At 62.3% G+C, this 57,671-nt stretch carries 44 protein-coding genes (2 of these 44 only partly in view); 15 read left to right on the top strand and 29 right to left on the bottom strand.

Annotation, left to right across the window (positions count from 1 at the left end):
• Both fmt and B0919_RS13355 read left to right on the top strand, forming a co-directional pair.
• Positions 1 to 707, top strand: partial view of a methionyl-tRNA formyltransferase gene (gene fmt, locus B0919_RS13360; RefSeq protein ID WP_078012791.1) — the 3' portion only. The gene continues 259 nt to the left of window position 1, outside the view; 707 of the gene's 966 nt are visible here — the last part of the coding sequence; the start codon falls outside the window, past its left edge; its stop codon occupies positions 705 to 707.
• A 71-nt stretch (positions 708 to 778) separates the two neighbouring features.
• Entirely contained in the window at positions 779 to 1,264 is a 486-nt protein-coding gene (locus B0919_RS13355; protein ID WP_078012762.1) for a dihydrofolate reductase, read from the top strand.
• A gap of 79 nt (positions 1,265 to 1,343) precedes the next feature.
• On the opposite strand, the gene B0919_RS13350 is transcribed toward B0919_RS13355, so the two are convergent.
• The gene (locus B0919_RS13350) at positions 1,344 to 6,548 is read right to left on the bottom strand and encodes a C25 family cysteine peptidase (protein WP_078012761.1); all 5,205 of its coding nucleotides are present in this window, start codon (positions 6,546 to 6,548) and stop codon (positions 1,344 to 1,346) included.
• Positions 6,549 to 6,599: 51 nt separating this feature from the next.
• The gene (locus tag B0919_RS13345) at positions 6,600 to 7,712 is read right to left on the bottom strand and encodes a PorV/PorQ family protein (RefSeq protein WP_078012760.1); all 1,113 of its coding nucleotides are present in this window, start codon (positions 7,710 to 7,712) and stop codon (positions 6,600 to 6,602) included.
• Positions 7,713 to 8,087: 375 nt separating this feature from the next.
• Between B0919_RS13345 and B0919_RS13340 the strand changes: the two genes are divergently transcribed.
• A complete protein-coding gene (locus B0919_RS13340) occupies positions 8,088 to 8,483 on the top strand; it encodes a PadR family transcriptional regulator (RefSeq protein WP_078012759.1) in 396 nt (131 codons plus the stop codon).
• A gap of 24 nt (positions 8,484 to 8,507) precedes the next feature.
• Entirely contained in the window at positions 8,508 to 11,159 is a 2,652-nt protein-coding gene (locus B0919_RS13335) for a PspC domain-containing protein (protein WP_078012758.1), read from the top strand.
• Between the two features lie 315 nt (positions 11,160 to 11,474).
• On the opposite strand, the gene B0919_RS13330 is transcribed toward B0919_RS13335, so the two are convergent.
• From B0919_RS13330 to mce, 3 genes are all read right to left on the bottom strand, one after another.
• Complete coding sequence (locus B0919_RS13330; RefSeq protein WP_078012757.1) at positions 11,475 to 12,911, bottom strand: CCA tRNA nucleotidyltransferase; 1,437 nt, start codon at positions 12,909 to 12,911, stop codon at positions 11,475 to 11,477.
• A 237-nt stretch (positions 12,912 to 13,148) separates the two neighbouring features.
• On the bottom strand, positions 13,149 to 13,730 hold the full coding sequence (locus B0919_RS13325; protein ID WP_078012756.1) for an L-threonylcarbamoyladenylate synthase: 582 nt from the start codon (positions 13,728 to 13,730) through the stop codon (positions 13,149 to 13,151).
• A gap of 3 nt (positions 13,731 to 13,733) precedes the next feature.
• On the bottom strand, positions 13,734 to 14,141 hold the full coding sequence (gene mce / locus B0919_RS13320) for a methylmalonyl-CoA epimerase (protein ID WP_078012755.1): 408 nt from the start codon (positions 14,139 to 14,141) through the stop codon (positions 13,734 to 13,736).
• Between the two features lie 193 nt (positions 14,142 to 14,334).
• Between mce and B0919_RS13315 the strand changes: the two genes are divergently transcribed.
• From B0919_RS13315 to B0919_RS25270, 5 genes are all read left to right on the top strand, one after another.
• Entirely contained in the window at positions 14,335 to 15,549 is a 1,215-nt protein-coding gene (locus tag B0919_RS13315; RefSeq protein ID WP_078012754.1) for an IscS subfamily cysteine desulfurase, read from the top strand.
• Between the two features lie 108 nt (positions 15,550 to 15,657).
• Positions 15,658 to 16,074 (top strand): Fe-S cluster assembly scaffold IscU, encoded by a 417-nt coding sequence (gene iscU / locus B0919_RS13310; RefSeq protein WP_078012753.1) that lies wholly within the window; start codon positions 15,658 to 15,660, stop codon positions 16,072 to 16,074.
• Positions 16,075 to 16,165: 91 nt separating this feature from the next.
• Positions 16,166 to 16,573, top strand: a complete 408-nt coding sequence (locus B0919_RS13305; protein ID WP_078012752.1) for a hypothetical protein — start codon at positions 16,166 to 16,168, stop codon at positions 16,571 to 16,573.
• A 73-nt stretch (positions 16,574 to 16,646) separates the two neighbouring features.
• Entirely contained in the window at positions 16,647 to 16,973 is a 327-nt protein-coding gene (locus B0919_RS13300) for a HesB/IscA family protein (RefSeq protein ID WP_078012751.1), read from the top strand.
• A gap of 154 nt (positions 16,974 to 17,127) precedes the next feature.
• The gene (locus B0919_RS25270) at positions 17,128 to 17,757 is read left to right on the top strand and encodes a hypothetical protein (protein WP_078012750.1); all 630 of its coding nucleotides are present in this window, start codon (positions 17,128 to 17,130) and stop codon (positions 17,755 to 17,757) included.
• A 101-nt stretch (positions 17,758 to 17,858) separates the two neighbouring features.
• Here B0919_RS25270 and B0919_RS25265 read toward each other — a convergent pair whose 3' ends face one another.
• The 13 genes from B0919_RS25265 to B0919_RS13230 all read right to left on the bottom strand — a co-directional run bounded on the left by B0919_RS25265 (position 17,859) and on the right by B0919_RS13230 (position 39,220).
• Positions 17,859 to 18,404: a T9SS type A sorting domain-containing protein gene (locus tag B0919_RS25265; protein WP_176133037.1), complete on the bottom strand. Its 546-nt coding sequence runs from the start codon at positions 18,402 to 18,404 to the stop codon at positions 17,859 to 17,861.
• A gap of 833 nt (positions 18,405 to 19,237) precedes the next feature.
• Positions 19,238 to 23,275, bottom strand: coding sequence for a choice-of-anchor D domain-containing protein (locus B0919_RS13285; protein ID WP_176133036.1), 4,038 nt, complete (start codon positions 23,273 to 23,275; stop codon positions 19,238 to 19,240).
• Between the two features lie 854 nt (positions 23,276 to 24,129).
• Positions 24,130 to 27,843, bottom strand: a complete 3,714-nt coding sequence (locus B0919_RS13280; RefSeq protein ID WP_139362104.1) for a beta strand repeat-containing protein — start codon at positions 27,841 to 27,843, stop codon at positions 24,130 to 24,132.
• Between the two features lie 176 nt (positions 27,844 to 28,019).
• On the bottom strand, positions 28,020 to 30,791 hold the full coding sequence (locus B0919_RS13275) for a T9SS type A sorting domain-containing protein (protein ID WP_176133035.1): 2,772 nt from the start codon (positions 30,789 to 30,791) through the stop codon (positions 28,020 to 28,022).
• A gap of 605 nt (positions 30,792 to 31,396) precedes the next feature.
• Positions 31,397 to 32,902 carry a carboxypeptidase regulatory-like domain-containing protein gene (locus tag B0919_RS13270; protein WP_078012745.1) on the bottom strand — a complete coding sequence of 502 codons (1,506 nt, stop codon included), beginning with the start codon at positions 32,900 to 32,902 and terminating at the stop codon, positions 31,397 to 31,399.
• 83 nt (positions 32,903 to 32,985) lie between these two features.
• Complete coding sequence (gene csgH, locus B0919_RS13265; protein WP_078012744.1) at positions 32,986 to 33,345, bottom strand: curli-like amyloid fiber formation chaperone CsgH; 360 nt, start codon at positions 33,343 to 33,345, stop codon at positions 32,986 to 32,988.
• A 90-nt stretch (positions 33,346 to 33,435) separates the two neighbouring features.
• Positions 33,436 to 34,014, bottom strand: coding sequence for a hypothetical protein (locus tag B0919_RS13260; protein WP_078012743.1), 579 nt, complete (start codon positions 34,012 to 34,014; stop codon positions 33,436 to 33,438).
• A gap of 72 nt (positions 34,015 to 34,086) precedes the next feature.
• On the bottom strand, positions 34,087 to 34,953 hold the full coding sequence (locus B0919_RS13255; protein WP_078012742.1) for a hypothetical protein: 867 nt from the start codon (positions 34,951 to 34,953) through the stop codon (positions 34,087 to 34,089).
• Between the two features lie 211 nt (positions 34,954 to 35,164).
• Positions 35,165 to 36,604, bottom strand: a complete 1,440-nt coding sequence (locus B0919_RS13250; RefSeq protein WP_078012741.1) for a CsgG/HfaB family protein — start codon at positions 36,602 to 36,604, stop codon at positions 35,165 to 35,167.
• Positions 36,605 to 36,648: 44 nt separating this feature from the next.
• Positions 36,649 to 37,074 (bottom strand): curli production assembly/transport component CsgF, encoded by a 426-nt coding sequence (locus tag B0919_RS13245; RefSeq protein WP_078012740.1) that lies wholly within the window; start codon positions 37,072 to 37,074, stop codon positions 36,649 to 36,651.
• 46 nt (positions 37,075 to 37,120) lie between these two features.
• The gene (locus B0919_RS13240) at positions 37,121 to 37,678 is read right to left on the bottom strand and encodes a CsgE family curli-type amyloid fiber assembly protein (protein ID WP_176133034.1); all 558 of its coding nucleotides are present in this window, start codon (positions 37,676 to 37,678) and stop codon (positions 37,121 to 37,123) included.
• 374 nt (positions 37,679 to 38,052) lie between these two features.
• Positions 38,053 to 38,901: a glutamate racemase gene (gene murI, locus B0919_RS13235; protein ID WP_078012738.1), complete on the bottom strand. Its 849-nt coding sequence runs from the start codon at positions 38,899 to 38,901 to the stop codon at positions 38,053 to 38,055.
• A gap of 16 nt (positions 38,902 to 38,917) precedes the next feature.
• On the bottom strand, positions 38,918 to 39,220 hold the full coding sequence (locus B0919_RS13230; RefSeq protein WP_078012737.1) for a hypothetical protein: 303 nt from the start codon (positions 39,218 to 39,220) through the stop codon (positions 38,918 to 38,920).
• A 199-nt stretch (positions 39,221 to 39,419) separates the two neighbouring features.
• On the opposite strand from B0919_RS13230, the gene B0919_RS13225 reads away from it, so the two are divergent.
• On the top strand, positions 39,420 to 39,659 hold the full coding sequence (locus B0919_RS13225; protein WP_078012736.1) for a hypothetical protein: 240 nt from the start codon (positions 39,420 to 39,422) through the stop codon (positions 39,657 to 39,659).
• A gap of 49 nt (positions 39,660 to 39,708) precedes the next feature.
• Positions 39,709 to 41,604 carry an ABC-F family ATP-binding cassette domain-containing protein gene (locus B0919_RS13220; protein WP_078012735.1) on the top strand — a complete coding sequence of 632 codons (1,896 nt, stop codon included), beginning with the start codon at positions 39,709 to 39,711 and terminating at the stop codon, positions 41,602 to 41,604.
• Here B0919_RS13220 and B0919_RS13215 read toward each other — a convergent pair.
• Positions 41,561 to 42,418 carry a hypothetical protein gene (locus B0919_RS13215; RefSeq protein ID WP_078012734.1) on the bottom strand — a complete coding sequence of 286 codons (858 nt, stop codon included), beginning with the start codon at positions 42,416 to 42,418 and terminating at the stop codon, positions 41,561 to 41,563. The two genes, B0919_RS13220 and B0919_RS13215, sit on opposite strands and share 44 nt — an antisense overlap.
• Before the next feature lie 239 nt (positions 42,419 to 42,657).
• Between B0919_RS13215 and B0919_RS13210 the strand changes: the two genes are divergently transcribed.
• On the top strand, positions 42,658 to 43,182 hold the full coding sequence (locus B0919_RS13210; RefSeq protein ID WP_078012733.1) for a DUF2911 domain-containing protein: 525 nt from the start codon (positions 42,658 to 42,660) through the stop codon (positions 43,180 to 43,182).
• 79 nt (positions 43,183 to 43,261) lie between these two features.
• Here B0919_RS13210 and B0919_RS13205 read toward each other — a convergent pair whose 3' ends face one another.
• From B0919_RS13205 to B0919_RS13195, 3 genes are all read right to left on the bottom strand, one after another.
• Complete coding sequence (locus B0919_RS13205) at positions 43,262 to 44,095, bottom strand: hypothetical protein (RefSeq protein WP_078012732.1); 834 nt, start codon at positions 44,093 to 44,095, stop codon at positions 43,262 to 43,264.
• Between the two features lie 130 nt (positions 44,096 to 44,225).
• A complete protein-coding gene (locus tag B0919_RS13200; RefSeq protein ID WP_078012731.1) occupies positions 44,226 to 44,570 on the bottom strand; it encodes a DUF952 domain-containing protein in 345 nt (114 codons plus the stop codon).
• A gap of 100 nt (positions 44,571 to 44,670) precedes the next feature.
• A complete protein-coding gene (locus B0919_RS13195; protein ID WP_078012730.1) occupies positions 44,671 to 45,048 on the bottom strand; it encodes a hypothetical protein in 378 nt (125 codons plus the stop codon).
• A gap of 162 nt (positions 45,049 to 45,210) precedes the next feature.
• Between B0919_RS13195 and hppD the strand changes: the two genes are divergently transcribed.
• Positions 45,211 to 46,344: a 4-hydroxyphenylpyruvate dioxygenase gene (gene hppD, locus B0919_RS13190; protein ID WP_078012729.1), complete on the top strand. Its 1,134-nt coding sequence runs from the start codon at positions 45,211 to 45,213 to the stop codon at positions 46,342 to 46,344.
• Positions 46,345 to 46,513: 169 nt separating this feature from the next.
• Here the strand turns inward: hppD and B0919_RS13185 are convergent, their stop codons facing one another.
• On the bottom strand, positions 46,514 to 48,217 hold the full coding sequence (locus B0919_RS13185) for a Hint domain-containing protein (RefSeq protein ID WP_078012728.1): 1,704 nt from the start codon (positions 48,215 to 48,217) through the stop codon (positions 46,514 to 46,516).
• 213 nt (positions 48,218 to 48,430) lie between these two features.
• On the opposite strand from B0919_RS13185, the gene B0919_RS13180 reads away from it, so the two are divergent.
• Both B0919_RS13180 and B0919_RS13175 read left to right on the top strand, forming a co-directional pair.
• Entirely contained in the window at positions 48,431 to 50,182 is a 1,752-nt protein-coding gene (locus tag B0919_RS13180; protein ID WP_078012727.1) for a phospho-sugar mutase, read from the top strand.
• 232 nt (positions 50,183 to 50,414) lie between these two features.
• On the top strand, positions 50,415 to 50,912 hold the full coding sequence (locus tag B0919_RS13175) for a hypothetical protein (protein ID WP_078012726.1): 498 nt from the start codon (positions 50,415 to 50,417) through the stop codon (positions 50,910 to 50,912).
• Between the two features lie 2 nt (positions 50,913 to 50,914).
• Here the strand turns inward: B0919_RS13175 and B0919_RS13170 are convergent, their stop codons facing one another.
• From B0919_RS13170 to B0919_RS13145, 6 genes are all read right to left on the bottom strand, one after another.
• Positions 50,915 to 53,020, bottom strand: coding sequence for a hypothetical protein (locus B0919_RS13170; protein ID WP_139362102.1), 2,106 nt, complete (start codon positions 53,018 to 53,020; stop codon positions 50,915 to 50,917).
• A gap of 302 nt (positions 53,021 to 53,322) precedes the next feature.
• Positions 53,323 to 55,014 (bottom strand): ABC1 kinase family protein, encoded by a 1,692-nt coding sequence (locus tag B0919_RS13165; RefSeq protein WP_078012724.1) that lies wholly within the window; start codon positions 55,012 to 55,014, stop codon positions 53,323 to 53,325.
• A gap of 42 nt (positions 55,015 to 55,056) precedes the next feature.
• Positions 55,057 to 55,365 carry a hypothetical protein gene (locus tag B0919_RS13160; RefSeq protein ID WP_139362101.1) on the bottom strand — a complete coding sequence of 103 codons (309 nt, stop codon included), beginning with the start codon at positions 55,363 to 55,365 and terminating at the stop codon, positions 55,057 to 55,059.
• A 102-nt stretch (positions 55,366 to 55,467) separates the two neighbouring features.
• Positions 55,468 to 55,950: a phasin family protein gene (locus B0919_RS13155; RefSeq protein WP_078012722.1), complete on the bottom strand. Its 483-nt coding sequence runs from the start codon at positions 55,948 to 55,950 to the stop codon at positions 55,468 to 55,470.
• Positions 55,951 to 56,126: 176 nt separating this feature from the next.
• A complete protein-coding gene (locus tag B0919_RS13150; protein ID WP_078012721.1) occupies positions 56,127 to 57,116 on the bottom strand; it encodes an alpha/beta hydrolase in 990 nt (329 codons plus the stop codon).
• 347 nt (positions 57,117 to 57,463) lie between these two features.
• Positions 57,464 to 57,671, bottom strand: the final stretch of a protein-coding gene (locus tag B0919_RS13145; protein WP_254846572.1) for a hypothetical protein. 944 nt of this gene lie beyond the right edge of the window; only the last 208 of its 1,152 coding nucleotides appear in the window; the start codon falls outside the window, past its right edge; it ends in the stop codon at positions 57,464 to 57,466.

The raw sequence follows: 57,671 nt of genomic DNA, 5'->3' as shown, positions 1-57,671 counted from the left end.
ATTTGCAGGTGATTGTGGCGTTTCGCATGCTTCCGGAAGCCGTGTGGAGCATGCCGCGCCTGGGCTCCATCAACATCCACGCCTCGCTGCTGCCGCAGTACCGGGGGGCGGCGCCTATCAACTGGGCCATCATCCACGGCGAGACGGTGACGGGCGTGACGTCCTTTTTCCTGCAGCACGAAATCGACACCGGCAACCTGATTTTCCAGGACGAAGTGAGCATCGAGCCCGCGGACGACTTCGGCGCGGTGTACGAAAAGCTTAAGCACGCCGGCGCCGCCCTGGCCCTGCGCACGGTGCAGGCCATTGCCACCGGCACGGCGCCCAGCATTCCGCAACCCGACCGCGGCGACCTGCGCCCCGCGCATAAGCTGCAGAAGGAAACCGGCCGAATCGATTTTCAGCAGTCCGCCACGGCGCTAGTCAACCTCATCCGCGGTCTTTCGCCCTGGCCCACGGCCTTTACCCATCTGCCCGACGGGCGCGGCCTGAAAGTGTTTCGGGCGCAAGCCCAGCCCGGCACCGCTGCTACCGAGGCCGCAGTAGGCCAGTGGCTCACCGACGGCCGCAGCTACCTGCGTGTGCAAACCGCCGACGGCCAGCTGGATTTACTCGATATCCAGCTCGAAGGCAAAAAGCGCATGCCCGTAGCCGACTTCTTGCGCGGCTTCAATGCAGAGCTGCTAAGCCCGAAGAACGAGCAATAAGGGACAGGCCGTTCGAACGGCCCAAACTTGGCTCTTCGTCTATTCCCTACGCCTCATTCTTGACTGATCATATGATTGCTCTCGTAGTAGCCCGCGCCGATAACGGCGTCATCGGCCGCGACAACCAGCTCCCGTGGCACTTGCCCGCCGACTTGCGCCACTTCAAGCAGCTGACCACCGGCCATCCCGTGGTGATGGGCCGCCGCACTTACGAAAGCATCGGCCGGCCCCTGCCAAACCGCCGCAACATCGTAGTGACGCGTCAGCAGGAATGGCAGGCCGAAGGGGTAGAAACCGCACATTCCGTGCTCGGCGCGCTGGAGCTGGCCCGCCAAACCGACGAGGATGTATTCGTCATCGGTGGCGCCGAAATCTACCGCGAGGCGCTGCCCGCGGCCGACACGGTGTTCCTGACCGAAGTGCATCACGCCCCCGACGGCGACACTGCCCTGCCCGAATTTACGGCCTCCGTGTGGCGCGAAGAAAGCCGCGAGCGGCACGAACCTGACGACAGGCACGCTTACGCGTTCAGCTTCGTGACGCTGCGCCGCCGCTAGGTAGCGACGGATTATTTCCTAATACCAAAAAGGGCCACCCCGCACGGGGTAGCCCTTTTTTGATAGGATCAGGTAAGCCCTAGCGCAGCAGTACCAATTTGCCCCAGCCCTTCTTGAAGGCTTGGTCGGCAGCGGTGCGGCGGTGCTTGTACTCGCTTTCCGGGTCGTCGAGCACCACGCGGTAGAGGTAGGTGCCGTTGGCCAGCTGGTCGCCGTACTGATCGGTACCGTCCCAGGCGTAGTCGGTTATGTTGTTGCCTACGCGCACGTTGCCCAGCTCAGCCTGCATGATTTCTTTCACCACCTTCCCCGATAGGGTCAGGATCTGAATTTTCATGTTGCGCGGCGGCGAGGCGCCGGTAAGCGTGAATACGAAGCGGGCCTTGCTGGTCACCGGGTTCGGGTACGGGAAGACGTTGGTGATGCTGGCCTGATTGATTACCTCGAACGTCACGGCAAAGCGCTGCGCCGCTACCGGGTTGTCGGCCATGTCCTTGGCCTGAGCTTCGAGCTTGTATACCCCGTCAGGCAAGGTGCCCGGCGTGTAGTACACGCGGAAGCGGCCTGCCACCGTATCGCTCACGAAGCGAATCAGCGACTGGTTCGTCATGTCGATCTGCTGCGCCACCGCCGAGCCGGGGCGCGTCAGGTACACCTGCACCCGCGTCGGGTCCTTGATGGGCCGGCGTTTGTCTTCGTACTTCACGTCCACCAGGATTTCCGGGCTGGCCGACACGATGTCGCCGTTCAGGATGTGCTGCCCGTCGAAGGCCACGTCGAGCACTGGTGGCACGGTCACGCTGGGAGCCGTAAAGCTCAGGTTCAGGGTGTTGTTGTAGGTAATCAACTCGGGCAGCTGCCGCGAGTTGGCGTCGACGCGCACGGTTACGTCGCCGGAGTAGCGGCGCACATCTACGCGGGCGAAGTTGAAGAAGGCCGTGGAGTCGGCCCCGGGCAGACGAGCCGCACTCGAGCGAACCGAGAACGTGTCGCGCACGCCGCCGTTGCGGTTTTCACTCACGGTAATCAGCGCGCGGGTGCGGCCGGTGAAGTCGTTGCTCGATACGTTTTCGAAGTACACCGGGATGTTCAGGTAGCCCGCGCTGGCCGCAGCCGCGCTCAGAGTAGCTGAGGAATACGCTCCGGCCGGAATGCTGGGGTGGTCGCGCCGCACCACGCCTTCCGGCATCCCGCGGTAGGTAATCAGCCACTGCTTCAGCTGCGGCGGCGTGCGGTTGGTGGTGTCGCGCAGCTCGGCTTCGAGCTGCAGGTACGGGTACTGCTGGGCGCTGATGCCGCTGAGCGAGAAGTTGCGGCTGGTCACGTTGGCATTCAGCACCGTGCGGGTGTTGCTCTGGTCGTAGCCCACCAGGCGCAGCGTGTAGCTGTCGGTGGCTTCGGGCAGCTTCACGGTGTGGTAGAGCGTCTGCCACTGCAGGGCTGGGCCCACGCGCGTGCTTACCACGGTGCCAGCCCCCTCGCGGGTGCGCACGGCGCCGTTGAGCGAAACCACCTGCTGGCTGCGCGGGGTGGCGCTGCCGGGGTCGAAGGTGGCTTCCTGCCGGTCGTTGGGGAAGCCCTTGTGCAGCAGCATCACCAGCGGGTCGCCATCCTGGGCCGAGTTGATGAGCTGGGAGCCAAGGTTGGCCAGCTCCTGCTTCACCTGTGGGTTCAGCGTGCTGAAGTTCACGCGGTTCATCGACACCAGTGCGACGTACGCCCCGGCGGGAATGTTGCGCAGCAAGGCCAGCAGCTGGGCCTGCCGCTGCGGCGTGTTCACGTCGTCCAGCGTCGAGGCCGTGGTACGGCCGTCGCCGCTGGCGAAGTGGAAGTAGGTAGTGGAGCCGACTTCGCCGCACAGCTGGTAAGGCCCGCCCGGCAGGTTGTTGTACTGGCGCAGCGTGCGCCCGTCGAACACGGCCGCCATGATGTTGGGCTGGTACACCACCGGGCTGTTGTCGATGCCGCAGTTGTTGACGCGCACGGAGTTGCCGTCGGGTCGGATGCCGTAGGAAAACTGGAACGTCGCCGCGGAGCCGTCGCCGCCCCCGGCGGTTTGCAATTCAACCCTGCGGGTGCGCTCGGCAAAATCCCAGCGGCCCGAGGGCACTGCCTGCACCAGATTCCGCTTGTCGTTGGCGGCCATCTGCCCGTAGTGGCTTTGTGACCACCCGCCCGGGCTGTTGCTGATCAGGCGGAACGAGCTGGTCGTCCAGGTCTGATCCAGCCCGGTGCTGGCGGCGAAGCGCACGCGCCAGTAGTACACCACCGAGTCGCGGCCAGCGGCCGGGGCCGGCAGGCCGGGGCGCCATTCCACCACATCCAGCGCCTGCACCGTAGTGCGCCGCAGCGGGCTGCTGAAGGTCGGAATGGTATCCAACTCCAGCTCGTAAGCCACGGGCTGGCTCTGCACCAGATTGCTCTGGGCTACCAGGCGCACGTTGGTTTTGCCCACGATGGCAAATTCCGTCGGATTCAGGATGGTTACCCCACCGTTCAGGAAGTTGAAGTCCGTAGTGCCAGTATTGTTGCCCTCGTTCAGCTCGTCGATGACGTTGGGGTCGTCTAGCTTCACGGTGAAGACGTTCCGCCCGAATACGTTCACGCCGTTCGGGTTGGTCAGCGTCAGCGTGACGGTGGTATCTCGGCGGAAGAACGGGATGGTAAAGGGCTGCGTCGTGGCCGGGTTCGAGCCGATCTGGCGCGCCACCGTTATCTGCAGCGGCGTGCGAATCACCTTGCCTGGGTTGCTGATCTGCAGGCGCAGGCCAAAAGTGGGCGAGTTAGCCAGTACCGGCCCGCTGCCCAGCGACACCACGCTCACACTGGTGGTACCAGCCGTAAACTGGTAGTCCGGCTTTGCGGGCGCGTACAACGTCAGTGCCGGGTCGCCCTGCCAGATGGTGTTCATGATCGTGGACAGGAAGAACCGGTAGGCATACGTAGCACTCGGCGACGGCAGCAAGGGCATCATCCGGCGGTTTACCTCCGCTTGGACGGCTGCCACGGGCTTGCCGTACCACTGCGGGTCACTAAATAGCGCCTCGTACAATCGTTGGCCTTGCAGGGAGTCGTCGTTATCGAGCGTGAAGTCGGAGTTGGACAGGAAACCTACCGAGCCTTTGTTGGCTACCAGCGTCCAGTCTTCCCCAATGGACGACTCCGAGGTAAAGGCGTTGCCGGCGGCACAGCCCAGGGCCACCCACACTGGATACTTGCCACGGTTGGCGTAGCCGTTGCTGGGGTCCAAAATGTTGGTCGGCATCAGGTTCAGGTACTGCGGCGAGGCGTGGCCGAAGTAAGTGATGAGCGAGAGGCCGCGGTTGACCTGCGGGGCAATATTGATAACCACAGGGTTGCCGCCGGTCGTCGTGTTGTAGATGTTCTCGACATTGGCCCCAAAGAACGGACCTTCGGCTACCTTCTGGAAGTTGCGCAGATAGCTCTGAAACAGCGCAAACTCACCCGGCTCCTGCCCGCCAGCTAAGTGCAGGATGTTTTTAGCCCAGGGCTTGATGCCCGGCGTTTCGTGCTCCTGCAGCTTGCTGAGGTAGTCCACCACCTGTTGCGGCGTGCGGGCAGCAATGCGGCCGGTCGGGATGCGCGGCACGAAATCGTCGCGCTGCCAGTCGGCGGTGAAGAAGAGGTCGGAGGCACCGCGGGTGCTGGCGGGCACCAGATCCGGCGGCAGGGTCGCGCGCTGGGCCGCGTTGGATTGTCGGTAGAAACCGCCGGACGTACCCTCGGTGATGAGCACCCCGCGCCCGAGCAGCAGCAGGTACCGGTCGGTGCGCGGGGCCGTGAGCATGTAGTTAACGAAGTGCTTCACGGCCAGCGGCGACCGTTCGCCGTAGTGAAACTGGTCGTAGAGCAGGTCCGAGGTTACCACCAGGGTATCGTGGCGGCCACCGGCGGTGCTGGCGCGGTAGTTGGCGTAGGCCCGCACGGGGTTGGCCACGCTGCCGACCGGCTGCATCAGGGCCTTGCTGCTCACGATGAGGAAGGCCGACTGCGCCGGGGTAAGCACGCGGAAAGTGGTGCGCTGCGCCGGGGCCGGCTGCAGCGTCTGAGCGCCATCGGCCAGCAGCAGGCGGCGGGTACGGCCCGCGGCCGAGGGAAAGGCGTAGCCGCGGCGGCCGTTGTTCAGGGCCAGCCCCTGCACGCGTTGCACGTTGGTGGGGTCCGTCACGTCGTAGCCCAGCAGGGTAGCCGGCGCGTTGTTCAGCTCGTAGTAGGCGGGCGTCGCCAGCGTCGAGTCGTTCAGGAATGCAAACGAGGTGCGCGTGCCGCCCAGCCACTGCGGCAGCTGGGGGGCACGCACGCGGATGTAGCCCACGCTGAACCGGTCGCGGGGGTTGGCCGCGGCGTTATCGACGGCAAAGGTCACTTTAACGACGCCATTGTTGCCGATATCCGAGCGCTGCAGCGGAAAGACAAAGCGGTTCGTGGTGTAATTGGCGTAGCGCGCCGTGCCCACCAATCGGCTGGTGGTGCTGCCGTCGGGCGTCACGCTGATGTTGGTCACGTGATTGGCCGCGTACTCGCCCACCAGCCGCACTTCCAGCTGCGGCGTAGCGCCCACAGCGGTTATCCAGTCCACGCCGTCCACCGAAAAGGTGGCTTGTTCGTTGGGGTCCGGTTGGCTGAAGTTGCGGCGGCCGATAAAGCCCGACAGAAATCCTTCGCCCGTATCGGCCCACGGCACATTCGTCAGAATGCCGTCGTGGTTCTGCCCGTACATGTAGTCGTAGATGAACACGTTGCCGAATCCGACTACGTTCCCCGCCTCGTTGATCCAGTTGGGATGCGCAGTAGCGGCGCTGGTAGCCGGCTCGGCCATGTCGCGGCCGTTGGCCGTGGCCGACCACGTCAGGAAGTACGCGGCCGTGTCGGTGAAGAGGCTGTAGAGCTGGTGCGGCTGGTCGCCCGGCGCCTTGTACATGTCGCGGTCGAGCTTGCCGTCGTTGCGCTGCCCGTAAAACTCCACGTAGGTTGTGGCGTCCAGCTGCGCGCGGTTGCCGCCGATGTAGCGGGCCACCTGCTGGCCCCGGCGCCACAGTTGCAGACGCTGCGGGCTCACGCCGGTGATGCCGGCGCGCGTGAGGTAGTTGTAGTCGAGGCGGTAGATACCGTCCTGCGTGACTTTGATTTTGTAGTAGGTCTGCGAGGGCACAATCCACTCGTTGCCGTAGGGCCCCGATTGTGCCTGTGCGGCCACCTGGACCAGCACCAGCCACAGCACCCAACTCCACCGGCTCAGCACGCGGGTGTATTTATTACTCATAGAAATTGATTTTCGTCTTGTACGCACTGCAGCAGCTCGGCAGGCAGCGGTTTATTTGAAACCGTAGCCCAGCGACACCATCACCGAGTTGGCCTGCGAGCTTTGGCCGGCTATTTTCTCGATGGCGAGGCGCGAAAGAGCCACATCCAGGCGCAGGCCGCTCAGGGCCAGGCCCACGCCCAGCGTCGGCTGCACCGACCATTGCTCCTTCAGGCTGACGCTGCTTACATACTTCTGCACGTTGGTGGCCCCGCCGCGCAGAAACACCAGGTTGCGGTAGCCCAGCTCCAGACCGGCGTGCGGGGCAATGCTCACCAGGTCCGAAGACACGAGCGTATTGCGCTTGCCATCGGTGGTCATTTCCAAGTCTACGGCCGCTACCAAGGACAGGTCCTTGGGCAACGTAAACTGTCGGCTGACGCCCAGTACAAAGCGGGGCAGAGCAATTTCGGTGCTGTTCTTGGGCACGCCCGCGAGCGAATCCATGGAAGCCGTGAACTTCTCCGGGTGCATCGACCACACGTTGTACGTGGTGGTGATGTCGCGCGCCATCAGGCCGAAGCGCCAGCTGCCGCGGGTGTACTGCGCCCCGGCATCCACGCCAAAGCCCCAGGCGTTGCCGAAGCTGCCGTAGTTGCGGTAGATGATTTTGGCGTTGGCCCCGACCTGCAGCCCTTCTACCGATTCCAGCTTGCGCGCGTACGAGAGCAGCATACCGTAGTCGGCCACCGAGAAGTACGTCACCCGGTCGTAGAGCACCTGGTTGTACTGGTTGATCAGCGACTGGGTGTTGGGAATATCGTCGACGCCGACGCGGATGATGGTTGCGCCGATGGCGCTGCGCTCATCCAGCGGCATGGAGAAAGCCGCGTAGTCGTTTTTCACCACGCCCGAAAACAGCTCGGAGTGCATCAGCACGGCGTCGTACTTGGTTTTCTGGCCTACCAGCCCGGCCGGGTTCCAGTAGCCGGCAGTGGCGTCCTGGGCCAGGCTCACCTGCGTGCTGCCCATGGCCTGGGCGCGTCCGCCTACCCCGATGTTGAGGAATTCGTTGGTGTACTTCGGCGTCTTGTCTTTCTTGACGGCCTGGGCCTGCGCTGCGCCGGTGCTAACCAGCGAAACAGCCGATAAGACGATGATACTGCGGCGGAAGAAGTGTGGCATAGAGTAATGCGTAAAAGCCGGGCATGGGGTAAGCGGCTTCCCAACGCAAGTTACTTATTAATAGTGCGAGCCGCAGTGTAAAAACGTCCGGTGGCCTTGGCACCCTTTCGCGCTCAGACTAGCTCGGTTGCCCTATTCCACTAAAAAGTTTCGCTACGATGGTTATCCGTACCTAACCGTATGAATTTTCCAGATTCCATCAAATAGAAAGTATCAAGCGCAATAAACTATAATCCAATAGTTTACACACTAAGCAGCCCAACTACTTACCGGTGAACATCGCACAACCAAAATTATTTTAGCCTAGTACCTTGCGTTACAAAGTACCTGCCTTTATATTTGTACCATTCTTCACCGACTACCGCCCGCAAGCCTATGAAAGTCGAAAACACCCAAGTGCAGATGCGAAAGGGCATCCTCGAATTCTGCATTCTGGAAATCATTGCGCGGGGCGAGGTGTATGCCTCCGACATGCTGGAGGAGCTAACCCAAGCCCGCATGATCGTGGTGGAGGGGACTCTGTATCCCCTGCTCACCCGCCTCAAGAACGCCGGCCTGCTCGACTATACCTGGAAGGAGTCGAGCAGCGGCCCGCCCCGCAAGTACTACACCCTCACGCCGGTGGGGCAGGACTTCCTGCACGAACTGCGCCTGACCTGGGAGGAAATCGAAGATTCCATCCAGATTATCCGCACCAAACCCAATGGCGCCGCGCCCAGCCCCCTTGGCGGCCTCGTCCCGCCCACTCCCCTGCCGGACGCGATTATCTAACCACCGCTTAGTTGCAGCACTGCGATGAAAAAGAATATCAGCATCAATCTGCAGGGTCTTATCTTCCACATTGAGGAAGATGGCTACGAAGTACTCCAGCGCTACCTGCAGGACGTCAAGGCGCACTTCAGTACCTTCCGCGGACACGAGGAAATCGTGGCCGACATCGAAGGCCGTATCGCCGAAATCTTCGCTGCCCGGACTTCCACCACCAAGCAGGTCATCACCTTCGAGGACGTGGAAGCCATGATGGCCAAGATGGGCCGCGTGCAGGACTTCCAGAACGACGGGGCCCTCGACGAGGACGAGGAAGAGGTACTCGTGGCCGGCACGGCGGCTTCCGGCGGCATCGGCGCGCCCGACGGCCCCTTCGGCCCGGCCGGCGCGTTCGGCAAGAAAGGCCCGTTCGGCCCGGAGGGTCCGTTTGGCTCCAAAGGCCCCTTCGGCGCGGAAAGCTCGTCGAGCGCCGAGGCCGATGCGCCCCGCCGCCTGTACCGCGACATGGGTAACCGCCGCGTGGCTGGCGTGGCTGCCGGCCTGGCCCGTTACTTCAACGTCAACCCCCTCTGGGTTCGCCTGGCCTTCGTGCTCACGCTGCTCTCGCCCGTTATCGGCGACTTCGTGGGCGCCCTGCCGGCCATCAGCTTCCTGACCTACGTGGTGCTCTGGATTTCGCTGCCCAAGCGCTACGACGACAACACCCCGATGCCCGACGACGACGTGACGCGCAAGCTCTTTCGCGATACGGACAACGGCTCCATCGGTGGGGTAGCGGCCGGCCTGGCCCACTACCTGGGCGTGGAAGTAGCCGTGATGCGCATCGTATTCGTGCTCAGCATCTTCATCGGGGGCACCGGCCTGTTCCTCTACCTGATCTTGTGGATGGTGGTGCCCCCGGCCCTCTCCCTCACCCAAAAGGCGCAGATGCGGGGGGAGCCCGTGACGCTGTCTGGTTTGGAAAACAGCCTACGCAACCCGCAGCCGGCTGCTAACCGCCCGGTCGGCGCGTTCCTCGAAGAATTTGCCCGCGCCGTGCGCCCCGTGGCCCGCGTGTTGGGCACCATCATCCGGGTGTTCGTGGGCCTGATGTTCCTGTTCATTGGCTTCGCCCTGCTGATCGGGCTGCTCGTGCTGGCTGGCGTGGCCCTGGGCTGGATTCCGGAGTCGCAAAACATCCACTTGGGCGATGCGCCCGCCTTTGCCGTACTGGCCGGCGTGCCGGGCTGGTTCGTGCTGAGCGGCTTCCTGGCCGCGGGTATCCCGGTGCTGCTGCTGCTCTTCGCTGGCGTGGGCCTGCTGGTGCGCCGCTGGCTGATGAGCCGCACGCTCACCATCCTGCTGCTGGGCCTCTGGATGCTGGGCATCGTGGGCTCCATCTTCGGCGGGATACGTCTCTCGCAGGAGTTCCAGGAGCAGGGCTACTTCACGGCCAAGCGCAACCTGGGCACCATTGCCAACCCCACCATCACGCTGAGTACCCGCTCGTTCGACTACAGCCGCTCTTGGGAAATGACGCCCGACCTGAGCTTGTCGGCCGCCGACAGCGGCAACGTGGTCACGCTGATCGAAGACTACTCGGCCCACGGCCGCACCGAAGCGGCCGGCGCCGCCCTGGCCCGCACCAGCGTCAGCTACCGCGCCGCCATCCGCGACTCCTCCGTGGTGCTCGATGACCGCTTCACCTTCAAGCCCGGCGCCGTGTTCCGCGGCCAGCAGCTAAACCTGACCCTGCGCCTGCCCCGCGACAAGCGCATCCGCCTGACCCGCGACTTTGCCTACTTACTCGACGAGGACGACTTTGTGGGTGACAACCGCCCGGAAGACCCCGAAAAGCACACGTACGAGCTCATCGGCCGGCAACTGCACTGCCTCGACTGCAGCACGACCGATCTGCCCGAGCGCGACGAGGACGGCGACGACTTTTCGGCTGACGTAAACATCGGCGACGTGCGCATCAAAGTTGGCGACGATGGCAAGGGCGTGGACTTCTCCACCGACCCGGGCGACTACGGCGACCAGCACGAAACCTACAGCTTCACCAACTTCGACGACATCGACGTTGCGGGCGCTTACAACGTGGTTATCCGCCGCGGCGAGCAGCACAGCGTGGATGCCTACGGCTCGGAGCGGGCCCTGCGCAACCTGGAGGCCGAAAGCCCCGGCAACGAGCTCAACATCTCGCCCCGTAGCCGCGGCTTCTTCAACCTCGGCTCCCGCAACGACGCCAACAACCGCGTGCTCATCGTGATTGAAACTCCCGAGCTGAAAGACCTGGAGCTCAGCGGCGCCGTGCAGGCCCACGTAATGGGCTTCGACAACGACAACGAACTGCGCGTGGAGCAGACCGGCGCCAGCAACCTCTCCTTCCAGGGCAGCTGCCAGCGCTTGATGCTGGGCCTGAGCGGCGCCTGCCACACTACCCTCGAAGGCCGCGCCGACCGCCTGGAAATCGACGGCTCCGGTGTGTGCAACGTGCAGGCCGCCCGCTTCCCGGTGCAGCGCGCCAAAGTAGAGCTCAGCGGCGCCAGCGAAGCCCGCCTCAACGTGGAGCAAGAGCTCAACACCGACCTTTCGGGCGCCAGCCACGTGGACTACAGCGGCAACCCGCAGAACGTGCGTAACCACAAATCCGGTGCCTCGCAGATCCGGCGCGTAGATGAGCAATCGGCGCAATAAAAAGCTGCCCGGTATGTACTTACCCTCCCGATAATCCTTACATTGGGTAGTGTATCCTTACCTGGCTGGCTGCGTAAGCAACCCTATATGGATTGTCCGCATCTTACTGCCGAACACTACGAGTTTTGGGGCCCCTTGGTGAGTGAATGGTTGCCCCCGAGGAAATTCGGCGCCTTTCCGAGCTGCAACTGGAAGGCAACGGTTTCCTCGAACTCGAAGTGAGTTGCCCGCGGTTCAATCCCAACGACAAAGCCGACGCGTCTGAGTAGCGCGTCGGCTTTGTCATGTTTGGTCCGCTGGGTGCGGCTTCCCGGCTCAGGCCAACTTCGGTGCGCCGGCACTAACGGTGAGGCCCTTCCGCTCGCCCAGGGCCAGCAGGAAAGGATAGGCCTCCGCCAGCTCGTTGCGCACCTGCCCGTCGAGAATGGCTTCGAGCACGGCGTCCTTCAGCTCGCCCACGGCCTTGGAGGGCGACAGGCCGAAGGTTTGCATGATGACTTCGCCGGTAATGACGGGCTTGAAGTTGCGCAGGTGGTCCTTTTCCTCTACCTCCTTTAGCTTCTCCTCCACCCGCTCGAAGTTCCTGAGGTAGCGCGCCACGCGCTGGTGGTCCTTGCTGGTGATATCGGCCCGGCACAAGCTCATCAGCCGGTCGATGTCGTCGCCGGCTTCGAAGAGCAAGCGGCGCACGGCCGAGTCAGTGACGGTTTCCTTCACCAGCGCGATGGGGCGCAGGTGCAGCTTCACTAGCTTCTGCACCATGCGCATTTCCTCGCCCAGGGGCAGCTTGAGGTCAGCGAAGATGCCGGGCGTCCAACGCGCTCCTTTGTCCTCGTGGCCGTGGAAGGTCCAGCCTACTTTCGGGTCGAAGCGCTTGGTGGCCGGTTTGGCAATGTCGTGCAGGATAGCCGCCCAGCGCAGCCACAGGTCGGCACCGGCGGCCACTACGTTGTCGAGCACCTGCAGCGTGTGGTAAAAGTTGTCCTTGTGGGCGTGCTGCCCGCGCTTTTCTACGCCCTGCAGCAGGGCCATCTTCGGAAAAATGAGCTGCAGCAGCCCCGAGGCAAAGAGCAGCTTGAAGCCGTAGCTCGGCTTCGGGGCCATGATGATTTTGTTCAGCTCGGTGGTAATGCGCTCCTGCGACACAATCTTGATCCGCTCCTTATTGCGCCCAATGGCGTCGAAGGTGTCGGGGTCGATGTCGAAATTCAGCTGCGTGGCGAAGCGAATGGCCCGCATCATGCGCAGCGGGTCGTCCGAGAAAGTAATGTCCGGATCGAGCGGCGTGCGGATGATGCCATCCTTCAGGTCCTGAATGCCGTTGTAGCGGTCGACCAGTGTCCCAAAGTCGTTCGCGTTCAGGCTCAGCCCCAAGGCGTTGATGGTGAAGTCGCGGCGGGCCAGGTCTTCTTCCAGCGTGCCGGCTTCCACTTCGGGCTTGCGCGACTCGGCACGGTAGCTTTCCTTGCGGGCCCCCACAAACTCCAGCTCGATTTCCGACGTCGGCAGCATGGCCGTGCCGAAGTTCTTGAACACGGTCACGCGCGGCCGGTTGGGCAGCTTTTTGCCCACGGCCTGCGCCAGCAGAATACCGTCGCCTACGCACACCACGTCCACGTCCTTGCTCGGCCGCTGCAAGGCTAAGTCGCGCACATAGCCCCCGATGACGTAAGCCGGGTAGCCCAGCTCCTGGGCGGCATCGGCGATGGTACGAAACAACGGCAAGTCGGGCAGCTGAGGCGGCAGGTTCATGCGAAACGTGGGTCAATGAGCCCGCAAAGGTACGGCAGCCTGGAGAACTGGCGCCGGTTTAGCGGCGGAAGCCGCGTAACCGGTGCCCAACATTAGGTAGGCTTTCAGCCTGCGTACGGCGCCTGACCGCAGGACTACCGAAATAGTCCAACGTTCGACGCAGGTTGAAAACCCGCTTTATTTTCGGCGCCGGTTACCCTCGCGTTGCTCGCCAAACCGGCGCCAGTTCGCAGCTGCCTAATCCCGCAGCACTTCCAGCTCGCCGTTGTCGAGCACGCGTACCACCCGCGACGGCGCCGCGCGCGTTTCGTCGTTCTGCCGCCAGCCCACCACGTGGTCGGCGCCGCGCACAATGGTCGGTGCCACCTCCTTGTATATAGCCGGCGTCGGCTCGCCGCTGACGTTGGCCGACGTCGACACCACGCCGTGGCCCAGCCGGCGCACCAGCTTATGCGCAAACTCATCGTCTTTTACCACGCGCAGCCCCACGGTGCCGTCGGCGGCCAGCAGGTTGGAGGCCAGGTAGCGGCTGCCTTTCACGACGTACGTAGTGGGCCGCTCCTGCGTGGCCAGCAGTTCCGTCAGGTTTGCGGGTACCTGCTCGGCGTAGCGGGCAAACATGGCTTCATCGGCCACCAGCACGATGCAGGCTTTGTCGGCGGGGCGCTGCTTGAGCTTGTACACCTTGTCCACCGCCCGGGGCACTTCCGCGTCGCAGCCGAGGCCCCACACCGTATCAGTTGGGTACAAGATGACCAGCTGCATCAGCAGCGCATCCACGGCGGCATCGACTTCTTCGCGTAGTTGTTTCTGGCTCATGGCTTACTCCTTAATAGACTGGCACAGCTCCACCAATACGCCGTGGGCCGACTTCGGATGCACAAAACACACCAGCTTGTTGTCGGCGCCGCGCTTGGGCTCTTCGTTCAGCAGCACGAAGCCCTCCTGGCGCAGCCGCTGCATCTCGGCCCGGATGTCATCTACCTCAAAGGCCACGTGGTGGATGCCCTCTCCTTTCCTGGCCACGAACTTGGTGATGGCGCTATCCTCGGTGGTACCGCCCAGCAGCTCTATCTTGGAGCCTCCTACCTGAAAAAAGACCGTATCCACGCCTTCGCTTTCCACGGCTTCGCGTTTGTAGGGCTCGGCGCCCAGCAGCTTGGTATACAAAGCAGTAGCAGCTTCCAGGTCCTGCACGGCCAGGCCCAGGTGTTCGAGGTTGGTGAACATATAATAAGGAGTGAAAAAAACGTTCGGCGCGGCCGCCACTACGTTATTTGGATTGTGTCTACTTTTGTGTGACAAAAGTAAACCTCCGGGTTCGTTTCGCTGTTCTACCTGCGAATCATTCTCCACTAGCCTGCAGCCTCCTGTGGTTTCCGCGGCGCAGTGGTTACCTTTGCTTCGACAACACCAAGCTACCATGCTCAAGCTGCCCATTTACCTCGACAACAACGCCACCACGCCGATGGACCCGCGCGTGTTGGAAGCCATGTTGCCTTATTTCACCGACCAATTTGGCAACGCGGCCTCGCGCAACCACCCGTTTGGCTGGCAGGCCGAGGAGGCCGTGGATTATGCCCGCGAGCAGATTGCGCAGCTGATCAATTGCGACCCGAAGGAAATTATCTTCACCTCGGGCGCTACCGAATCGGACAACCTTGCTATCAAAGGCGTGTACGAGATGTACGCCCAGAAGGGCAACCACATCATCACCGCCACCACCGAGCACAAAGCCGTGCTCGATACCTGCAAGCACCTGGAGAAGCAGGGCGCCCGCGTTACCTACCTGCAGGTAAACGAGGAAGGCCTCATCAGCCTGGAGGAACTGGAAGCTGCTATGACGCCCCAGACCATTCTGGTGGCCATCATGTACGGCAACAACGAAATCGGCGTGCTTCAGGACATCCGCGCTATTTCGGCCATTGCCAAGAAGCACGGCGCGCTGTTCTTCTCCGACGCTACCCAGGCGGTAGGCAAAGTGCCCGTTGACGTTATTGCCGACGGCATCGACCTGATGGCCTTCACCGGCCACAAGATGTACGGCCCCAAAGGCATCGGCGCGCTGTACGTACGCCGCAAAAACCCGCGGGTGAAAGTAACCGCCCAGATGGACGGCGGCGGCCACGAGCGCGGCATGCGCTCCGGCACCCTGAACGTGCCCGGTATCGTGGGCCTGGGTAAGGCCTGCGAGCTGTGCCGCTTGGAAATGGAATCGGATACGGCTCGTATCTCGGCCATGCGCGACCGGCTGGAGCGTGAGCTGCTGACGCTGGAAGAAAGCTACGTAAACGGTTCGCGGGAGCACCGCCTGCCCCACGTGGCCAACATCTCCTTCAAGTACGTGGAAGGCGAAGGCCTGATGATGGGCGTGAAAGACCTCGCGGTGTCGTCGGGTTCGGCCTGCACCTCGGCTTCGCTGGAGCCTTCGTACGTGCTTAAGGCCCTGGGCCTGAGCGACGACCTGGCGCACTCCTCGCTGCGCTTCGGTCTGTCGCGCTTCACCACCGATGAGCAGATCGACTACGCCATCAACCACGTAAAAGAAGCGGTGACGAAGCTCCGCGAAATGTCTCCGCTGTGGGAGATGTTCAAGGAAGGCATCGACCTCAACTCCATTGAGTGGGCTGAACACTAAGACCAGTTAGCGAGTTAATGAGTTTGAGAGTTTATGAGGGATTTAGGTCCTCAACTCTTAAACTCAAAAACTCCCAAACTCATAAACTCTCAAACCCTTAAGTCCGTCATGGCTTACTCCGATAAAGTAATCGACCACTACAGCAACCCGCGCAACGTGGGCACGCTGGACAAGAGCAAGAAAAACGTGGGCACCGGCCTGGTCGGCGCTCCTGAGTGCGGCGACGTAATGCGCCTGCAGATCGAGGTGGACGAAACCACCAACGTCATCACCGATGCCAAGTTCAAGACCTTCGGTTGCGGCTCGGCCATTGCTTCCTCGTCGCTCGCTACCGAGTGGCTGAAGGGCAAATCGGTGGACGAGGCATTGAACATCGACAACATGGAGATTGTGGAGGAGCTGGCCCTGCCGCCCGTTAAAATCCACTGCTCGGTGCTGGCTGAAGACGCCATCAAGGCTGCCATCAACGACTACCGCGTGAAAAACGGTCTGCCGGAGCTGGAAGCTGCCAAGTCGCACCACTAAGTAGAACTGAGAGCGTAGAAGTGAGCAGTCAGACTCCGAATACGGGGCTGATTTCTCACTTCTAAGTTCTGACTGCTCACTTCTATACCGAATGGAAGTTTCCTCCGACGTGCACGTAGAGAGTGCGCGCATTCAGCGGCAAATTGCCGAAGCTCTGGGTTTGCCGGCCGATCAGCTGGTGTTTGATTTCCGGCAGATCGACGGACAAACGCGGCTGGATTTGATTACCGTGAATCCGCGTCACCAGCAGAGTTTTCTGTTTCGCTACGAGCTGGGCTACGACAAGCTGGATGCGCTGCGCAAGATGCTCGGCTACGTGCAAAGCTCGCGCGACAGCGAAGCTTCCTACACCATTCAGTGGCGGGCTCGTGGTGGCAAGGAGCTGCAAACCTCCTACTTCCGCGCCCACAACGCCTACGAAGCCCTCGACAAACTTTACTACGGCCGCGACCTGAACACCATCACCGTGTTTAGCGTCGTGCTGAATCCTTCTTCCTAGTTGTTTGTTATCAGACAGGACGCGCTGCTGACGTGCCCGCCTGACAACTGGCAACCGACAACTGACAAGCGACATGATTACCGTTTCTGACAAGGCCAAAGAGAAAGTAGCTGCCCTGCGCCAGGACGCGGGCCTTACCGACGCTTTCCGCCTGCGTGCCTCGGTGGCCGGCGGCGGCTGCTCGGGCCTGAGCTACAAGCTCGACTTCGACGACGAGGTGAAGCCCATGGACCAGGAGTTTGAGGATAAGGGCGTGCGCGTGGTGGTCGACATGAAGAGCTTCCTGTACCTGGCTGGTACCGAGTTGGACTTTTCGGACGGCCTCAACGGCAAGGGCTTCTTCTTCAACAACCCCAACGCTTCGCGCACCTGCGGCTGCGGCGAAAGTTTCTCGGTATAACCGTTTTGCCAACGACTTCATGACAAGCCCTCCTGCCCAGCGGCGGAGGGCTTGTTTGTTTTCTGCTCAATTGGAGCTTATCGTTCTAACTGGCGGGCCTAATCGGGTTATTAGTACCTTGCGTGCTTCTTTCCCCAGTCATTAGCTCCGCGCAATGAAGAATACTCTGATCCAAGCGCGCCTGCGCCGCGATGAAGCAGTTAGCGCCTTTCTGGCCGCCGAAACCGCCCATTACACTGATATTGAAGCCGACGTAGCGCCCCTGCGCCAGCAATTGAGCGCTGCATTAGCGCAGGCGCAGGAACTGGCCGCGCAAGGCGAGGCATCTGCGTCGCCAACAACCGCCCGCCCCGTTGGCGTACGCCGGCAGCTGACTTTGCTGCTGCAGCGCTTTTCGGTAGCTATGCGCGCCTTGGCTACCAGCGCCAAAGATCCACGTTTGGCCGCGCTGGCCGGCCGCGCGAACGGGTTGCGTAAGCTTTCCGACCAAGCCTTGGTGGAGGAAGCCCGCCGGTTGCTCAGCTTAGCGCCCGAACGCGCCGCAGCCCTGGCGCAGCGCCGCTTTACTAAGGAACATTACCAACAAGCCCAAAGCCTGCTCAGCGAGCTGCGCCGCAACCTCGCAGCCAGTGGGGAGAACAGCCCGGCTAATAGCCTAGAGCGCTTGCTCAAGCAGAATGCCCGTGCAGTGGCCTCGTTGCGCACGTTCTTCCGCATTTACGAGCAGGACGAACCCGAGCTTTGGCAGCGCTTTCGCGCAGCAGCGCGCACCGAGCGGGGCTAAACGCCACTAACTGCTGATTGGGTCGTCTGAAACCGTTCAAACAACAAAGCCTTGCCGCGCTGGCAAGGCTTTGTTGTTTGAGCACCACGTTGCGTGGGCCTTTATTCAGCTTTGATGAACCGTTGCACCGAGCGTTGGCCATCGGCCGTTGCCTCGAAGAAGTAAGCACCCGGACGTAGGTCGGAGACATTGAGCGTGGCGTTGGCCGCAATGGCGCCTTTGCGCAGTACCTGACCCACTGGGTTGAGGATGCGCCACTGCACGGCCTCGCCGCTGAAGCGCACGTCTAGTTGGCTAACGGCCGGGTTGGGTGTCAGCAGTACCTGCCGCTTGCCGCCCTGCACGACAACCACGGGCGAGTAGTGGACGGAACCGTCAAAATCGACCTGGCGCAGGCGGTAGTAGTTCGAGCCGCTCAGCGGCTGGGCGTCGGCGAAGGAATAGGACGTGGCTACCGACGTAGTGCCTTTACCTTGTACCGTGCCAATGGTCTGGTAGTCGCGGCCCTCGGCGGAGCGCTGCACCTCAAAACGGTCGTTGTTCAGCTCCTGAGCCGTGGTCCACTTCAGCAGTACCGAGCTGGTTTGGCGGATGCCGGTGAAGGAAGCCAGCTCAACGGGCAGGAGTTGTCCGCCCCCATCCAGCACCAGATTATCAATCCGCAGCGCTGTTTTGGCTGGAGCCGTTAGCTGAATAGACGCTTGAAAATTATATGTTCCGGTTGGTAAGTTGATGGTTACTACGCCTGCGCTACCGTTGCTAAGGATAGTTACATCTGCAAGAGAAGCCCCCGGTGCCGTAATAGCGCGGGTCAGGGTGCCAGTGTTGTAATCCCACGCCGCCGAACCGTTATTGGCCCCGGTAATACGCAGTGTAGTTACTTGATTGTTGTTAAGTGTGACTGTAACCAATATGGAGCCATTGTTATCTAAGCCTCCGTTGCCTAACGTGACACTGGCGAGATTAAACCTGAAAAAAGCTGCTGCGGTACCCGTAACACGTATTTGACTAGTGGTAATAGCAGTAACCGGGTTTGAGTTGTTGTTGCCAGTAATGTTCTCAATGTTGATGGCACTGGTTCCACCTATTCCGACTCCGGCCGAAGGAGTCGCGCCGGTATAGGTCATCGTAGCGTCGGTAGCTACGGCTCCGTCGAAATTTTGACTCATTACCGTCACCCGCTGCGCGACTGCTGCGGTGGAAAACTGCAGCATCGCGTATGCGGCTGTGCCGGCCATTAAGAGTCTGTTGAAGCAGGTATTGGTACGGCTTTTCATGCTGCAATAGGAAGTAAGTGGCGTGTTGAACTGAAAATAGAAGCAATTTTACACTTAATCATATTTTATATTTATTTTATTATAAATATCCATACAAAACAAAAACTTCATATAGCTCTGGATTACAGCCTTATATAGCCATAAACAAAACCGCCCGGACTTAAAAGCCCGGGCGGTGCAAGAGGCAAACAAGAAAGCTTGTTCTAATTAGCCTTGATCAGCTGTTGGCGCAGGCGCTGAGCGCCGGTAGTTACATGAATCTGGTACGAGCCAGCCGGCAGCTGGCTGATGTCGATTCCATCGGTGGGGTAGCGGTGGCCTTCGAGCACCGTCCGGCCGAGCATATCGGTAATCACCCACTGGGCAGCACCCTCCACGGCTATGTACACGCGGTTGCGGGCCGGGTTGGGGTATACAGAAGCCGTTTGCGCCGCTAGCTTGCTGAGCGTCGCCACGTCCGAAAGCGTAGCCGTACCGTCGAAGTCGACCTGACGCAGGCGGTAGTACCACGTACCGGCCGCCAGTTCGGGGTCAACCAGCGCATACGTGTGGGCTACCGTGCTGTTGCCCGATCCGGCTACTGAGCCTATGGTGCGGAACTCGCGGCCGTCGGCGCTGCGCTGCACCTCAAAGCGGGCGTTGTTTTTCTCCTGGGCGGTGGTCCAGCGCAGCAGCGCGCCGTGGCCCTGCGGGCGGGCCGTAAACTCTACCAGCGTCACGGGCAAGGGATTGGCGCCGTCAGCGGTGGCGGACGTAGCCAGCGCCACATCGGCCGGGAGGCTGCTCAGACTGGCAGTGATGGTGCCGGTGGCGAAACCGGAGCTGGGGAAGGTGCCCGTGATGGTGGGCGTGCCCAGATCGGCGAAGGCCGCGCCGCCGGAGGAAGCGGCCAGGCGCAGCGTGCTCTGGTCGTTTGCGCCGTCGTCCGTGCCGAAGGTCAGCGTGAGGGTGCCGCTGGTAAAGCCACCGCCGCCGTTTTCCTTGTTGAGGGCAAAGTAGCGGATGGCCGACACGTTGGTGAGCGGCGCCGTTACCCCGCGCGGGTTAGCCGACTGCTCCACGATGCGGGCCGTATAGCCGGTAACGGCCGCGCTGGTTGTTTGGGCCAGGTCCAGCGTGAGCGGGCGGTAAAAGCCCAGGGCACCACCCAGCGGGTAGCTGAGCGTGGCCGCGGCGGCATTGGCCCCGGCCTGCAGGGTAAGGGCATTCACGTAGCTGTCGGCGGAGCCTCCCGTGAGCGTGCCCGTTACCACCAGGCGCGTGGTCGGGGTGAAGAACAAGGAGCCACGGATCAGCGTAGCGTTGGTGACGGTCAGAACGTCGCTCAGCGCCACGGTCACGTTCGCGTCGCGGTTCAGGACGAGGGCGCTCAGCGTGGCCGTACCGGTGGCAAAATCAAGGGCACCGATGCTGCCGGTGCCGGTAAAGATCAGGGAGCTGCCAGTGCCGCCCCGCAGCTGGGCAGCCGTGGTCGTCGTTACCGGGCCGTTGAGGGTCAGGGCTTTGCCGTTGAGGGCCAGCACACCGTCCGTGAGGTTGAGGTTGTTCACGGTCACGTTGCTACCCAGGGTCAGTTCGTCGCCGCTGCCGGTGGCATTCAGGGTCAGCGTGCCGAGCGTCTCGCCCGTCCCGAAGTACACGTTGCCGGGGTCGGCATTGCCGGTTTTGGCAACGGCCAGCGTAGCCGTGGAGGCCGCCGTGAGCGTGCCGGTGCCGCTGAACACGCCGTTCTCGGCCACGGTAACGGTATTGCCGTTGAGGGCCAGGGTCGTACCCGCGCTTTGCGTCAGGCCCCCGGTGCTGCTATTGCCAAGGCGCATATCGGTCCCGCCTGCCGCCAGCGAAGCGCCGGCCACGTTGTTGTTGGTGAGGCGGAACAGGCTGATGACGTTGCCGTTGCCGGTCAGCGTCTGCGGGCTCGTGCCGTCGAGCAACAGGGTGTAGCCGTTGCCGGTGGGGCCGTGAGTCACGGTGCCGAGCAGGGTCAGGTTGCCCTCCAGGCTCAGCGTCGTGTAAGTCGAGGCGCTGTTGCCGGCGAAGCCGTTGAAGCCCGTCACGTTTTCCACGGTGAAGTTGCCGCGGATGGTGGTGGAGCCGGTGGGCAGGGTCTTGGTGCCGTTGGTGAGCTTGAGGTTGCCGTAGCCGCCGTTCGGAGTGCGGCTGGCGGGCACCGCGAAGGTGCCGCTCTGAGCATAATCAACGGTGCTGGTGGCGTCGACGGTGCCCAGGGTGTAGGCCAGGGTGTTGTTCTGCACTACCAGCGTGCTGCCGGCGCCCAGGTCGAGCGGGCCGGTGTAGTTGAAGCCGCTCGGGATGATCAGCTCGGCGTTCGGGGCCACTACCAGCCGGGAGCCAGTGCCCGAAATGGTCAGGTTGGCGGCCAGGGTGCGGCCCGTGCCCGTCACCGTAAATAGCTGCCCGGCGGCGGTGAAGCTCGTGGGCTCCAGGCCCGTACCGTCGGGGTTCACCCCGAACGTAGCGGGGTTGTTGAGCAGGCCGGTAGCCTTGGCGTAGTACACGGCCGTAGCGCTGCCGCTCAGGTTGATGACGAAGGGGTCTTCGTTGCCGGTGACGTCATTGTTGGGGATGCTGATGGAGCCGGTTCGCGTACCGGCTCCGGCCGGCGCGAAGCGCACCGTGAAGTTCGCCGTGCCGCCGTTGGCCGCCAGCGTGGTGTTGGAAGGGTCGGAGCCGGTGAGGCTAAACTCGGCGTTGGCTGCGGTGATGGTGCCCAGCGTCAGGGGCTGCACACCGTCGTTGGTGATGGTGAAGGCCACATCGGTGGGGATGCCGCCAACGGCCGTCGTGGCTACGCTAACCGTCCCGCCGGTGTTGACGTTGGTGCTTGGGTCCTGCTTGACGGTGATTTCCGGGCCGGTGGGCACGTAATCCGAGATAGATACATCGTCGATGTTTAAGCGCGGGTCGTTGCCGACGGAGCCGCCCACGTGGCGGATGCGGATGCGCACGGCCCCGTTGACGTCGGCCGTAAAGGTGTAGCCCGTCAGCGTGGCCGTAACGGGCGTGACAGCGCTGGTGTACGCCGTAAAGCTGGCGCCGCCGTCGTTCGATACCTCCACCACGAACGAGCTGGCAGCGTCGGTTCCGTAACGGGCGGCCTGCACGGTTATCGTCCCGGCGCCGTTCGGCTTGTCAAAGTTCATGTAGATGCTCCCGCCGCGCAGGCGGGCCGACTTGCTGCCGTTCTTTTTATCATTGGCTAGGGCGCCTAGCGCGGCTTCGTCAAAGGTCCAGCTGCCGCTGGTCAGCGCCAACGAACCCGTGTTGTAGACGGTCTTGCTGAGCGAGGTTTCAAAGTCCTCAATCAGCCCCGAAAAGGGTGCCTCGGCCGTAAACGTGGCTGCGACCGACTGTCCGGCGCTCGGTGCCGGGTTGATTACTACCACGTCGTAAGGGCCGGCCGTGGTGGGCACGGCCACGCCCGCCACGGTAATTTGGGTGCCCGTCTGCGAGGTGGTGGGGTAGCTGGTGCCGGCGAAATTCACCGTGGCCCCGCTCACGAAATTGGTGCCGGTGATGGTCAGCGAGGAGATGGTGCTGCCGGTAATAGCCGAGTTGGGCGAGAGTGTGGTGATGGTGGGCACCGGGTTGTTGCCGATGCCCGAGAAGGTGACGACGTACGGATTCTCGTCCTGGTCGTTGTTGGCGATGCTCACCGAGCCGGTATTGGCCCCGCTCTGCGTGGGCGCAAAAACCACATCGAACGTAACGGCCCCGCCGGCAGCTACCGTCGTGGGCGCCGTACCACTCAGCGCGAAGGGCCCGGTGAAGGTGAAAGCGCCCAGCGTGAGGGCATCGGTGGCGCTGGTGTTCTGGATGGTAAACGTCAGCGCGGCGGCCGAGCTGCCGATGGTGGTGGCGGCAAAACCGCTGAAGGTGCTGCCGCTGGTTACGTTGTTACCGGCTTGCTGCACGTTGATTTCGGGGTTGGGCAGGGCCCCCACAGTAAACGTAGGGCCGGTGGCCGTGCCCCCGGGCGTAGTTACGCTTACGGTGCCGGTGGTAGCGCCGGCAGGCACCGTGGCGGTAATGCTCGTGGCCGAGTTGACCGTGAAGCTCGTGGCGGCCGTGCCGTTGAAGCTCACGCCCGTCGCGCCGGTCAGGTTCGTACCCGTGATGGCGACGCTGGTGCCTATCGGCCCGACGTTCGGGCTAAGGTTGGTGAGAGTGGGGGTAGTCGATAGTGGATTGGGAGTCAGCGAGAAATCATCTATCGCCAAGCCATCGTCGGCGCCACTTGCGTCAAGGTCAGTCCAACGAATTCTGATTGTAGCCCCCGCTTCAATGTTCAATCCGGTAATGGTATAGGAAATGCTCGTGCGGTTTGCAGGGATATTGCCATCCTTAGCATTTATAGGTGTCGCTGTATTAGGCGTGATGAAATCTAGTTGATTGACGTCAACCCAAGTACCTGAGCTAAGGCTGGTCGCGTTGATGCTATATTGAAAGTCTAGCTGATCTGTACGACCTGCCGTGCCGAGCCGCCACTCTTCACCTACGTAAGCAATATTCAGCGAAGTAATGGTTTGCCCTGTGTTATTGGTAAATGCTGCGCCAATAATTGGTACGGCATTGTTGCTTCGTAGACCGCCGAAAGCACGCTCGGGCGTGCTACCCGTTCCGTAGCTGTAAGTATTGCCGCCGTTGCCACCACCGGCATCGGCGGCATACGTTGTGTTGGCGTTGCTACCGGTTTCAACAAACGCCCAACCTGCAGGCACACTGCTACTTGTTCCTGATGAGGCAAGTGTATTGAAATCCTCATTATATGTAGCCCCAAGAATACTTGCTGGTGTCTGCCCCCACCCCATCAGCGGTGCACAGAGCATCAACAAGAGTGTTAGCCATTGAACCGCAGGGTAAGGCCAGCGCAAACGCGTAAATGCGTGCTTCATGCAATCAGGATTTGGTAGGTGAAGAGAGTCGCAGACAAGGTACAAAAGTACCGTGCGTGCTTACCATAGTCCTACCATGTCAATATTAACTAATTGTTATACCGCGCGGCCGGCCGCCAACAAAAAAGCCCCTACCGAAGTCGGCAGGGGCTTTTCTCTTTTACAGAGAGCAGGTTATTTTATTGCTTGCTCACTTTGCGGGTGGTCTTGCCAAGCTTGGTCGTGAAAGTCACCAGGTAGTTACCGCTTGGCAGACGGCTCGTGTCCAGGGTGCCATCGGCAGCCAAGCGGCCGTTGAGCACCACGCGGCCCAGCATGTCGGTTACGAGCACTTCAGCGGCGGGTACTGCGCCGGCCAAGCGTACGTTGAGCACGTTCTCCACCGGGTTGGGGTACACCGTCAGGCCATCGAGGGCGCGGGCCGCAGCGTTAGCCGTGGGCGTAGTCACGGTGAAGACGTTGGCGCTGGTAGCAGTGCCGCCCGGCGTGGTTACGGAGATAGTACCGCTGCTGGCACCGGCTGGCACCGTCACGGTAAGCTGCGTAGCACTTACCACCGTAAATGTCGGCGCATTGACCCCGTTGAAGGCCACGGCCGTGGCCCCCGTCAGGTTGGTACCGGTGATGGTCACCACTGAGCCTACGGCGCCGCTCGACGGCGAAATAGCCGTAATGGTGGGCGCCGGCGTGGGCGTAGTCACGGTAAACGAGGTAGTCGAGGTAGCCGTGCCGCCGGGCGTGGTCACGGCGATGGTGCCGGAAGTAGCGCCGGCCGGCACCGTGGCGGTAATGCTCGTGGCGGAGTTAACCGTGAAGCTGGTCGCGGCCGTGCCGTTGAAACTCACGGCCGTGGCCCCGGTCAGGTTCGCGCCCGTAATCGTCACCACCGTGCCCACCGGCCCGCTGGCGGGCGTGAAGCTGGTAACAGTCGGCGCCGGCGTGGGCACGGTTACCGTGAAGCTCGTCGTGGAAGTAGCGGTGCCGCCCGGGGTCGTGACGGCAATAGTGCCCGTCGTAGCACCGGCCGGTACGGTGGCGGTGATGCTCGTAGCGCTTACGACGCTGAAGGCGGTGGCCGCCGTGCCGTTAAATGTCACTGCCGTAGCACCCGTCAGGTTGGTACCGGTGATGGTCACCACGGTACCCACCGGGCCGCTAACCGGCGTAAAGCTGGCAATGGTCGGAGCCGGAGTGGGGGCCGTCACAGTGAAGGTGGCAGCCGCCGAGGTGCCGCCGCCCGGAGCCGGGTTGGTTACCGTCACGTTGTAGGTACCAGCCGTGGCCACGGCCGTAGCGGGTACTGCCGCCGTCAGCTGCGTAGCCGATACAAATGTGGTAGTCAGCACCGTGCCGTTGAAGTTCACCACCGAACCCGTTACGAAGCCAGTGCCCGTCACCGTCAGGGTGAAGGCCGGGCTGCCGGCTACCGTCGTGCTGGGCGACAAGCTGCTGATGGTCGGTGCCGGGTTGGGCACGGTCACCGTGAAGCTGGTAGCCGAAGTAGCCGTGCCGCCGGGCGTGGTCACGGCGATGGTGCCGGAAGTAGCGCCCGTGGGCACCGTGGCCGTGATGCTGGTAGCCGAGTTAACCGTGAAGCTGGTCGCAGCCATACCGTTGAAGCTCACGCCCGTCGCGCCGGTCAGGTTCGTGCCCGTAATCGTCACCACCGTGCCCACCGGCCCGCTGGCGGGCGTGAAGCTGGTAACAGTCGGCGCCGGCGTGGTAACGGTGAAAGTAGCAGCCGCCGAGGTGCCACCGCCCGGAGCGGGGTTGGTCACCGTCACGTTGTAAGTGCCAGCCGTAGTAATGGCCGAAGCGGGCACCGCCGCCGTCAGTTGCGTGGCCGACACGAACGTGGTCGTCAGGGCAGCACCGCTGAAGTTCACTGCCGACCCGTTTACGAAGCCAGTGCCCGTCACCGTCAGGGTGAAGGCCGGGCTACCAGCTACCGCCGTGTTGGGTGACAAGCTGCTGATGACTGGCAGCGGGTTCGGTACCGTTACCGTGAAGTTTGTGGTCGAAGTAGCAGTGCCGCCGGGAGTCGTGATGGCAATAGCACCGGTGGTAGCGCCCGTGGGTACCGTCGCCGTGATGCTTGTAGCGGAGTTGATGGTGAAGCTGCTGGCGGCCGTGCCGTTGAAGCTTACAGCGGTGGCACCGGTGAAATCAGTGCCGGTAATGGTTACCACCGTGCCCACCGGTCCGCTCGCAGGCGTAAAGCTGGCAATGGTCGGGGCCGGAGTAGCAGACGTTACCGTGAAGGGCAGCGCCGTGGAGGTACCGCCGCCGGGCGCTGGGTTGGTCACTGTCACGTTGTAGGTGCCGGCCGTAGCCAGGGCGGAAGCTGGTACCGCCGCCGTCAGCTCACCCGCCGACACAAACGTGGTGGTCAGCGCCGTACCGTTGAAGTTGATAACGGCCGAGGGCAGAAAGCTGGAGCCTGTTACCGTCAGGGTAAAGCCCGCGCTACCGGCCACCGCCGTGTTGGGCGACAGGCCGCTGATGGTGGGCACCGGGTTCGGTGCTGTCACCGTGAAGGAAACGAGCGAAGTGGCCGTGCCGCCGGGCGTGGTCACGGTGATGGTACCGGACGTGGCGCCGGCCGGCACCGTGGCCGTGATGCTGGACGCCGAGTTAACCGTGAAGCTGGTCGCGGCCGTGCCGTTGAAGCTCACGGCTGTAGCGCCGGTAAAGTTGGCTCCCGAAATCGTCACTACCGTGCCCGCCGGACCGCTGCCCGGCGTGAAGCTGGCAATGGTTGGCGCAGTGGAGGTAGCACCGGCAGTCGGCGCGAAAGCTACCCCACGGTACACTGTGTTAGTAGCAGCCGCCTTCAGGGTAGTGAGCGTCGCGGCGGCAGCAGGTGCGACGTTATAGCCTGTATTGTCCGTTACCGAGTAGAGCGTGGAATTGCTGGTGGCAAACAACGTCACGGAGCTACCCGTTGCGCGGGCAGTCAGCCCCCGCAGCCCCGTCGTGGCCGAGATGGTGCCGTTCAAGGTCCACGTCCCTCCTACCAGCGAGTACTTGTAAATGCCGCCGCCGGCCGTCGTGCGGTCATCGGCTACGTAGGCCACGTCCGGCCCGGCTACGGTCGCATCCAAGTCGAGCAGCACAAAGCCGTAGGGCGAAGGGCTGGAACCGGTGTTGTCAGGCACCACCAGGGTCGAGGTTTGCCCGGTGGTGGTCGGCAGGCCCGTACCCACAGCATTTACCCCGATGTAGGAGGCAGCGGCCGAGCTATTGTACAACTGTCCGCCAAAAATACCAACCGAGCGCACGTTAGCGGGGGTGGCGCTGATCTGCACGGAATTGGTGGCGCCCAGGGCGGCATAGCGAGTACCGGCGCTGCTGCCGGTGCTGCTGTTGCCAGCCAGCCAGAAGCGCGTGCCATCGTCGGTCACGGCCCCGCGGATGTTGCTGCCGAGGTAGGCATCGGTCAGGCCCGTGGACGTATCCACGTTGCCATTGGCATCGATACGGGCTATGATTCGCGCGCTGGTGGTCGTAGCCACGTTGGTGGTGCCCACGGGGGCCTCGTAGCCAGCCAGCGTCAGGTAGCGCCCATCCGTCGACAGGCTCAGCATGCCCTCAGAGTTGGCTGTACCGGCCAACGAAAACAGCCTCTGCGTGCTGGTAGCCGTGGTCGGGAGCATGATGGTTTGCACCAGCGCGCCGGCCGGAGTGTATTCGTCCAGGTACACCGCAGCCGCGTTGTTCGACAGGGCGGGCGTGGTGGCGCCGTCGCCTACGCGCACCACCACCACGTTACCGTTGGTAAAGGGAGCTGCGTGGAGGGCAAGCGGGCAGGCCGCCAGCGCCAGAGTAGCTAATCGACGGGAGAAGCGCAGCAAGCGGCGCCACCCGTCCGGGTTGGTAGAGTTTAGGGACACGGGCAATCAAAAATTAGGGGTGAGAGAAATGGCAGAAACAGGCCGCGGCTCCACAGTTGGCGCGGCCCGGTGAGTACCGTCTTCCGCGGTGAATAGTTGCGCTGCTGGCCGCCGTTGGCAAAAAAAAAGCTCCCTGCGGATGTGCAGGGAGCTTTTTGCTGGGGTGCCGAGCGAGCTTAGCGCTTGGTCACTTTGTGGTTGGTTTTCTCAGCGCCGTTGGTCACCGTCACGATGTAGTTGCCCGAGCGCAGGCTGCTGGTGTTGAAGGTGCCGTCGGCCGACAGCTTGCCGCGCAGTACTACCCGGCCCATCATGTCGCTCACCACCACTTCGGCGTCAGCGCCGGGGCTGGCGAGGCGCACGTTCAGCACGTCGTCCATCGGGTTCGGGAATACCGTCACCTCGGCGGTGCGGCCGTTCTTCACGGCTACCAGCTGCGAGTAGCTCACCGAGCCGTCGTTATCGATCTGCTTCAGGCGGTAGTACGAGGTACCAGCCAGCGGCTGCGCGTCTTCGGCGCTGTACTCGTGACGTACCGAGCTGGTGCCGTGACCGGCCACGAAACCGAACGAGGTGAAGTCACGCCCGTTCTGGCTGCGCTGCAGCTCGAAGCCGCGGTTGTTCTTCTCCTGCGCCGTTACCCAGGTCAGGGCCACTTTGCCGTTGCGCAGCTTAGCGTCGAACGATACCAGTTCCACGGGCAGCGGTACCTGCGGCTCGTTGTTCGGCACTTTGTAGTTCTCAGCGTTCAGCAGGCCGTCGTCATTGAATTCGAAGGCGAAGAAGTAGTAATCCAGAGCCGGATCCAGGTTGCCCACGGTGAAGCTGTTGGCCGCACCGCTGAACACCACAAACGTATTGCTGCTGGTTTCAATCGGCGTACCCGTGCCGAACTGGTAAGCACCGTCCTGGGTTACGCCCGGGTTGAAGTTCTGCTTGGCCTGGGGGAAGAGGCTGGGCGGCAGCTGACGGTACGTCGACGAAGCGATTACCAGGCGGTTCTGGCCGTAGCTTTCACCGGCGGGCGGGTTGGTCAGGTCAAACGTGATGGTAGCCGAAGCACCAGCGCGTACCACCCGAGCCGTCGACTGAGCCGTGGGCACCGGAGCAATGGCGAAGCCCTGGGCACGGCCGTTGCCGCTGGTCAGTGCAAACTCCGCATTGTTCATCAGCGCAGCGTTGCGGAACAGCAGCTCCTGCGCCGAGTTACCCACGCGGGTCGGCGCGTAGCGCACCAGCAGGTTGATCGAGCGGTTGCCTTCGTTGTTGTTCAGCAGCGTGTCCGACTTCACGTAGGTAGCGCCGTTGTCCGTCGAGAATTCGAACTGGGGGGTGTTCGTGGGGTTACGTTGCGGGTCGTCCGTGTCGTTGGGGAAACGGAAGTACAGCGGGCCCGTCAGCAGGAAGGCATCCAGCCGCACGCTGATCGGCGCCGTGGTCTCGTTTTTCACTACGGCGTCGCCGAAGAAGCCCAGCACGCGGTTCAGGCGCACCGTAGGCTCGCTGATGCCCGTCACCGATACGTCGCGGTCGGGTGCCGGCGAGCTGGTGGCGCGGATGATGGCGTTAACCGTCACGGCGTTGTTGCCCGGCACGAAGCGTACGTATACCGGACGCTGCGTTACGTTGCCTTGGCCGTCAGGCGTGAAGGAAATCTGGCTCGAGTACGTGATGTTGTCGGCCGATACTTCGAAGTAGCCGCCGCTGGGGCCCGTCGGGAATACCGTCAGAGGCTGCAGCAGGTTGGTACCCGAGATGAGGAAGGTTTGCGGAACCGAAACGGTGCCCGGACGGGTAGCAAACGTAAAGGTGTTGCTCGTGGGGTTCGTGATGGAAATATCCGACACGTTGCCGTTCGAGTTAGCCGAAATCGAAATGGATACCGGCGTAGCACCCGGGCTCGTCAGATCGATGGTGCCGGCGAAGGCGCCGTTGGGGATGGGAGCCACCAGACGCGCTTCAATGGTCGTCGGCGAAATCGTGCCGTTGTTGGAAGCCAACGTGAGCGCGCCGCTGGTGAAAGAACCACCAGCCGAAGCATTGCGCACCTGAATGTTAGCGTTTGATGGCGTAATGGTAACTGGGTTCGTGCCCAGGCCCGTGCCGCTTACCGTGAACTGGCGCGTATCGGCTGAGCCGCTTTGCGTTACGTTACCGAAGGTAATTACCGTCGGCGTAGCGTTGATGTTAGCACCTGCCGGAGCCGCCGTGCCAGTGCCGCTTACGCGCACATTGCGGGTGGTGGTACCGCCCGAGTTATTCGAGGTCGAAACAACCACGTTCTGGTTGCCGGTAGCCCCGGCGACAACCGGCACGAAACGCACGTTAACCGTGGTGGTGGCCAGCGTACCGTTGACCGGCGTCAGCGTAATCTGGTTCGAGAACACGCCCGACCCCGATTGCACCTGGAAGCCCGTCGGGGCAGTCACTGTTACGGCGCTCGATAGGTTGCTGCCGCCGATGGTGAAGGATTGTGAGCCGCTGGCAGCCCCCACCTGTACCGAACCAAAGTCGTTCAGGCTGATGGGCGTCACGGTCAGGCTCGGAGCGGGGTTCAGGGCCCGGCCAAATACCTGTACTTGCTGATTGAAGCCGTCGGCCGGCTCGTCGAACGTTACCACGTCGCCGAAGAAGCTCGTGGTAGCTACCGTCGAGTAGAAACGGATGAATACGTTCTGATTCAGGTTTCCCGCGGCCGGCGCCAAGGTCAGCGTCTGCGAGTAAGTGCCGTTGGCGGTGGTGCTAAGCTCGAAGCGCGCGGTGCCGTTCTGTACGGTAAAGACCGGTGCCGTTACTACGATGTCGCCGTTGATGTCTTGAGCTAATACGTTAACCGACTGCGGCGCCGAGGGCACGCCCGGCGACGACTGGAAGGACAGCGGACCTTCAGGGGTTAGCGTAATGGTCTGTGCACGACCAGCTACTGACAAGCTTAAAAGGGTGAACATTATCGCACAGAGGCGCTGCCATGCAACGCGTCGTAGGGCGACCTTGTAAGCGTTTTTCATATGAAAAGCGAGGAATGGTTACAGAGAAAGGTGTTCGAAGAGGTTGCGTCGGCTACGCCTGAGTCTTCAGGGCACATTACGGAGAAACCTGCCGAATGGATGATTGTTTTCTGCTTTTATTGTTGGATCTTTTTTAGGCCTCCACTGCCTTTAATCCTGAGGAGAGCGTTGCGCCCGTCATCACATTTCGTGCCACACAAAGGTGCGAAGGTATTTGCCATAAAAAAATTTGTTTGCTTCATAGTCAGTTTATAAAGAAGCGTTTTACGCTCCTTAGCTTGCTATAGCAGCACGTTAACTTTTTGCTATTATTTGAATTTCGCCACACCTAAACGGACACTTGCTGACATTGTTATCAATGAAATCCGGCAAATGATCCTGTTTCTGAATCAAAACAAGTAGCTACATGGGTCAGAAAGCAAGTCATTGACGAGTAGTTCGCGCCGCTATACGTAGCAGTTGGAACAGGGTTAAACAAAAATAGGCCAGGCCCGGTCGGTTCATCTAGAACCGACCGGGCCTGGCCTATCACAAAAAGCTAGCGCTTACTTCCAGTCCGGCAACGCGGCGTTCTGAAACAACCGCACCCGGGCGGTGCCGTCCGCTGCGTCCATCATCCAGATTTCGGGGGGCGTAATGTTATCGTTGGCAACGTTGACAAAAATCACTTTGGCCCCATCAGGGGAGAAGCGCGGGTTCAGATCGTTCGTTCCGGCGGGCTTGCGCGCCGACAGGTCTACCAGGCCGGAGCCGTCGGGGCGCTGCACGTAGATGCGCGCGTTGAGCTGCCGGCCCATGGGGTCGTCGATGCCGGCCGCGTCGCGGGAGTAGAGAATCTGCCGGCCATCGATGCTGAAGCTGGGCGAATCGAGGCGCCCGGGCAGGTTGCCCATGATGAGCGCGAGGTTGCTGCCGTCGGCGTTCATCTGATAGATTTCGGCGTCGTAAATGTTGGAGCCCACGGTTTGCACCACGATTTTGTTGGTCAGGGCATTCCAATCCAGCTCCCGGAAGTGCCGCCCGGCCGGCGCCGTGGCCAACAGCACCAAGCCCGTGCCGTCGCGGTTGATGCGGTACAGCTGATCGTAGCGGGCGTAAATGAACTGCGAGCCGTCGGGCGACCAGCGGTAGGCTACTCCTTGGTTATAATAACCCTCGATGGGCACTACGGTGACCTTGCGCACGTCCGAGCCGTCCCGGTTCATCGTGTAGAGGTGGTACTGCCCCGTTGCGTTGCTGGTGTAGGCAATACGGTCGCGCGTCGGGCTCAGCTGGGGCGAGGTTTCCACGAAGGAGGACGAAGTCAGGCGCAGTACCATGCCGTTGAGCTGGCCGTCGGCTGCAAACACGTCGGTATTGCCGCTGACTTCGCTGGCGTATAAGTAGCGGAGCTCGGGCAGGCTGCGGGTCTGGAAGCTCAGTACGTCGCTGCGGTTGGTTTCGCCGGCTTTGTCGCGCACGGTAATCTGCCAGAAATAGGTCGTGCTGAACTTCAGGCCCGTGGCGCGCACGGTGGTGTCGCGGCTGTTGACCAGCAGCTGGCGCCGCGCGGTGGAATTGCTTTCGTAGAGCACCACGTCGTAGCGCAGGGAGTCGCCGGCATCCGGGTCGCTGCCGTGCCAGCGCAGCGTCAGTTCGGTGGCCTGGTTGGCGGCTGCGTCGGCGGGTGTAATCTGGTTGGGCACCGCGGGCCGGGTGTTGGCCACCGATTTGTCCAGCATGATTTGCATGGTGGTCGGGACGCCTTCCGTCACGTTCACGTTGACTGTTTCGGTGCGGTAGTCGGCCTTGCGAATGGAGAGGGCGTATTTGCCGACGGGCAGGTCCGTCAACGCAAAATGGCCACTAGCATCGGTGACGATGGACGTAGTGGCGGGCGTGGTGGTAATGGCTACTCCGGTAAGCACAACGCTGTTGCGGCTGTCGCGCACGTTGCCTTCCAGGGTTCCGTAGTGGGCGGGCTCAACCTTGTCTTCCTCGCAGGCTATCAGCCCAAGGGCCAGTAGCAGCGAGGCAACGACGGTCAGCCACCGCGTGGCTATAGCATTCATGTGGTGGGAAGCATGAAGGAGGTACAGCGGGCGGCTTAGCAGGCGTGGCGTCCTGGCGTGGCTCGGCCCGGGAACAGTAATGATTAGCGTTGGCTCGGGTGAACCAGGGAGTCGGCGGCTACTACGCGGCCCTCGGCAGTGAGCAGCACCAGCCGGATGCGGTAAGAATCCTGGGCAGTAACATTAAAGGAAGACCGGCCCAGGGCAACTTCCTGACCCGGTAGCGCCCGGCAATTGCCGGACTGGGTATTGCGGGAAGTGCCGCTCTGCCCCTGCCGCTCGCTGCGCAGCTCGTAGCGCAGAGCCACGGGCTCGGCGGTTTGGTTTAGGCAGTGCGCCACAATGGTGAGTTGCTCGCCTTGCTGCCGGGCTTCGATGCGAGCGACGTAGGGCGCGGCTCCGGGAGTGGTCCACAGCCCCAGCGCCAGGAAGAGGGGTATCATAGAAAAGAACTGAAACATGTAATTGCGGCCGCCAAAATCCCAGCGGGTTCATCGGCTCGGAGGGAAACGGCCTAGAACCCGCTGGCATTCTTAGGGACGGCCTTGTTCAATGACCACGCGCATACCGCCGGTCATGCGTACCTCGTAGCCCGGGGCCGCGGCTGCGCCACCGCCTTCGCGCTGGATCAGCTCGTTGCCGTAGCCCGACTGCTCCACCAGGTAGCGTCGTCCGTCGGTCGTCAGCTCCTGCTGCAGCTTGTTGGCGCTGCCCTGCTGGCGAATCACCGATTCGGTGTTGGAGCCGACCATGCTGCCGCTGACCTCGTTGGCCCGGCCGCGCTGCTCCACGTCGTACTCCAGGCCGGCGCCGCGCTGCGTCAGGTCGGCGGCGTTGTTATTGCCCACCTGCTGAATCTGCAGCATGTTAGCGCCCGAGCCGTTCTGGTACTGGGCGGCGCTGGTCTGGTTGCCGGAGCCTTGCTGCAGCAACAAGGCCTGGTTTTGAGCGGAGGGGTTGCTCGCCAGGCGCTGCCGCATGTCGTCGAAGGTGCTCAGGTGCTGGGGCGTCGCGTGGCCGGAGTCGTCGGCTTCGTCTTCCTCGCGTCCCTGCTGGGCCCATGCGGGCAGGGCCACCAGCCCCACCAGCACTACTAACAGCCATCGGATCATAACTGATCAAACGCCAAAAGTCCGGCTCCGCCACCGCCTTGGGGCAGCAGCGGAGCCGGGTGGCTTCCGACATTACGGGTGGTCCTGACGAATGGTCGAGGTGTTGCCGTTGCCGGTCTGCGTTACGTCAGCCCACTGGCGGTCCGAAGTGGCACCAATGCCTCCCATACCGGGCTGGCCCTGGCTGATGGAAGAACGGTTGCCTACGCCATCCTGACGCTGGCGGGCCCAGCTGCTGTCGCTGTCCTGGTCGATTTCAGCAGTGTTGCTGGTTCCGACCTGGCTTTGCAGAGCCGTGTTGCGGTTGCCGTCCTGGTCGATGGTAGCCATGTTGCCTACCCCGTCCTGCGACTGCGTGGCATCGTTGCGGTTGCCGGTCTGGTACACGTAGGCCGAGCTACCCACAATAGCCTGGGAGCGTTGCGTCTGGCGCGACACGTTGTTGTTGCCGGTTTGCTCGGCTAAAGCTGTGTTGCCGTCGCCGTTCTGCACCTGCGAAGCGCCGTTGTCGTCGCCTACCTGGCGAATAGTGGCTTCGTTGTACCAGGCCGGGGCCACTTGGTTGTTGTACTGGGTCTGCGAAGCGGTGTTGCGGTTGCCACGCTGGTACACGTCGGCGCTGTTGTCGTCGCCGTTGGTGCTTTGCGTCGACACGTTTTCGTTGCCGCGCTGCTCGGCCATGGCCCGGTTGCGTGAAGCTACCCCATCCGAGGCGCCGCCCGACAGCGTTTCCGACTGCGTTTGGGTGGCGCGGTTCAGGTTGCCTACCTGCAAGATGTCGGCGTCGTTGTCGGCGCCGCGCTGGGTCGTGGTAGCTTGGTTGCCATTGCCAGTCTGGGTTTGTGTAGCGGCGTTGTCTCCCTGAGCGCGGGTCGAAATCTGAGCATTAGCGGCGCCAGCCAGCAGCAGGGCCCCGAGGAGCAAGTTGAGTTTTTTCATGATGGTTGGGAATGTGAAAGAGGGAAGTAGAACTAGTAACGATATTCCGTCCGGAGGAATGATCCAAAATTATATTGTTTAAGTGTAATGTCAATAGCCGACTAAAGAATTTTGTTAAATTTTTTCCTAGAATACTTACAAATACAGGCACGTAAAACGAAATCAGCTGAACTTCAGGCGTTTCCAAATACAGCTTATCATCCTTTGTACTTTACTTGCCCTGGTCATTGGACTGAGGTGAGCCGGGCGAAGGGTTGCTGCCATTGCCGCCGCGTGCTTTCCGCCCGCCCAGGTAGAAGATCAAGCCAGCCCGTCCGCCCCAGAAGTAATCATTGTACTTCCCCTGGCTCATGCGGTCCACTTGGTCTGATAAGTACAGGTGCTGATCGACCTGCAGGTGCAAGCCTATGCGGTCGGTCAGCAGTACTTCAGCTCCCAGCCCAATCACGCCGTGCGGATACCAGTGCACGGATTGCCCCTCCCCCAGCCCGGCATTGGTCACGCCGACACCGGCCATGGCCAGCGGGGTAAAGCGCTCCAGTGGAAACAACCGCCATAAAGCACCTGCTTCTATATAAGAGTACGTCTGCCGAAACACCTGAGCGGCGGCCAGCTGGCCCCGGCCCACATTGGCAAAAGCGCCCCACCGCCGGCCGGCGGCGCCGTCGTAGCGCAGTGTCAGATCCACCACGGGCCGCAGCAAGGGGTTGCGGTAGTCGCCGGCGTAACGCTGGGTACCGGCCAGCAGGCCAATGCCCAGGGGTGCCCGGCGCGGGTGCATGGAGCGCCCGACCGCGTCGTAGGTGAGGTTGTCGTCCTTTTCGTGAAGGTATTGTTGCACCAGAGGCCCGGTACGGTCGGCGGGGTTGCGCGGCTCCCAGATGCCAGCCATGATGCCTTCGAGCACCAATGCTTGCACCGCCTTTTCAATGGCTTCCTTCACCGCCATTTCCGAAGGCTCGTTGTAGGTGAAGCCGGTTTCGGTTTCGAGCAGGCGCTTGAAGTTGACAAACCGAAACAAACTCGCGTCGACCTGCTGCGAGAGGATGGTTTTGGAGGTATACACCGTCTTGAGCACCTGCCCCGAGCTGGTGCTGATGGCCCGCAAATACACCGTCACGCGGTCTTGCCGGTACTGGCCCGAGGCACCGGCGCCGAAGTAGCGCAGCCCCGCCCCGCCCGTCAGCACGTTGGCGTCGTACGACACGATACCGCCTTCCAGGATAATGCCCGCAAACAGCAGCGGCGGCAGCGGTGGCTGCTTCACGCCGGTTTGGTCGGTGTACTCAGCGCGCGTCGAGCGGATGATTTTCCGTTCGTTGAGCAGATTGCCGAGGTTTTCGCGCTCGATGGCCTTAAACCAGCGCGACTCTTCCAGCGCCCGCATGAGAATGGTGGTGGTACCCTGCGAAATGGCCGTCGAGAAGCTCGAGCCGTTGGTGGTGGGCTTGTACTGCCCGGTCTGGTCCCGGAACTTGTACACAGCCGCTACCACGGGCTCTTTCGGCACGGGCAGGCGCAGCAGCTCGCTGTTGCCGCGCACTTCGGCACCCAGCCGGGCCGATTGGGTACTTAGCGGTTGGTGAAAATAGGGCGCGCAGCCGGCCAGCAACAGCAAGCCCGCTGCGCTCCAACGCAGGAATGACAACATGGCGGAAATGCAATAAGGAACAGATAAGCCGACGGGTGGCGCCGTCAGGGCATGTTGGGAATGGTCACCGTCGTCTGGCCCCCGGTGGTGGTATCCGTAATCTGAATGACCACGCCGCTGGACCCGGGCGTAACCTGGATCTGGTAGCTGCCCACGTTGTAGCTGCCCTCGCGGATCTGCCCTTCCCCGAACTGGGAGGTGACGAAGCGAGTAGTCAGCAGGTTCAGAATCTGCCGGTTGAGGTTTTCCTGAAATTCCACCAGCGGGTCGCGGTTGAGCAGGGAGCTGCGCTGGGCGCTGGGGTCCTCGATGGTGTTCTGGGCCGTGGCCGAGCTGAGCAGCCAGGAATAGTTGTAGGGGTTGCCGCCGCCGAAGCTGGGGTTTTTCGGCTCATAGACTAAATCCTGGGCCTGCAGTGACCCGGCCAAACCGAGCAACAGCCCCCAGCAGAGCAGTAGTAAACGTTTCATACGAGTGTGGGAATGAGGTGGTAGGGTTGGCGGATGCTCCCGCCGGTCAGTAGCGGCCGCTTACGCCGCGGTCTTCTTTTTCCAGCTGCCGGCTCACGTCGTGGGCTTCGCGCAGGTAGTCCTGTGCCATGCCCACGGCCTCGGTGGCGCCTTCCTCGATGAGGTCGTACTTGGGTTGCAGCGGCATCTCAAACAGCTCTGCATCGTCGATGACCAAGGCAATGAGGGTGGTAGTGCCCCGCCCCGGCCGCTCGACCAAGGCAATGGCGTAACCGTTGATGCCTGGCGGCGACTCCCAGCGCGTGTAAAAGGCGTCGTAGAAGTCGTGGCCGACTTTGGTAATGGTCTGGTCGATAACGAAGCCCTCTTCTTCGGGCCCCATGGGCCGGGGCGCTACCCGGCCGCGGGCCGAGTCGGCGCGGAACAGCAGTTGCAGGGCCTCCTCCAGTTTTTTGGACGGCACCGGCTTGGCTTGGGCTTCGTTGGCCGGCACATCTGTTTTGTGCGTCTGCTCGCCCGCCCGCACGGGGCGGCGTCGCTCCGATTGGGCCATGGCGGCGGTGCTGACCAGTAAATACAGGCCGATGAAGCTTCCCAAGGCCATAGACCATGGGCGCCACCAGATGACTATTGGCTCTGGCGGGGTGGCAGGCAGTGGTGGAGAGTGTTTGCGCATACGGTTGCTATAGGGCAATAGGCAGCTGGAGGCGCAGCTGAGGCTTGCCAGGAGACAAAATCATTTATCGGAAGAAATGGTAAAATGAGCTTTACAGCTCAGGCATAAACATAATTATTTGAAAGAATAATACAAGCTATAGACCAAAATAAATAATTTAAATAATTATTATTATAACTATTACATCAGACATGCACTATTAAAAGCTTGGCTAACTACTACCCAAAACCTAAGCAGCCCTGCGCGCAGCATGTAGTTGCTGCGCGCAGGGCTACACTGACGCACCCGGCTGTGCTGGCTGGCTACTCCCAGAGCGGATAATGCTCCAGGCTTACCTCCTGCCCGAAAAACAACCGGGTACTTTCCTCAAACGAAGGCGTAAAATCCGACACGTAGAAATGGTGCTGCGGCGCGCGCGCCGTATCGGCAGTTGCCAACCCATGCTGAGCCAGCAGCTGCTCCAGCGCCTGCGCCACGATGTCGGACGGGTCCAGCACGTCTACCTGGCCCTGGTAGTATTCGGCAATTTGCTCCCGGATCAGCGGGTAGTGCGTGCAGGCCAGCACCAGCGCCTCGATGCCTTCCAGTCCGGGGTCTGATAAGTAGGTATTGATAACGCTCTGGCTCACCGCCCCGCGCACAAAACCTTCCTCAATCATCGGCGCGAGCAGCGGGGTGGCCAGGGCATGCAGGCGGATGTCGCGGTCCAACGAATCGAGCTTCTTGCGGTACACGTTGGAGCCCACCGTTTGCTTGGTCCCAATCAGGCCCACCTCCCGCCCGCCGTAATGTTGCCCCACGTACTGCACAATGGGGTCGATAACGTTGAGCACCCGCGCCTTGGACCCCACGTATTCGCGCACCAGCTCGTAGGCCGCCGCCGAGGCCGAGTTGCAGGCTATCAGAATGACTTTGCAGTGCTGACGCAGCAGCAAGTCACAGATTTTGACGCTGTAGGCCTGAATGGCGGCAGTACTTTTGTCGCCATACGGCAGGTGGGCCGTGTCGCCGAAGTAAACCAGCCGCTCCTGCGGCAGCAGCTGGTTTACGGCGCGGGCCACGGTGAGGCCGCCGATGCCGCTGTCGAACACGCCAATGGGACGGGCATCGGAAGCAGCGGAAAGCGCGGAGGAGGCAGAGGCAGAAGCCACGGGCGAATAATTAAGGTTAGCGGGTCAGGTGTTCGTTGACGACTTGACGGCTGCCGTCGTTAGCCGCAAACTCGTAGTGCCACTGTAACTGGGTGGCGGAAAGCTGGTCTATTTTCAGGCGCTGCGACACTTCCGCGCCGCGGTACAGCTGCAGTTCGTCTTCCTCGCGGCGGCAGGGCTGTGCATCCACCAGGCGGCCGAAATCATAAAGACGGAGCGTGGCTGGGGTCAACTCTACGACCCGCTGCCCGCCTAGCTCGCGGTCCACCCCCAGCACCCGGCCGGAGGCGCCGTAGCGCGTGGTTTCGGTTTGCTGCACGTGCCAGCGGCGCCTCGCTGCAGCTCAGCAGGCCGGAAAGTACCAGCCCGGCGCCGGCGCCGCGGATTATCCAGTTATGCCACTTCATAGGGTGCGGATGAACGCCAAAGGTACGCCGGGCACCGCGACTACCCCGGGGCCGTTCATTTTGGATTGCCGGCAAATTTGTATGTTGCTCGGCGAACTACCTTTGCTTTTTATGCACCGAAGCGTCATTCTGGAGGAAATTGACCAGGCGCTGGCTCATTACACTTCCACCAACGGCCGCCCGGTTGCCATCGAGCTGGGCGAACGAAAATACACCCAATTGGTCCTGGATGTGGCCGCGCTGCACGCCGACGGCGGCGACCTGACCACCAACACCGGCCGCCCGCTGGCCTACCGGGGCCTGGAAATATTACGCGACGACGTGCACCGCGACCGAATTCGGGTAATCTGATTCTGCTGCGCGGGCTGCAACAGCGGCAGCGAGGGATTACCTTTGCGGCATGAATTTGCTGTCGGCTGAGAATATTTCGAAGAATTACGCGGACCGTTGGTTGTTCCGCGACCTGTCGTTTGGCTTGCAACAGGGCCAGCGCACGGCGCTGGTCGGCGTCAACGGCTCGGGCAAAACCACCCTGCTGCGCGTACTGGCCGGCCTGGAGCCGCCCGACTCGGGCCTGGTGAGCGTGCGCAACGGCGTACGCCTGGGCTTCCTGTCCCAGCAGCCCACCTTCGACGGTAACCTGACCGTGCAGCAAAGCATCTTCGCCGGCGAAAACGAGACACTGGCGGCCGTGCACGAGTACGAGCGACTGATGCTCAAGGGCGACGCCGCCGACCCCACCGAGTTGCAGCACGCCCTGCAGCGCATGGACGCCCTCGACGCCTGGGACTACGAGGCGCAGGTACGCCAGATCCTTGGCCAGCTCGGCATTCATGATCTGGAGCAGCGCGTGGGCACGCTCTCGGGTGGGCAGCAGAAGCGCGTGGCCCTGGCCCGCCTGCTCATCGAAGAGCCGGAAATCATCATCCTCGACGAGCCCACCAACCACCTCGACCTCGACACCATCGAGTGGCTGGAAAACCGCCTGGCCTCCCCCACCCTCACCCTGCTGATGGTAACCCACGACCGGTACTTCCTCGACCGCGTGGCCAACGAAATTGTGGAGCTGGACCGCGGCAGCGTGCACCGCTACCAAGGCAACTACGCCTACTTCGTAGAGAAGAAAGCGGAACGCGAGCTGATGGAAGTGGCCGAAGTGGAAAAGGCCCGCAACCTGCTGCGCAAGGAGCTGGAATGGATGCGCCGCCAGCCCCAGGCGCGCGGCACCAAGCAAAAGGCCCGCATCGAGGCCTTCTACGACACGCAGGAAAAGGCCAAGGGCCGCGGCCCGCAGCAGCAGGTGGAGCTGTCGGTAAAATCGACGCGCCAAGGCAACAAAGTGCTCGAAGCCAAGCACCTGATGAAGCGCTTCGGCGAGAAGAGCGTGCTCCACGACTTCAGCCACGTATTCCGCAAGCAGGAACGCCTGGGCATCGTGGGGCCGAACGGGGCCGGCAAAACCACCCTGCTCAATATCCTCACCCAGCGCCTGCAGCCCGACAGCGGCGAGGTGGAAGCCGGCCAGACCACCGTGTTTGGGTACTACACCCAGCAGGAGCTGCAGTTCACGGACGACCAGCGCGTTATCGACGTGGTGAAGGAAGTGGCCGAAGTGGTAGAAATGGCCGACGGCTCGGTGCTCACGGCCTCGCAGCTGCTACAGCACTTCCTGTTTCCGCCGGCCCAGCAGTACACGCTGGTCAGCAAGCTCAGCGGGGGCGAAAAACGCCGCCTGCAGCTGCTGCGCGTACTCATCAAGAACCCCAACTTTCTTATCCTTGACGAGCCCACGAACGACCTGGACATCGTGACGCTCAACATTCTGGAGGACTTCCTGCTCAACTTCGGCGGCTGCCTGGTACTCGTCTCGCACGACCGGTACTTCATGGACCGGCTGGTGGAGCAGCTGCTGGTGCTGGAGCCGGGCGGCCGCGTGCGCCTCTTCCCCGGCAACTACACCGACTACCGCCAGTACCTGAAGGACCAGCAGGCCGCCGAAGCAGCCGCAGCGGCTGCCAAAGCAGCCAAGACTGCGGCGTCGACCCCGGCGGCACCGGCTGCCGTAGCTCCCAGCAAAGCCCGCCGCGCTACGTTCGCCGAGAAAAAGGAGTACGAGCAGCTCGAAGCCGCCATTGCCAAGCTCGAAGACGAGAAAAAGCAGCTGGTCGAGCAGATGAACGGTGGCTCGGGCAGCCATCAGCAGCTCGCCGAGTGGGCCGCCCGCCTGCAGCAGGTGGACGACGAGCTGGACGCTAAGGGCGAACGGTGGCTGGAGCTGGCGGAACTGGTGGATTAAGCCCGGCCGGTGGCTGGACTGCCGGTACTACCACGGGCGTGCGGGCCACCGCCGGCTGGGTGCCGTCCATGCGGTAAGCGGTCTGCACAAAATCGGCGGCCAGCGCGTGCCCGTCAAGGGGTAACACCAGTTGCAGCTTATCGGCCGCGTAATACCAGGAGCGGAAGCGCACCCGGCCCTGCAGCGCGTAGCCGGGGTCGAGGGTGGTTTTGCGCAGCAGGGTCTGCTCGGCGTGACGAATGTCCTCGCGCAGGCTGGCGGCGCGCACGGCATGGTCGGTGCGCTCCTGCTCGTAGCGATTCATTTCGGCCTGGTAGGCGGCCTGGCGGGCGTTGTACTGCTCGGTGGTTTCCTTGCGCTTGTTGCTGCTCAGGTCCTGCACCACGCTGCTCACCGTGGAAAGCAGTTCCGCCGCGGGCACGGCTGTTGATTTCTGGGTGTGGTGCTCCGCCTCCTGGGTCATGGTCTGCAGGGCAGCTTCGGGGTCATCGGCCGTGACGCGTACCTGCGCCGGTGCCGTGGTTTTGGTGGCCGGAAAGCTGACCAGCACATAGAACTGCTCGGGCGCCACCAGCACCGGCCCGCGACTGGTATTGCGCACGGTCACGTCAAATTCTGTCCAGGGCCCGATGGTGGATACGACACCTACCTCGGCTTCGAGGCTGTCGGCGGCCATTACTACCATTTCGCGGCCGTTTACCCAGCGGGCCGCCTCGGTGGCAGGGCGCACCGTCACGTGGTACGAGGGCATGCAGCCGGTGGTCAATAGAGCTAGCAGCAGACTGCTGCCGAGCCAACGGGTAATGATGGGCATGATACTTAGGGAATAAGGAGGCGGTATCGGGCGGCAGCGCCGGCGAGGCGTGCAGCTGCGCGGGCCGAGGCAAAAAGTGTGCTAATTGGCCCAGCGCTGGCATTAGTAGCTGATTTTAGCCTCAGCGGCTTGTAGCCGACGTCCGTATTTTGCACTGCCTATTGACTTTAACCCAGCGGCGCGCAACCTTGTAGGCCCCACCGGGTTATGTAGACCACATTCCAAACTCCCTTACCTCCATGAAACACCTCCCCTCTTTCCGCTACTGGTTTCTGGCGTTGAGCCTGCTGCTGTTCGCCGGCCTGGCACACGCCCAACAAGACCCGGCGCAGCGCCCCAGCCCGCCAGCCACGGCCACGGGTAAGGCGGGCAAAGCCAACGTGACTATCAAGTACAGCAGCCCCGCCGTGAAGGGCCGCAAAATTTTCGGCGGGCTGGAGCCCTACGGCAAGGTGTGGCGCGCCGGCGCCAACGAAGCCACCACCGTGACCTTCGACCAGCCCGTGACGGTAGAAGGCAAGGCCCTGCCGGCCGGCACCTACGCCTTCTTCGTCATCCCCACGGAAAAAGAGTGGACCATCATCTTCAACAAAACGGCCAATCAGTGGGGTGCCTTCAAGTACGACGAGAAGCAGGACGCCCTGCGCGCCACGGTGATGCCCCGCAAAGCCGCTTCGCTGACCGAGCGGCTGGCGTACACGGTAGAAAGCCCCGGTTTCGTGCTGCGCTGGGAAAACGTGGAGCTGCCGGTAGCAGTGAAGTAACCTTCCGCCTGACCTCACCAAAAAGCCCCGCCGGAATAATCCGGCGGGGCTTTTTATCTTCGGTACGTCAGCTTCTGATTTAGCGCTGCCGGCTGGCCGGCGCGGCCCGCTTGGCCGGGGCCGACTGAGCCGTGGGCAGTTGGTGGCCATCGAGCCGGAAGCGTTGCTGGCTGAACTCAGCCGCTAGTTCGCGCCCGGCTACCGGCGTGACGACGCGCAGACGGGTAGCGGCGTCGGTGTAGCGCCGGAACCGCACGCGGCCGCGCAGGGCGTAGCCGGGAGCCACGGTGGTTTTGCGCAGCAGGTTGGCTTCCAGCTGCCGGGCTTCTTCCCGGGCCGAGGCCGCCTGCACGGCGTGGTTGGTGCGCTCCTGCTCGTAGCGGGCCACTTCGGCCTGCCGGTTGGTTTCGCGCGAGGTGCGCTGCTGCTCCGTTTCGCGGCGGCGCTTGCCGCTGAAGTCGTCAATCAGGTTGGCCAGCGACGAGAGCATTTCGCCCGCCGGCCGGGCCGTGGATTTCTGCTCGTGGTACTGCGCCTGCTGCTGCAGCGTCTGAATATTGCGCTCGGGGTTTTCGGCTTGCACGCGCAGCGGGGCGGTAGCTACCACCGTTCCGCCGGAGGTGGCGCCGTAGGCATCGAGGTAAAAGGTTTCCGGCGCTACCACTACGGGGCGGGTGCTGCGGTTTTGCACCGTCACGTCGAACTCCAGCCACTGCCCGGTAGTGGATACCACGCCCAGGCGCACATCCAGGCTGTCGGCCTTGCTGGCCACCACTTCCATTCCGTCGGACAGGCGCCCATTGGTAGCGGCCGGCTTCACCAGCACGAAGTACGAGGGGGCGCAGGCGCCCAGCAGCGCAAGCGAGCTGGCAGTGAGTGCGGTTTTGAAGAGACGAAGAGTAGAAAGGGGCATACGCGTTGAGCTAGGAAAGGCTCGTAAGAAACGATTATTCCCGCCCTAAATCAAGGCGTTACTGCCGGGCTTGGCCGCATATTTTTTTGCGGCCCGCGCTTTGGGCCGCAGCTTCGTTGATGGTCGCGGGCTACAGGGCCGGCGGCAGGGCAAAGCGGCCATCGGCGGCGGGCTGAAAGCCGAAGGTGCGCACCACGGCGCTGAGCGGAATCGGCTCGAACACGTGCGCAAAATGCTGCCCGCGGCTGGCAGCCCACTCACGCTTCACCTCTACGCCGGCCGCCAGCAGGGCCTGCTCGTCCAGCTCCAGCAGCAGCACGTCGCGGCGGCCGTGGTAGTACCGGTTCGCGGTTTCCACCCCCTGATACAGCTCGGACGTGTGAATGAAGCCTTCGGCCTGCAGGTCGGCGCTAGCAAAAAAGCCGGTTTGCTGGGCCTGCTGCCAATCGGCCTGATCGGCGACGCGGTAGAGCATGGGCAATAGGGTTAAATGGCCGGATGGCTAAATAGCTGGTCGTTCAGAGGAAGAGAACGATCAGTCATTTAGCCATCCGACTACTGGGCAATGCCGAAAATTATGCCTTCCAGAGCTCGTGCTGCTGGCCCTTGCTGGTGGTCAGCACGAAGCGTACGGGGTTGGGCAGCAGCACCAGGCGCACTTTGCCGGGGTACTTCTCCGAATCCACCCACACGCCGTCTTCGGTGGTGAGCTGGGGGCCGGCGGGCAGGTAAGCTGTGGGCAGCAGCACGTCGGTATCGGAGCTCAGGTCGCCGTGGACTTTCTCCAGGGCGGCTTCCAGAAACTCGCCGTACTCCTCGTTGAAGTCGTCTTCGAGGTCGTGCAGCTCTTCTTCCACGTCGTCGTAGCGGGCGTCGCTGTAGGCGAGTTGGTGCAGCTCGTGCTTTTTGGTGAGGAGGGCCGCCAGGGCCTTGTTCAGGGCGTTAGTATCCATAGGAGTAAGGGTTGACGGCCGGGTTGGGAACGGGCGGCAGCCAGAGCAAATTTGGGAAAGAATCAAGAAACTGTACAAGCCGGGCACGAATTAGCCCGAAACAGTATTTTTACGAAGACTTTCCCCCTTCCCGTTTCTTCCACCCAAAAATTAGTTCTGCGCATGGAAACGCTGACGCCGGCCGCTACCGCTGCCCCGCAAACCGCCGACTTCCTCCCCTTGAACGGCACCGACTTCATTGAGTTCTACGTCGGCAACGCCAAGCAGTCGGCCTACTACTACCAGGCTGCGTTCGGCTTTGAGCTGGTGGCCTATGCCGGCCCCGAAACGGGCGTGCGCGACCGGGCCAGCTACGTGCTGCAGCAAAACAAAATCCGCTTCGTGCTCACCACCTCGCTGCTGCCCGATTCGGAAATCACCCAGCACGTGGCCAAGCACGGCGACGGCGTGAAGGTAATGGCCCTGTGGGTGGACGACGCCCGCAAATCCTTCGAGGAAACGACCAAACGCGGCGCCAAGCCGGCTTTTGAGCCCTACACCGTTTCCGACGAACACGGCGAGGTGACCATGGCCGGCATCTACACCTACGGCGAAACCATCCACACCTTCGTGGAGCGCTCCAAGTACAACGGCCCCTTCCTGCCCGGCTTCGTGGCCAAGACCAGCAACATCCCGCAGGGCGCACCCGTGGGCCTGCAGTACGTGGACCACTGCGTGGGCAACGTGGGCTGGGGCCAGATGAACCAGTGGGTGAAGTTTTACGAGGACGTGATGGGCTTCAAGCTGCTCATCACCTTCGACGACGACGACATTTCCACCGAGTACTCGGCGCTGATGTCCAAGGTAGTGTCGAACGGCAACGGCTTCGTGAAATTCCCCATCAACGAGCCCGCCGAAGGCAAGAAAAAGTCGCAGATCGAGGAATACCTCGACTTCTACCACGACGCGGGCGTGCAGCACATGGCCCTCATCACCCACGATATCCGCCAGACGGTGACTGAGCTGCGCCGCCGCGGCGTGGAGTTCCTCACCGTACCCAGCACCTACTACGAGGACCTGCTGGAGCGCGTGGGCCACATCGATGAGGACCTGGAGAGCATCAAGCAACTGAACCTGCTGGTAGACCGCGACGAGGAAGGCTACCTGCTGCAGATTTTCACCAAACCGGTGGAAGACCGCCCCACCGTGTTCTACGAAATCATCCAGCGCAAAGGCGCCAAGAGCTTCGGCAAGGGCAACTTCAAGGCCCTGTTCGAAGCCATCGAGCGGGAGCAAGCCCTGCGCGGCAACCTGTAATCACGGATTTAGACGGATTCGTCGGATTGCACGGATTTTGTGGACGATTGTCGTTCACACAGAAAGGCCACGGCTTACGCCGTGGCCTTTTGGTTTTTAGTGCTGGAGCGCCGCGCAGAAGCGGTGGGTCCGCGCTTTTGCGAGTAGCGGCGCCAATAGACTCCGCTAGTTACTTCGAGCCGACCAGCAGACCGCCCACGAAGTAGTTGCCGGTTTCGGTGCGCAGGTTGTAGACGATGGGCGCGGTGCCGGCCGCCTGCCGGTCGCTGAGGTGCGTGGTTTCCACGGCAGTTTGGGCGCTGAGCTGCAACACGTCGTCGGAGGGGCGCAGCTCATCGGCGCGCAGCTGCTGGCCGTCGCGCGTCAGGATGGGATGGTTGGGCGTCATCGTTAGCTCGGTGGCGGGCTTGTAGGCGTGGCCGCCGGCGGGCAGCAGCCCGGCGTACACCTGCGGAGCGCCGATGGTCAGCTGCACCAGCGGATAGGCTTTGTCGTCGTGGATATCGAGGCGCACGACGCGGGTGGGCACCACGCGGCCCGTTTGGGCGTCGTAGCCCAGCACCACGTCGCCGGGGCGCACTTTGCTGATGCTCACTTCGCGGCCGTTGGGCAGGGCCACCCGGGCGTAGAGCGGGAAGCACACCAGTTCCTCGCACTTGAAGGGCTGGTCGTAAGCCGTCTTGAGGTCGAAATATTCCTTGTTTAAGTCGTAGATGGCGCTGCTGTAGCCCAGCAACTGCTGCACCTGACCGAGCATCAGCTGCTGCCCGCCGGCCAGGGTGCTCAGGAAGTTTTTCTCTTCGGGCCGCTGAATGTCGTCGCCGTAGTGAATCTTGGCCAGCTCGGCCTGGAAGGGTGCTACGCGGGCTTTCAGCAAGGTTTTCTGGGTATTCCACGCGGTGTTGAGCTGGGGCAGGTACTTGGTGAGCAGGTCGAGGCGGCGCTTAGTGAACTGATGGCCATGGTCGTAGATTTTGCGCTGGCCGGCACAGTCGCCCTCCCGGCCTTCCGGCAATTGCCGGGCCTGAGCGTGCTCCTGCTCCTTCAGGGCCTCCAGCTCCGTCTGCAACTGCTGTTGCACCCGCGTGAAAATATTGCCGCTCATCTCGGCGTTGAAGGCCTCCGCCATTTTGCTGCTGGCCTCCAGAGCCGGCGTGGCCACCAGCGGCGCCAGCTTGGCCGGGTGCTGATTGCCGCCGATGGCCTGCATCCGGGCCTCGCTCACGCCGTGCTTGCGCATGAACTGTTGCATGTAGGCATCCTGCTCCGCTTCCGATTTCTTTTCCCAGGCCGTGCGGAAGGCCGGGCTGCGCATCTGCTGCATGAAATCGGCCTGCGCGGCCTGCACCGCGGGGTCTGCGGCCATGCGCTGCTGCGCGCTGCCGGCCGGGGTCATCTGCGCCTGCATGAACCGGGCCTTTTCTGCGTCGCTCATTCTGGCAAACCGGGCCTGAAACGCCGGGTCCTGCATCTGCTGGGCCAGCTGCACTGCCTGGCCGTTGTAGCCCGGCGTGCCCGCGCCGTGCTGTTGCATATAAGCCAGCTTCTGCTGATCGGTCATCTTATCAAGCCCTGCCGCCTGGGCTTGCCGGCCCATGTGCAACTGGGCCTGTTCGTCGCGCTGCTGCTCAGCCGTGCGGCCGGAGCCGATGCCGACGGCCAGTTGGTTGAGCTGCTTGTCAAGCTCGGCGAAGGCGGCCGGACGCTTGAGCGCGGCATTGAACGCCGTGGGTGGGACGGGCACCTTGTCGAAAAGCGGCACCACATCGGTCTTGACGGGCTTCTGGGCGAAGGCCACCGCGAAGGGCAGCGCCACGAGCAGGGCGGCCAGCAGAAACATCAGCAGGCTGGCCAGACGGTGAATGGTTTTCATAGCGGGGTAAGCGGGAAAGGAAGGACGAAACGGCGGCGGAGCCTGTCCGCGGCGGCCAGCACCAACGCGGCCGCTAAGACGGCTGCAAGTGCGCGAAAAATCAGGCGCAGTTCAATCGCATGATAATGTGGCTCTTATCCAACCCCGTCTCCATCGTGTGCAAACTTCCGTTTTCTTTGGCGTAGAAAACCTTCCTTTTGACCTCCCGTGCTTATGGCTCTGTCCGCTGACGTTCAACAGAAGATCAATACCTGGCTTACCGGCAACTACGACGACGCCACCAAGGCCGAAATCACCCGCCTGCAAGCCGAAGGCGACGAAGAATCCCTCAACGACGCCTTTTACCGCGACCTGGAATTTGGTACCGGTGGGCTGCGCGGCGTGATGGGCGTGGGCTCGAACCGCATGAACCGCTACACCCTGGGCATGGCCACCCAGGGCCTATGCAACTACCTGCTGCAGAGCTTCCCCGGCCAGGAAATCAAGGTGGCCGTGGCCCACGACTCGCGCCTGAACTCGCGCGCCTTCGCCGAAACCGCCGCCGGCATTTTCTCGGCCAACGGCATTACCGTGTACCTCTTCGAAGACCTGCGCCCCACGCCGGAGCTGTCGTACACCATCCGTCACCTGGGCTGCCAGAGCGGCGTGGTTATCACGGCCTCGCACAACCCCAAGGAGTACAACGGCTACAAGGTGTACTGGAACGACGGCGCGCAGGTGGTGGCTCCGCACGACAAAAACATCATCCGCGAAGTCAACGCCATTCACAGCGTGGACGCGGTAAAGTTTGAGGCCGACGACGACCGGATTCACCTCATCGGTGCCGACGTCGACGATGCGTACCTGAGCCAGGTGCAGCAGCTGAGCATCAACCCTGCTGCCATTCAGCGCCAGCACGACCTGAAAATCGTGTACACGCCCATCCACGGCACCGGCATTACCATGGTGCCGCCCGCGCTGAAGCGTTTCGGCTTCACCAACGTGAGCATCGTGGAGGAGCAGGCCACGCCCGACGGCAACTTCCCGACGGTAAAATCGCCGAACCCGGAGGAAAAAGTGGCCATGCAGATGGCCCTGGACAAGGCCAAGCAGCTTGATGCGGACCTCGTCATTGCCACCGACCCGGACTCCGACCGCGTGGGCATCGGCGTGAAAAACGCGCTGGGCGAATGGGTGCTCGTCAACGGCAACCAGACGGCCGCGCTGCTGACGCACTACCTCGTGTCGGCGCGCCAGCGAGCCGGCAAGCTCAACACCGAGAAGGACTACATCGTCTACACCATCGTGACCAGCGACGTGCTCGGCGACGTGGCCCGGCACCACGGCATCCGCTCGTTCCAGACCCTGACGGGCTTCAAGTACATTGCCGGCGTTATCCGCGAGCTGGAAGCCCAGAACGACGGGCAGTACTATATCGGCGGCGGCGAGGAAAGCTACGGCTACATGATCGGGGACTTCGTGCGCGACAAGGACGCAGTATCCGCCTGCTGCCTGATTGCCGAAATGGCTGCCGTGGCCAAGGACCAGGGCCGCACGCTCTACGAAGAAATGGAGCAGATGTACCGCACCTATGGCCTTTACAAGGAAGACCTCATTTCGCTGACCAAGAAGGGCCAGCGCGGCGCCGAGGAAATCCAGGAAATGATGGCCGAGCTGCGCCAGAACCCGCCCGCCTCGCTCGGCGGCTCGCCCGTGGTGCAGCTGCTCGATTACCAGCAGAGCCAGGCCCGCGACCTGCGCACCGGCGAAACAACGCCGCTCAGCTACGAGAAGTCCAACGTGCTGCAGTTCCTGACCGAGGACGGCTCCAAAGTATCGGCCCGCCCCTCCGGCACCGAGCCCAAGATCAAGTTTTACTTCAGCCTGAAGCAACCCAACTTCGGCGCCGGTGCTTCCTTTGAGGAAGCACTAAGCGGGCTGGACCGCCGCATCAAGCAGATTATCCAGGAGATGCAGCTGCAGTAAACGCGGGTACACAAAAGCAAAGAGGCTGGAAGTTTTTCCAGCCTCTTTGCTTTTATTGCCAGAGCGAAATACGCTTATAAACGTTAGTGGTAAACTTGCTTACCACTACTGTCAGCGAGTGCAAAACGGTATACATGCTAAGTAACCTAGTTTACAAGTTGCTATGCCATATGATTGCTTATAACCATCAGGTTATAACTGATCTTCCCTACTTGTAATAAGCTCACGTACTATGCGCTACGAAGTCCGCACCTCGTCCCACTCCTTCTGGGCCGGTTTGCCGGTGCTGCTTTTCGGCTTGCTGTGCTTGCTGGCTTATTCCAGCTGGATTGGTAGCGCCCCTGGTCTTATCATCGGTACTGCCATTGCCACGAGTTACCGCGCTATTGAGCTGGAGCCGGCGCGCCGACGTTACCGTAATTTCACGTGGGTGCTGGGCTGGCACGCGGGAACGTGGGAGCCGCTGCCGCCCACAACGCGCGTGGTGCTCAAGCCGCACTCCGATACCATCGTGTACGCCGCCAGCCACTGCGGCCGCTACGGTACCGAAAGCTACATTTCCAGTTCCGGCCGCTACGAGCACCTAACCTTGCTGCTATCGGTGCCCAATTCCATCATTGGGGAGGTGATGGAAGAATTCCCGCTTGTCCAGCGCCGCCGCGCCATTGCCGTAGGGCAAGAGCTGGCGGAGGCACTGGGCGTGCCGTTGCTGATCCTGGAAGGCGTGTAGGCCTACAGTCGCACCCCGATACCGGGCCCGAACATCAGGAACGGTTGCTTTTTGTTGAGCAGGTAGCCCCCGCCGAGGTAGAGCGGGAAGGTGAGTTTGGCCTCTCGCCGGGTGGGGTACACCGAGCCCAGAATCACAAAGCCCAGGTCGCGGCTGGTGTTGGTGTTGCTCAGGTTGAAGGCGTTCAGCGCCACGAAGCCTGCCCCGACTTTGTAGGGCCGCAGGCGGTTGATTTTCTCGGGGTTGTAGAAGCTAAACTGCGCCAGCGTGGCCAGCGAAATGCCGCCGAACTCGGTGTAGCTCGTCTCGCCGGCGCGCTTGGTAAGCAGGCCGCCGGGAAAGCTCACGTCGATATCGAATTTGAACTTGCGCTTGAGCACCAGCTCCACCACCTGCGTAAAGCCCGCGTCGCTGTACTGCGCGGCCTGGTGCTTCACCGTCACGATGATGCGGCTCCAGTCGTCGAGGTCGTAGGTTTTGCGGCCCAGCAACGCGTTCAGGCTCAGCGGGTCGGTCCGGCACTGCTTGTCCTGGTAGAACACCGCCCGCGGGGAGTTGTCGCCCGGGCAGATGACCACGTTGTCTACGTTGCGGATTTCCACCAGCTCGCCCTTGCTGTTGATGGTGCGGATTTCGAAGCTCAGAAACTGCTTGCCGTACAGCGCATTGTCGGAGTCGATGCCGTTGGCGTTGAAGTTGAACACCACGTCGCGGATGGTGCTGCCGTAGAGCACGGGGCCGTTCAGGCGCGTAATCGGGCGGGCCGTTTCGCCGTAGCTTACCGTGATGAAATCGAGGGGGTGCGGGCGCTGAAATTCGCGCACGCTCAGGGCGAAGCCCGTGGGCTGCCCGGCGTTCAGGATGCTGCTCTTGCGCTTGTCGAAGGTGGTGGGCACCTGCACGCGCAGCACCACACGAGCGTCGGTGCGGATGGACGAGTCGGAGGGAATCACCGGCAGGTCCTCGAAGTGGAAGCGGGCTTTCTGCAGCCCCTCCCCTTCCAGGCGCACGTCCACCGTTTCGCCGGGGCTCACGCTCAACGACGAGGTCCAGTCGCCGCCGCGGTGCAGCACCTGCACGCCGGTGATGGTGGTTTTGGGCGTGATGTCGAGGTTGGTGACGTACAGGGCCTGGTCGTTCTGCTTCAGGTAGAGGTAGCCCTCGGTCTGGCGGTGCGTGTTGAAGGGACGCAGGTAGCAGAGCACCCGGTCGTTGGTGAGGTACTGGCGCGTAAACAACTCGGCAATGAGCGCCCCGCCGGGCTCTTCCTGGTCTTCCACGCGGTAAGTGCGGCGCAGGTCGAAGGCCCGGCCGTTGTCGAGGATCAGCTCCACGCCGCGGCGCCGGCTGTTTTCGTCCAGTGTCACCATGCGTTTATCCGGCGTGAGGAAGCGCAGGCGCGAGGCCTTCACGGTGAAATCCTGGCGCACGGCGGGCAGCTGGTAGCTGAGCTTGCCGCCGCTCTGCAGCATGGGCCGCTCGCTCTGCAGCTTTACGGTGAGGGTGTGGCGGCCGAGCTGCTTGGGCAGCACGTGCAGGCGCAGCATGCCGTTGGTTTCGCGCACCACCTGGTAGTCGAAGTCGTCGGTGCGCACCCACTCGCCGGTGGCGCGCACGTTGCGCGGGTTGGAGCTGTTCAGGGCCAGCACTTTCTCTTCGCCCACGAACAGCTCATCGTCGGGGGCGCGCAGGCTGACGGTGGTGTAGGCCACGGGCAGCAGCGGTACCACGTCGCGCAGGGTTTCCTCGGCGGTGGCACCGGGCTGCTCCACCACCAGGCGGATAAACTGGCTGCTGGTCAGGTCCTGGAACTTGAGGCGGGTGCGCCAGGCGCCGTCGGGCTCCCGGGTGAGCGAGTCGAGCTGCTGAAAATCGGCCGAGCGGCGCAGGCGCAAAGGTTTGTCGCCGGCAATGCGTTCGGGGTAGAGCCGCAGCTCCACCGTTTCGTCGTCGCGCCGGAACCAGAAAAACAGGGTCGGCTCGCCTTGCACAACTACAGTGTGGCGGCTGAGCTGGTAAGTAGCCGTGTCGGTGCGCAGGCTTACATCGCGCAACAATGGTACCTGCGCCTGCGCATTGCCCACACCAAACCAGAGCAGGACGGCCAACGCGCCCAGCAATCGAAAAATCCTAGAAATTCCCACGGTGCAAAAATAGACCAGGGAGTTGAGGGATTCTTCGGTTTGCGCGGATTTTGGGTTGATTGCGCCGGTTCACTGGCAGTCATTGCGAGCGAAGCGCGATAATCCTTCCTCTCACGGCACCAACGCCTCAACTGGCAGCAACGCCGCCCGAAACCTGAGTTACTAAGTTTCGGGCGGGACCGTTTTCAGTCTGGGGAAATTGCATCGGCGGTGCTACTAGAGGAACGATTGCCGCGCTCTGCTCACAATGACTGCCAGTGCTGCCGTTATTGTTTCTCCTTCCGAATCGTCAGAATAAAGAGCACCAGCAGCCAGAAAGCCGTGGCGCCCAGGCCCCACCACGTCACGGCGGGCAAGCCGCGGAAATAGGGCATTTGGCCCGCTGGGTAATGCCCGAGCAGCGTCAGGCCCGAAAACAGCAGGAACGCCACCGCCAGCAGCGTAATGATGGTGCGCGACACCAGCCGCTCGGCCGTGCGCAGCAGCGGCAGGTAGCCGCTCAGCTGGGCCTGCACGCGCAAGTCGCCCTTCGAGAGCTTGCGTACGATCTGGCGCAGGTCCGTCGGCAGGGTGTACATCAGGGCCAGCAGCTGCTGCCCGGTGTACTGCAGCTCGGTAGTCACGTTCGACACCGAATACTGCTCCAGAATGAGCCGGCGGCCATAGGGGCGCACAAACTCGAAGGTGTTGAAGGCCGGGTGCAGCACCTTGCCGATGCCTTCCAGAATGACCAGCGCCCGCAGAATCAGGAACACCGAGCCCGGCACCTGCAGCTTGTAGCGGTAGATGATGGTTTGCAGGCGCTCGGCCAGCGCACTCATGCTCATTTCCTTCACGTCGAGGCCGGTGAAGTCGTCGATGAGCTGCTGCAGATCGGCCTCGAAGGCGCGCATGTCGCGGATGTCGGCCGTGAGGGCCAGGCGGCGGAAGTTCAGGGCCATGCCGCGCGCGTCCTGCTGGCTCATGCTGATGAATACCCCCGCGAAGGCGTACTTCTGCTGCTTGGTGAGGCGGCCCACCATACCGAAGTCGATGAGCACGATGGTGCCGTCGGGGCGCACGAGCACGTTGCCGGGGTGCGGGTCGGCGTGAAAGATGCCGAACTCGAAAATCTGGGTCAGGTAAATGTCCATCCCCGTTTCGGCCACCGTGGCGGGGCTCAGATTCCAGCGCTGCAGCTGCTCCTTGTCGGTAATCTTGCAGCCGTTGATGTACTCGATGACCAGCACCCGGCTGGTGCTCAGCTCGCGGTAGGGCTTGGGCACGTAGAAGGTCTGGTACTCGGCGTAGAGCTTGCGAAACTGCTCCATGGCCCGCCCCTCCGAGGTATAGTCCAGCTCGGCCATCATGCTGCGCTCGAAGGCGTCCACGATGTCCTGCGGGTTGCTCAGGCCCTGCTTGCGCAGGTAGCCGCCGGTCAGGCGCACCAACTCGCGCAGCAGCGTGAGGTCGGTGGTGATTTTGTCGCGGGCGTCGGGGCGCTGCACCTTCACCACCACGTCGGTGCCATCAAGCAGCCGCGCCTGGTGCACCTGCCCGATGGAGGCCGAGCCCAGCGGCACGTCCTCGAACTCGCTGAACACCTCTTCCAGCGGCAGTCCGATTTCGGCCTGGATGATGCGCTTGGCCTCGGCCGTGGCAAAGGGCGGCACCGAACTCTGCAGCTTGGCAAACTCGTCGACCAGCTCCTGGGGCAGCAAATCGGCGCGGTTGCTGAGCACCTGGGCCAGCTTCACAAAGGTGGGGCCCAGCTCCTCGATGACCATGCGCACCCGCTCCCAACGCGACATCTCAAACACGGGTTTGCCCTCGGGCCCATGCTGCCAGGTGCGCCGACGCTGGCGCGGCACCAGCCGGCGCAGCGCCGTGGTGGTTACCGCGTCCTCAAAGCCGTAGCGCAGCAGCACCTCCACCACTTGGCGGATGCGCCCTAGGTTATTCATCGTGTTCTTGAACATTGCTGGCAAGTTAGGCCGCAGGCTGAGTTTGTAAGTAAAATTCTAGTTTGCTCGCGCCTGGCGTAGTTGCTGCTCATACGCGGCGGCTTCCGCGGGCAGCTTCAGGCGCCGGGCCACTTCCGCCAGCAGTTCCCAGAAGAGCGGCGGCACCGGCGTCAGGGCCGCCGCTAGCTCCGCCAAGTCCTCCATGGCAAGCGCCCACTCGTGCTGCGCTACAAACTCTAGATAGCTCGCCGCCACCTGAGCGTACGAGCGAGTGGAGTCGGGAAGCAGCTGAGTCGCTGCGGGCGGCGCGGGCAACTGCAGATAAGCGGCCTGCAGCAGACGAGCTACTGGGTGCGGGCGAAACATCCTTTCTAATAAGGCATTGAGCATAACAAAATCACCTAACGAAAAAGCCAGCCCCGCTGCGCACGGCAGGCGGGGCTGGCTCTAAGCTAATGCGCGGAGCGCTTAGGCGTTGCCGCCTTCGGCCGGGCTGTCGGCTGAGCCGTTGGCGCTGGCTTTCTTGGCGCTGCCGCCTTTGCTGCCAGCGGCCGATTTCTTTGCGGCAGTCGAAGCGGCACCGGTAGCTTTGGTGGTAGCCTTAGCCGCGGTTTTGGCGCCGTCGGCCGCCGAGGCAGCAGCCGATGACGAGCCGGCTTTCTTAGCGCTGCCGCCCGAGCCTTTCACCGTGCGCTTCAGCTCTTCCACGTCGGCGCTCGAGGCCACGCCCATGCCCTTCATCACGCGCTTGGCGATGCTGTTGATCTGGGTTTCGAACTCTTTGCGCTTGGTGTCGGTGTTTTTCTGCAGCGACTTCAGAATTTGTTCGCCCTCCTTCTGGGAGAGTTTGTTTTCCTGCACCAGCTGGTTGATGGTGTCCTGCACCCGGTCGTTGGTACGCGAAACGAACCCAACGCCGGCATAGATGAATTTCTTAAACAGATCTTCCATGGGAGGGAAAAAGTGAAAGTGGTGAGAAACCGGCGCGGCAGGCCCGGGAAGCAAGAAGTAGTATGCATGCCGACTACCTGACACAAACCTACGAAAAGCTAAATATTCCGGGATGCTTGACTGCCAATTTTTTGCAGAAAATTCATCCGTCGCCGCAGCGGGGCGGGCCAGGTTCTTTACGCGGCTAATCGGCTACGGTTCAGCGCGCGTTTGGCACCAGCCGCCGGTCGGCAAACCGCGGCCACCTGCCGGGCCGATGCCTGGGCCTGCCATACGCTTTGGGCAAAGTCTGCCGCGCGCTGCAGGGCTTGCCGCGCCTCCGGCACGGTGCGCCAAAACAGGTGCCACCAGTGCACCAAGCCCTGAAACTGCTGCACCGTGACGGGCACCCCGGCAGCCCGCGCCCGCGCCGCCAAAGCGAGGGTATCGGTGTAGAGCAGTTCCCCGTCGGATACCTGCAGCAGCAAGGGCGGCAGCTGGTGCAGCTCGGCGTAGAGCGGAGAAAGCAGCGGGTTGGTCAGCGGCGTGGCGCCGGCGTACTGCTGGCCCCAGGCGCGAATTTCGAGGGCTTCCACCAGGCCCGCTTCGCTCGTTGCTGCGCTTGCGGCACCGGGCGGCAGAGCCAGGTCCGTCCAGGGCGAAAAGCACAGGGCCGCGGCGGGCAGGGCCTGGCCGGCGTCGCGCAGGTGCACGAGCAGGGCCAGTACTAGTCCGCCGCCGGCCGAGTCGCCGGCCAGCAGGATATCTTCGGGTCGGTAGCCTTGCGCCAATAGCCACTGCCAAGCAGCCAAGGCGTCTTCCAGCGCGGCCGGGAACGGATTTTCGGGGGCTTTGCGGTAATCGGCCGAGAGGGCGCGCAGGCCGCTGCGCTGCGCCAGCGCGCCGATAAAGCCGCGGTGCGTATTCAGGGAGCCCATGACGTAAGCGCCGCCGTGCAGGTACAGCAGCACGCGCTGCTCATCGGCCCCTTCCGGCTCTATCCACTCAGCCACGATGCCCTCGGCCGGGTCGACGCGCTCGAAGTGCACGCCCCAGGGCATGAACTGCAGCAGCGTGCTCAGCTCCAGCCCCAGCCGCAGCGTGTTGATTGCCGGTCGGCGGCGGGCAATAGGCCCCGCGGCCGCCGACAGGAGGCGTTTGACGAGTTCGTGCTGAAAGGAAGGCATGGGTGGGGAGGCGGGGAAGGGAGCCCGGCTGAATGGGAAAACGCAGGGGCTCAGAGCGGATGGCGGACTTTCCTATAACGGCAGGCCCGACGGAAGAGTTGAAATATAGGAGCCTGCGGGGTTGGTTGTACCAGCTCGACAATTAATCTGCAGCCAGTACAAAAAGGCCGTGGTTTAGTCCGAACCCGTCTATCCCACGCAGCTTCAGCTGCCGCACGAATTCTATATCGACCGTCTGCCCACGGCAGACGGACTACCTTTTCGACTTCGCCGATTGGTACTACCCACACCTGCGCCGCACCAGCTCAGCTGGAGCATCCAGAGGCTAACGCCTTAGGCGGGCGGTTTCAGCCTTGCCCCGGCAGCTTCTCCCCTATCCGGTGCTTGCGGTAGCCGCGAATGGCCACCGGAATCAGCCCGAGCACCGGAATAAAGAAACTGAGCACGAACGGATTGCGCCATATCAGCCGCAGCGTGGTGCCAAAGCCGCTGAGCCGCAGGCGGTACTTGGGCCCGTACTTGGCGTAGCCGCGCGCAAACTCATGGAAGAGCAGC

It is taken from the genome of Hymenobacter sp. CRA2 (genome assembly GCF_002007105.1).
GTDB lineage: Bacteria > Bacteroidota > Bacteroidia > Cytophagales > Hymenobacteraceae > Solirubrum.
This window is presented reverse-complemented; position numbering and strand designations above follow the sequence as displayed.

What these genes read in the sequence shown, in the direction of transcription:
- B0919_RS13180 (WP_078012727.1), top strand. Translation starts at nt 48,431, where the DNA reads ATGGCTCTGTCCGCTGACGTTCAACAGAAGATCAATACCTGGCTTACC.
- B0919_RS13340 (WP_078012759.1), top strand. Translation starts at nt 8,088, where the DNA reads ATGAAAGTCGAAAACACCCAAGTGCAGATGCGAAAGGGCATCCTCGAA.
- B0919_RS13210 (WP_078012733.1), top strand. Translation starts at nt 42,658, where the DNA reads ATGAAACACCTCCCCTCTTTCCGCTACTGGTTTCTGGCGTTGAGCCTG.
- B0919_RS13300 (WP_078012751.1), top strand. Translation starts at nt 16,647, where the DNA reads ATGATTACCGTTTCTGACAAGGCCAAAGAGAAAGTAGCTGCCCTGCGC.
- B0919_RS13165 (WP_078012724.1), bottom strand. Translation starts at nt 55,014, where the DNA reads ATGTTCAAGAACACGATGAATAACCTAGGGCGCATCCGCCAAGTGGTG.
- B0919_RS13220 (WP_078012735.1), top strand. Translation starts at nt 39,709, where the DNA reads ATGAATTTGCTGTCGGCTGAGAATATTTCGAAGAATTACGCGGACCGT.
- B0919_RS13315 (WP_078012754.1), top strand. Translation starts at nt 14,335, where the DNA reads ATGCTCAAGCTGCCCATTTACCTCGACAACAACGCCACCACGCCGATG.
- B0919_RS13250 (WP_078012741.1), bottom strand. Translation starts at nt 36,604, where the DNA reads ATGTTGTCATTCCTGCGTTGGAGCGCAGCGGGCTTGCTGTTGCTGGCC.
- B0919_RS13195 (WP_078012730.1), bottom strand. Translation starts at nt 45,048, where the DNA reads ATGGATACTAACGCCCTGAACAAGGCCCTGGCGGCCCTCCTCACCAAA.
- B0919_RS13270 (WP_078012745.1), bottom strand. Translation starts at nt 32,902, where the DNA reads ATGAATGCTATAGCCACGCGGTGGCTGACCGTCGTTGCCTCGCTGCTA.
- B0919_RS13335 (WP_078012758.1), top strand. Translation starts at nt 8,508, where the DNA reads ATGAAAAAGAATATCAGCATCAATCTGCAGGGTCTTATCTTCCACATT.
- B0919_RS13350 (WP_078012761.1), bottom strand. Translation starts at nt 6,548, where the DNA reads ATGAGTAATAAATACACCCGCGTGCTGAGCCGGTGGAGTTGGGTGCTG.
- B0919_RS13155 (WP_078012722.1), bottom strand. Translation starts at nt 55,950, where the DNA reads ATGGAAGATCTGTTTAAGAAATTCATCTATGCCGGCGTTGGGTTCGTT.
- B0919_RS13260 (WP_078012743.1), bottom strand. Translation starts at nt 34,014, where the DNA reads ATGATCCGATGGCTGTTAGTAGTGCTGGTGGGGCTGGTGGCCCTGCCC.
- B0919_RS13160 (WP_139362101.1), bottom strand. Translation starts at nt 55,365, where the DNA reads ATGTTTCGCCCGCACCCAGTAGCTCGTCTGCTGCAGGCCGCTTATCTG.
- B0919_RS13215 (WP_078012734.1), bottom strand. Translation starts at nt 42,418, where the DNA reads ATGCCCATCATTACCCGTTGGCTCGGCAGCAGTCTGCTGCTAGCTCTA.
- B0919_RS13225 (WP_078012736.1), top strand. Translation starts at nt 39,420, where the DNA reads ATGCACCGAAGCGTCATTCTGGAGGAAATTGACCAGGCGCTGGCTCAT.
- B0919_RS13200 (WP_078012731.1), bottom strand. Translation starts at nt 44,570, where the DNA reads ATGCTCTACCGCGTCGCCGATCAGGCCGATTGGCAGCAGGCCCAGCAA.
- B0919_RS25270 (WP_078012750.1), top strand. Translation starts at nt 17,128, where the DNA reads ATGAAGAATACTCTGATCCAAGCGCGCCTGCGCCGCGATGAAGCAGTT.
- B0919_RS13255 (WP_078012742.1), bottom strand. Translation starts at nt 34,953, where the DNA reads ATGAAAAAACTCAACTTGCTCCTCGGGGCCCTGCTGCTGGCTGGCGCC.
- B0919_RS13325 (WP_078012756.1), bottom strand. Translation starts at nt 13,730, where the DNA reads ATGAGCCAGAAACAACTACGCGAAGAAGTCGATGCCGCCGTGGATGCG.
- hppD (WP_078012729.1), top strand. Translation starts at nt 45,211, where the DNA reads ATGGAAACGCTGACGCCGGCCGCTACCGCTGCCCCGCAAACCGCCGAC.
- B0919_RS13345 (WP_078012760.1), bottom strand. Translation starts at nt 7,712, where the DNA reads ATGCCACACTTCTTCCGCCGCAGTATCATCGTCTTATCGGCTGTTTCG.
- B0919_RS13275 (WP_176133035.1), bottom strand. Translation starts at nt 30,791, where the DNA reads ATGTTCACCCTTTTAAGCTTGTCAGTAGCTGGTCGTGCACAGACCATT.
- csgH (WP_078012744.1), bottom strand. Translation starts at nt 33,345, where the DNA reads ATGATACCCCTCTTCCTGGCGCTGGGGCTGTGGACCACTCCCGGAGCC.
- B0919_RS13205 (WP_078012732.1), bottom strand. Translation starts at nt 44,095, where the DNA reads ATGCCCCTTTCTACTCTTCGTCTCTTCAAAACCGCACTCACTGCCAGC.
- B0919_RS13355 (WP_078012762.1), top strand. Translation starts at nt 779, where the DNA reads ATGATTGCTCTCGTAGTAGCCCGCGCCGATAACGGCGTCATCGGCCGC.
- iscU (WP_078012753.1), top strand. Translation starts at nt 15,658, where the DNA reads ATGGCTTACTCCGATAAAGTAATCGACCACTACAGCAACCCGCGCAAC.
- B0919_RS13245 (WP_078012740.1), bottom strand. Translation starts at nt 37,074, where the DNA reads ATGAAACGTTTACTACTGCTCTGCTGGGGGCTGTTGCTCGGTTTGGCC.
- B0919_RS13305 (WP_078012752.1), top strand. Translation starts at nt 16,166, where the DNA reads ATGGAAGTTTCCTCCGACGTGCACGTAGAGAGTGCGCGCATTCAGCGG.
- B0919_RS13240 (WP_176133034.1), bottom strand. Translation starts at nt 37,678, where the DNA reads ATGGCCTTGGGAAGCTTCATCGGCCTGTATTTACTGGTCAGCACCGCC.
- B0919_RS13330 (WP_078012757.1), bottom strand. Translation starts at nt 12,911, where the DNA reads ATGAACCTGCCGCCTCAGCTGCCCGACTTGCCGTTGTTTCGTACCATC.
- B0919_RS13150 (WP_078012721.1), bottom strand. Translation starts at nt 57,116, where the DNA reads ATGCCTTCCTTTCAGCACGAACTCGTCAAACGCCTCCTGTCGGCGGCC.
- mce (WP_078012755.1), bottom strand. Translation starts at nt 14,141, where the DNA reads ATGTTCACCAACCTCGAACACCTGGGCCTGGCCGTGCAGGACCTGGAA.
- B0919_RS13185 (WP_078012728.1), bottom strand. Translation starts at nt 48,217, where the DNA reads ATGAAAACCATTCACCGTCTGGCCAGCCTGCTGATGTTTCTGCTGGCC.
- B0919_RS13175 (WP_078012726.1), top strand. Translation starts at nt 50,415, where the DNA reads ATGCGCTACGAAGTCCGCACCTCGTCCCACTCCTTCTGGGCCGGTTTG.